Source organism: Caulobacter sp. FV2ye17ST, assembly GCF_058680955.1.
In genome coordinates this window covers 2,519,391-2,575,262 of sequence record NZ_CM178727.1, presented here as the reverse complement: position 1 = coordinate 2,575,262, position 55,872 = coordinate 2,519,391, and the positions used below count along the sequence as shown (strand labels likewise).

General features: G+C 66.6%; 55 protein-coding genes and 2 pseudogenes (2 of these 57 running past the window's edge). 40 read left to right on the top strand and 17 right to left on the bottom strand.

Going from position 1 to position 55,872, the window contains the following annotated elements; all coding sequences use genetic code 11:
• Positions 1-1,296, top strand: the 3' portion of a protein-coding gene (locus tag ACW17V_RS12320; protein ID WP_492105411.1) for an acyl-CoA carboxylase subunit beta. 237 nt of this gene lie to the left of the window's left edge; 1,296 of the gene's 1,533 nt are visible here — the last part of the coding sequence; its start codon lies beyond the left edge, outside the window; its stop codon occupies positions 1,294-1,296.
• Positions 1,297-1,305: 9 nt separating this feature from the next.
• Positions 1,306-1,851 carry a cysteine hydrolase family protein gene (locus ACW17V_RS12315; RefSeq protein WP_492105410.1) on the top strand — a complete coding sequence of 182 codons (546 nt, stop codon included), beginning with the start codon at positions 1,306-1,308 and terminating at the stop codon, positions 1,849-1,851.
• Between the two features lie 816 nt (positions 1,852-2,667).
• On the opposite strand, the gene amaB is transcribed toward ACW17V_RS12315, so the two are convergent.
• The gene (gene amaB / locus ACW17V_RS12310; RefSeq protein WP_492105409.1) at positions 2,668-4,191 is read right to left on the bottom strand and encodes an L-piperidine-6-carboxylate dehydrogenase; all 1,524 of its coding nucleotides are present in this window, start codon (positions 4,189-4,191) and stop codon (positions 2,668-2,670) included.
• 117 nt (positions 4,192-4,308) lie between these two features.
• Here amaB and ACW17V_RS12305 point away from each other — a divergent pair, with 117 nt between their 5' ends.
• The 4 genes from ACW17V_RS12305 to ACW17V_RS12290 are packed head-to-tail and all read left to right on the top strand — an operon-like array spanning position 4,309 to position 7,830.
• The gene (locus tag ACW17V_RS12305; RefSeq protein ID WP_492105408.1) at positions 4,309-5,202 is read left to right on the top strand and encodes a polyprenyl synthetase family protein; all 894 of its coding nucleotides are present in this window, start codon (positions 4,309-4,311) and stop codon (positions 5,200-5,202) included.
• Positions 5,199-6,143, top strand: coding sequence for an ABC transporter ATP-binding protein (locus ACW17V_RS12300; protein ID WP_492105407.1), 945 nt, complete (start codon positions 5,199-5,201; stop codon positions 6,141-6,143). The genes ACW17V_RS12305 and ACW17V_RS12300 overlap by 4 nt, the downstream gene beginning before the upstream one ends.
• Entirely contained in the window at positions 6,140-7,348 is a 1,209-nt protein-coding gene (locus tag ACW17V_RS12295; RefSeq protein WP_492105406.1) for an ABC transporter permease, read from the top strand. The genes ACW17V_RS12300 and ACW17V_RS12295 overlap by 4 nt, the downstream gene beginning before the upstream one ends.
• 8 nt (positions 7,349-7,356) lie before the next feature.
• Complete coding sequence (locus ACW17V_RS12290; RefSeq protein WP_492105405.1) at positions 7,357-7,830, top strand: sterol desaturase family protein; 474 nt, start codon at positions 7,357-7,359, stop codon at positions 7,828-7,830.
• Here the strand turns inward: ACW17V_RS12290 and ACW17V_RS12285 are convergent.
• Genes ACW17V_RS12285 through crtY form a run of 3 tightly spaced genes read right to left on the bottom strand, consistent with a single transcriptional unit; the run spans position 7,827 to position 11,436 of the window.
• The gene (locus ACW17V_RS12285) at positions 7,827-8,756 is read right to left on the bottom strand and encodes a phytoene/squalene synthase family protein (RefSeq protein ID WP_492105404.1); all 930 of its coding nucleotides are present in this window, start codon (positions 8,754-8,756) and stop codon (positions 7,827-7,829) included. The genes ACW17V_RS12290 and ACW17V_RS12285 overlap by 4 nt on opposite strands.
• A complete protein-coding gene (locus ACW17V_RS12280; protein ID WP_492105403.1) occupies positions 8,753-10,255 on the bottom strand; it encodes a phytoene desaturase in 1,503 nt (500 codons plus the stop codon). The genes ACW17V_RS12285 and ACW17V_RS12280 overlap by 4 nt, the downstream gene beginning before the upstream one ends.
• Complete coding sequence (gene crtY / locus ACW17V_RS12275) at positions 10,252-11,436, bottom strand: lycopene beta-cyclase CrtY (RefSeq protein WP_492105402.1); 1,185 nt, start codon at positions 11,434-11,436, stop codon at positions 10,252-10,254. The genes ACW17V_RS12280 and crtY overlap by 4 nt, the downstream gene beginning before the upstream one ends.
• A gap of 180 nt (positions 11,437-11,616) precedes the next feature.
• Here crtY and folD point away from each other — a divergent pair, with 180 nt between their 5' ends.
• From folD to ACW17V_RS12260, 3 genes are read left to right on the top strand one after another with little or no spacing between them, the layout of a single operon-like run.
• The gene (gene folD / locus ACW17V_RS12270) at positions 11,617-12,513 is read left to right on the top strand and encodes a bifunctional methylenetetrahydrofolate dehydrogenase/methenyltetrahydrofolate cyclohydrolase FolD (protein ID WP_492105401.1); all 897 of its coding nucleotides are present in this window, start codon (positions 11,617-11,619) and stop codon (positions 12,511-12,513) included.
• Entirely contained in the window at positions 12,513-12,869 is a 357-nt protein-coding gene (locus ACW17V_RS12265; RefSeq protein WP_492105400.1) for a c-type cytochrome, read from the top strand. The genes folD and ACW17V_RS12265 overlap by 1 nt, the downstream gene beginning before the upstream one ends.
• 13 nt (positions 12,870-12,882) lie before the next feature.
• Positions 12,883-14,286, top strand: coding sequence for a D-arabinono-1,4-lactone oxidase (locus ACW17V_RS12260; RefSeq protein WP_492105399.1), 1,404 nt, complete (start codon positions 12,883-12,885; stop codon positions 14,284-14,286).
• 6 nt (positions 14,287-14,292) lie between these two features.
• Here ACW17V_RS12260 and ACW17V_RS12255 read toward each other — a convergent pair whose 3' ends face one another.
• The 3 genes from ACW17V_RS12255 to ACW17V_RS12245 form a co-directional block, all read right to left on the bottom strand.
• The gene (locus ACW17V_RS12255) at positions 14,293-14,775 is read right to left on the bottom strand and encodes an Hpt domain-containing protein (RefSeq protein ID WP_492105398.1); all 483 of its coding nucleotides are present in this window, start codon (positions 14,773-14,775) and stop codon (positions 14,293-14,295) included.
• A gap of 91 nt (positions 14,776-14,866) precedes the next feature.
• Entirely contained in the window at positions 14,867-15,649 is a 783-nt protein-coding gene (locus ACW17V_RS12250) for an NAD kinase (protein ID WP_492105397.1), read from the bottom strand.
• A gap of 32 nt (positions 15,650-15,681) precedes the next feature.
• Positions 15,682-16,767, bottom strand: a complete 1,086-nt coding sequence (locus ACW17V_RS12245) for a DUF2336 domain-containing protein (protein ID WP_492105396.1) — start codon at positions 16,765-16,767, stop codon at positions 15,682-15,684.
• Positions 16,768-16,936: 169 nt separating this feature from the next.
• Between ACW17V_RS12245 and glpK the strand changes: the two genes are divergently transcribed.
• From glpK to ACW17V_RS12225, 4 genes and pseudogenes are all read left to right on the top strand, one after another.
• Complete coding sequence (glpK, locus tag ACW17V_RS12240; protein WP_492105395.1) at positions 16,937-18,430, top strand: glycerol kinase GlpK; 1,494 nt, start codon at positions 16,937-16,939, stop codon at positions 18,428-18,430.
• A 153-nt stretch (positions 18,431-18,583) separates the two neighbouring features.
• A complete protein-coding gene (locus ACW17V_RS12235; protein WP_492105394.1) occupies positions 18,584-19,555 on the top strand; it encodes an SMP-30/gluconolactonase/LRE family protein in 972 nt (323 codons plus the stop codon).
• Positions 19,465-20,674, top strand: a pseudogene (locus ACW17V_RS12230) (Gfo/Idh/MocA family protein). Before ACW17V_RS12235 ends, ACW17V_RS12230 begins: the two are co-directional and overlap by 91 nt.
• Complete coding sequence (locus tag ACW17V_RS12225; protein ID WP_492105393.1) at positions 20,671-21,510, top strand: alpha/beta hydrolase; 840 nt, start codon at positions 20,671-20,673, stop codon at positions 21,508-21,510. Before ACW17V_RS12230 ends, ACW17V_RS12225 begins: the two are co-directional and overlap by 4 nt.
• Here ACW17V_RS12225 and ACW17V_RS12220 read toward each other — a convergent pair.
• A complete protein-coding gene (locus ACW17V_RS12220) occupies positions 21,507-22,190 on the bottom strand; it encodes a uracil-DNA glycosylase (protein WP_492105392.1) in 684 nt (227 codons plus the stop codon). The two genes, ACW17V_RS12225 and ACW17V_RS12220, sit on opposite strands and share 4 nt — an antisense overlap.
• Complete coding sequence (locus ACW17V_RS12215; protein WP_492105391.1) at positions 22,180-22,779, bottom strand: LabA-like NYN domain-containing protein; 600 nt, start codon at positions 22,777-22,779, stop codon at positions 22,180-22,182. Before ACW17V_RS12215 ends, ACW17V_RS12220 begins: the two co-directional genes overlap by 11 nt.
• A gap of 12 nt (positions 22,780-22,791) precedes the next feature.
• Between ACW17V_RS12215 and folK the strand changes: the two genes are divergently transcribed.
• The 3 genes from folK to ACW17V_RS12200 all read left to right on the top strand — a co-directional run bounded on the left by folK (position 22,792) and on the right by ACW17V_RS12200 (position 26,143).
• The gene (gene folK / locus ACW17V_RS12210) at positions 22,792-23,346 is read left to right on the top strand and encodes a 2-amino-4-hydroxy-6-hydroxymethyldihydropteridine diphosphokinase (RefSeq protein ID WP_492105390.1); all 555 of its coding nucleotides are present in this window, start codon (positions 22,792-22,794) and stop codon (positions 23,344-23,346) included.
• 98 nt (positions 23,347-23,444) lie between these two features.
• Positions 23,445-23,804, top strand: coding sequence for a DNA-directed RNA polymerase subunit omega (gene rpoZ, locus ACW17V_RS12205; protein WP_035049486.1), 360 nt, complete (start codon positions 23,445-23,447; stop codon positions 23,802-23,804).
• 137 nt (positions 23,805-23,941) lie between these two features.
• Complete coding sequence (locus ACW17V_RS12200; protein WP_492105389.1) at positions 23,942-26,143, top strand: RelA/SpoT family protein; 2,202 nt, start codon at positions 23,942-23,944, stop codon at positions 26,141-26,143.
• Here the strand turns inward: ACW17V_RS12200 and ACW17V_RS12195 are convergent.
• The gene (locus tag ACW17V_RS12195; protein ID WP_492105388.1) at positions 26,140-26,541 is read right to left on the bottom strand and encodes an NUDIX domain-containing protein; all 402 of its coding nucleotides are present in this window, start codon (positions 26,539-26,541) and stop codon (positions 26,140-26,142) included. The genes ACW17V_RS12200 and ACW17V_RS12195 overlap by 4 nt on opposite strands.
• Positions 26,542-26,618: 77 nt before the next feature.
• Here ACW17V_RS12195 and pyrE point away from each other — a divergent pair, with 77 nt between their 5' ends.
• A complete protein-coding gene (pyrE, locus tag ACW17V_RS12190; protein ID WP_492105387.1) occupies positions 26,619-27,203 on the top strand; it encodes an orotate phosphoribosyltransferase in 585 nt (194 codons plus the stop codon).
• Between the two features lie 5 nt (positions 27,204-27,208).
• On the opposite strand, the pseudogene ACW17V_RS12185 reads toward pyrE, so the two are convergent.
• Positions 27,209-28,747: pseudogene (locus tag ACW17V_RS12185) on the bottom strand (amidohydrolase); the annotation flags it as partial.
• Between the two features lie 291 nt (positions 28,748-29,038).
• Between ACW17V_RS12185 and ACW17V_RS12180 the strand changes: the two are divergent.
• From ACW17V_RS12180 to ACW17V_RS12135, 10 genes are all read left to right on the top strand, one after another.
• On the top strand, positions 29,039-29,797 hold the full coding sequence (locus ACW17V_RS12180) for a pyridoxine 5'-phosphate synthase (RefSeq protein ID WP_492108792.1): 759 nt from the start codon (positions 29,039-29,041) through the stop codon (positions 29,795-29,797).
• Positions 29,794-30,186, top strand: a complete 393-nt coding sequence (acpS, locus tag ACW17V_RS12175) for a holo-ACP synthase (protein WP_492105386.1) — start codon at positions 29,794-29,796, stop codon at positions 30,184-30,186. Before ACW17V_RS12180 ends, acpS begins: the two co-directional genes overlap by 4 nt.
• Positions 30,187-30,210: 24 nt before the next feature.
• Entirely contained in the window at positions 30,211-30,504 is a 294-nt protein-coding gene (locus ACW17V_RS12170) for a hypothetical protein (RefSeq protein ID WP_492105385.1), read from the top strand.
• A gap of 132 nt (positions 30,505-30,636) precedes the next feature.
• Positions 30,637-31,491, top strand: a complete 855-nt coding sequence (gene lepB, locus ACW17V_RS12165) for a signal peptidase I (RefSeq protein ID WP_492105384.1) — start codon at positions 30,637-30,639, stop codon at positions 31,489-31,491.
• A 9-nt stretch (positions 31,492-31,500) separates the two neighbouring features.
• On the top strand, positions 31,501-32,196 hold the full coding sequence (gene rnc / locus ACW17V_RS12160) for a ribonuclease III (protein ID WP_492105383.1): 696 nt from the start codon (positions 31,501-31,503) through the stop codon (positions 32,194-32,196).
• 752 nt (positions 32,197-32,948) lie between these two features.
• On the top strand, positions 32,949-34,286 hold the full coding sequence (locus ACW17V_RS12155) for a PAS domain S-box protein (RefSeq protein ID WP_492105382.1): 1,338 nt from the start codon (positions 32,949-32,951) through the stop codon (positions 34,284-34,286).
• 69 nt (positions 34,287-34,355) lie between these two features.
• The gene (gene era, locus ACW17V_RS12150; RefSeq protein WP_492105381.1) at positions 34,356-35,327 is read left to right on the top strand and encodes a GTPase Era; all 972 of its coding nucleotides are present in this window, start codon (positions 34,356-34,358) and stop codon (positions 35,325-35,327) included.
• Between the two features lie 104 nt (positions 35,328-35,431).
• Positions 35,432-36,292, top strand: a complete 861-nt coding sequence (locus tag ACW17V_RS12145) for an arylamine N-acetyltransferase family protein (protein ID WP_492108791.1) — start codon at positions 35,432-35,434, stop codon at positions 36,290-36,292.
• Positions 36,293-37,024 carry a DNA repair protein RecO gene (gene recO, locus ACW17V_RS12140; protein WP_419321305.1) on the top strand — a complete coding sequence of 244 codons (732 nt, stop codon included), beginning with the start codon at positions 36,293-36,295 and terminating at the stop codon, positions 37,022-37,024. It begins immediately after the preceding gene.
• A gap of 49 nt (positions 37,025-37,073) precedes the next feature.
• On the top strand, positions 37,074-38,663 hold the full coding sequence (locus ACW17V_RS12135) for an alkaline phosphatase D family protein (protein ID WP_492105380.1): 1,590 nt from the start codon (positions 37,074-37,076) through the stop codon (positions 38,661-38,663).
• Positions 38,664-38,690: 27 nt separating this feature from the next.
• On the opposite strand, the gene ACW17V_RS12130 is transcribed toward ACW17V_RS12135, so the two are convergent.
• Positions 38,691-39,419 (bottom strand): hypothetical protein, encoded by a 729-nt coding sequence (locus tag ACW17V_RS12130; protein WP_492105379.1) that lies wholly within the window; start codon positions 39,417-39,419, stop codon positions 38,691-38,693.
• A complete protein-coding gene (locus ACW17V_RS12125) occupies positions 39,391-40,026 on the bottom strand; it encodes a hypothetical protein (RefSeq protein WP_492105378.1) in 636 nt (211 codons plus the stop codon). The genes ACW17V_RS12130 and ACW17V_RS12125 overlap by 29 nt, the downstream gene beginning before the upstream one ends.
• 154 nt (positions 40,027-40,180) lie before the next feature.
• Between ACW17V_RS12125 and parC the strand changes: the two genes are divergently transcribed.
• The 4 genes from parC (at position 40,181) to ACW17V_RS12105 (ending at position 45,643) form a co-directional block, all read left to right on the top strand.
• Positions 40,181-42,457 (top strand): DNA topoisomerase IV subunit A, encoded by a 2,277-nt coding sequence (gene parC, locus ACW17V_RS12120; protein WP_492105377.1) that lies wholly within the window; start codon positions 40,181-40,183, stop codon positions 42,455-42,457.
• Complete coding sequence (locus tag ACW17V_RS12115; protein ID WP_492105376.1) at positions 42,454-43,791, top strand: serine hydrolase domain-containing protein; 1,338 nt, start codon at positions 42,454-42,456, stop codon at positions 43,789-43,791. The genes parC and ACW17V_RS12115 overlap by 4 nt, the downstream gene beginning before the upstream one ends.
• A 10-nt stretch (positions 43,792-43,801) precedes the next feature.
• Positions 43,802-44,380 carry a TMEM175 family protein gene (locus tag ACW17V_RS12110; RefSeq protein WP_492105375.1) on the top strand — a complete coding sequence of 193 codons (579 nt, stop codon included), beginning with the start codon at positions 43,802-43,804 and terminating at the stop codon, positions 44,378-44,380.
• An 84-nt stretch (positions 44,381-44,464) separates the two neighbouring features.
• Positions 44,465-45,643, top strand: coding sequence for a saccharopine dehydrogenase family protein (locus ACW17V_RS12105; RefSeq protein ID WP_492105374.1), 1,179 nt, complete (start codon positions 44,465-44,467; stop codon positions 45,641-45,643).
• Between the two features lie 10 nt (positions 45,644-45,653).
• On the opposite strand, the gene ACW17V_RS12100 is transcribed toward ACW17V_RS12105, so the two are convergent.
• Positions 45,654-45,854 carry a hypothetical protein gene (locus tag ACW17V_RS12100; protein ID WP_492105373.1) on the bottom strand — a complete coding sequence of 67 codons (201 nt, stop codon included), beginning with the start codon at positions 45,852-45,854 and terminating at the stop codon, positions 45,654-45,656.
• Positions 45,855-46,035: 181 nt separating this feature from the next.
• Between ACW17V_RS12100 and ACW17V_RS12095 the strand changes: the two genes are divergently transcribed.
• From ACW17V_RS12095 to ACW17V_RS12080, 4 genes are read left to right on the top strand one after another with little or no spacing between them, the layout of a single operon-like run.
• On the top strand, positions 46,036-47,358 hold the full coding sequence (locus ACW17V_RS12095; protein ID WP_492105372.1) for a serine hydrolase domain-containing protein: 1,323 nt from the start codon (positions 46,036-46,038) through the stop codon (positions 47,356-47,358).
• A gap of 38 nt (positions 47,359-47,396) precedes the next feature.
• A complete protein-coding gene (locus ACW17V_RS12090; protein ID WP_492105371.1) occupies positions 47,397-48,359 on the top strand; it encodes a quinone oxidoreductase family protein in 963 nt (320 codons plus the stop codon).
• On the top strand, positions 48,356-49,297 hold the full coding sequence (locus ACW17V_RS12085) for an NAD(P)H-dependent flavin oxidoreductase (RefSeq protein WP_492105370.1): 942 nt from the start codon (positions 48,356-48,358) through the stop codon (positions 49,295-49,297). The genes ACW17V_RS12090 and ACW17V_RS12085 overlap by 4 nt, the downstream gene beginning before the upstream one ends.
• Before the next feature lie 11 nt (positions 49,298-49,308).
• On the top strand, positions 49,309-50,076 hold the full coding sequence (locus tag ACW17V_RS12080) for an SDR family oxidoreductase (RefSeq protein WP_492105369.1): 768 nt from the start codon (positions 49,309-49,311) through the stop codon (positions 50,074-50,076).
• Between the two features lie 3 nt (positions 50,077-50,079).
• Here ACW17V_RS12080 and ACW17V_RS12075 read toward each other — a convergent pair whose 3' ends face one another.
• Together ACW17V_RS12075 and ACW17V_RS12070 are read right to left on the bottom strand one after the other, a co-directional pair.
• Positions 50,080-50,922: an arginyltransferase gene (locus tag ACW17V_RS12075; RefSeq protein WP_492105368.1), complete on the bottom strand. Its 843-nt coding sequence runs from the start codon at positions 50,920-50,922 to the stop codon at positions 50,080-50,082.
• A 101-nt stretch (positions 50,923-51,023) separates the two neighbouring features.
• Positions 51,024-51,923, bottom strand: coding sequence for a flagellar motor protein MotB (locus ACW17V_RS12070; RefSeq protein ID WP_492105367.1), 900 nt, complete (start codon positions 51,921-51,923; stop codon positions 51,024-51,026).
• A gap of 114 nt (positions 51,924-52,037) precedes the next feature.
• Between ACW17V_RS12070 and ACW17V_RS12065 the strand changes: the two genes are divergently transcribed.
• The 4 genes from ACW17V_RS12065 to ACW17V_RS12050 are packed head-to-tail and all read left to right on the top strand — an operon-like array spanning position 52,038 to position 54,787.
• A complete protein-coding gene (locus tag ACW17V_RS12065; RefSeq protein WP_492105366.1) occupies positions 52,038-52,892 on the top strand; it encodes an NAD(P)-dependent oxidoreductase in 855 nt (284 codons plus the stop codon).
• Between the two features lie 29 nt (positions 52,893-52,921).
• On the top strand, positions 52,922-53,311 hold the full coding sequence (locus ACW17V_RS12060; protein WP_492105365.1) for a hypothetical protein: 390 nt from the start codon (positions 52,922-52,924) through the stop codon (positions 53,309-53,311).
• Positions 53,312-53,327: 16 nt separating this feature from the next.
• Positions 53,328-54,404 (top strand): alpha/beta fold hydrolase, encoded by a 1,077-nt coding sequence (locus tag ACW17V_RS12055; protein WP_492105364.1) that lies wholly within the window; start codon positions 53,328-53,330, stop codon positions 54,402-54,404.
• Between the two features lie 11 nt (positions 54,405-54,415).
• Positions 54,416-54,787, top strand: coding sequence for a ribosomal maturation YjgA family protein (locus ACW17V_RS12050; RefSeq protein ID WP_492105363.1), 372 nt, complete (start codon positions 54,416-54,418; stop codon positions 54,785-54,787).
• Position 54,788: 1 nt separating this feature from the next.
• On the opposite strand, the gene ACW17V_RS12045 is transcribed toward ACW17V_RS12050, so the two are convergent.
• Positions 54,789-55,637, bottom strand: a complete 849-nt coding sequence (locus ACW17V_RS12045) for a metal-dependent hydrolase (protein WP_492105362.1) — start codon at positions 55,635-55,637, stop codon at positions 54,789-54,791.
• 71 nt (positions 55,638-55,708) lie between these two features.
• Here ACW17V_RS12045 and ACW17V_RS12040 point away from each other — a divergent pair, with 71 nt between their 5' ends.
• Positions 55,709-55,872 carry the 5' end (the start) of a TetR/AcrR family transcriptional regulator gene (locus ACW17V_RS12040; RefSeq protein ID WP_492105361.1) on the top strand. 451 nt of this gene lie beyond the right edge of the window, so only the first 164 of its 615 coding nucleotides appear in the window; the start codon lies at positions 55,709-55,711; its stop codon lies beyond the right edge, outside the window.

Below are 55,872 nucleotides of genomic sequence, written 5' to 3'. Positions count from 1 at the left end.
ACGATCAACGGCAAGGTCGTGTTCGTCTTCTCCAAGGATTTCACGGTATTCGGCGGCTCGCTGTCGGGCGCCCACGCGGCCAAGATCGTCAAGGTCCAGCGCCAGGCCATGAAGGTCGGCGCGCCGGTGATCGGCCTGTTCGACGCCGGCGGCGCGCGCATCCAGGAAGGTGTCGACAGCCTGGCCGGCTATGCCGACATCTTCATGGAGAACGTGCTGGCCTCGGGCGTGGTGCCGCAAATCAGCGTGATCATGGGCCCCTGCGCCGGCGGCGACGTCTATTCGCCCGCCATGACCGACTTCATCTTCATGGTGAAGGACACCAGCTACATGTTCGTGACCGGTCCTGACGTGGTCAAGACCGTCACCAACGAGGTGGTCACCGCCGAGGAACTGGGCGGGGCCCGGGTGCACGCCGCCAAGTCGGGCGTGGCCGAGGGCGCGTTCGAGAACGATCTGGAAGCCATGACCCAGGTGCGCCGCCTGGTCGACTTCCTGCCCAGCTCCAACCGCGAACCGGCGCCCGAGCGCGAGAGCTTCGACGAGGCCCTGCGCGAGGAAATGAGTCTAGACACCCTGATCCCCAGCGATCCGGGCAAGCCCTACGACATGAAGGAACTGATCCTGAAGATCGTCGACGAAGCCGATTTCTTCGAGATCTCCAGCGAGTGGGCCAAGAACATCATCTGCGGTTTCGCCCGCATGGACGGCGAGAGCGTCGGCATCGTCGCCAACCAGCCCCAGGTGCTGGCCGGCGTGCTGGACATCGACTCCAGCCGCAAGGCCGCGCGCTTCGTGCGCTTCTGCGACGCCTTCAACATCCCGATCGTCACCCTGGTCGACGTCCCGGGCTTCATGCCGGGCACCAAGCAGGAATATGGCGGCCTGATCAAACACGGCGCCAAGCTCTTGTTCGCCTATGCCGAAGCCACGGTGCCCAAGATCACGGTCATCACCCGCAAGGCCTATGGCGGGGCCTATGACGTGATGAGCTCCAAGCACCTGCGCGGCGACCTCAACTACGCCTGGCCCACCGCCGAGATCGCGGTGATGGGCGCCAAGGGGGCGGTCGAGATCATCTTCCGCGCCGAAGCCAAGGATCCGGTGGCCCTGGCCGCCCGCGAGGCCGAATACAAGGCCGCCTTCGCCAATCCGTTCGTGGCCGCCAGCCGGGGCTATATTGACGACGTGATCATGCCGCACGGCACCCGTCGCCGGATCGTCCGGGGGCTCAAGAGCCTCAAGGGCAAGGAACTGACCAACCCCTGGAAGAAGCACGACAACATTCCGCTGTAGGAGACCGTGATGGCCGCCGCGCTGATCATCATCGACATGCAGCGCGGCATGCTGCCGGAGAACACGGGGCCAAGGAACAACCCGCAGGCCGAGGACAATATCGCGCGCCTGCTCGCGGCGTGGCGGGCGGCGGCGCGGCCGATCGTTCACGTGCGTCACATGTCGCGTTCGCCAGAGGGCGCGTTCTGGCCCGGGTCGCCCAACTGCGAGTTCCAGCCGAGGTTCGAGCCCCTGCCGTGCGAACACCGGATTGAGAAGAACGTCCCCGACGCCTTCCCTGGCGGCGGGCTGGAGCGGTGGCTGCGGCTGCGCGACATCGGCCATCTCGTGATCGTCGGGGTCAGCACGAGCAATTCGGTTGAGGCCACCGCGCGGGCCGCGTTCTGCCGGGGCTTTGCGGTCACGGTCCCGAGCGACGCCTGCTACGACTATGACAAGGCCGACTATCTGGGCGCCGTAAGGCCGGCTGGGGACTGGCACCTGATGTCGCTATCCAATCTCAGCGGTGAATATGCGACGGTCCTGCTGACCGACGCGGTTCTGGCGCTCTCGTGACCACGGGGATCGGGATCGCGCCATCCCCGGACAGGCACGGGGATTGACGCCCCAAGTCCTCCCCCTGAAGGGGGAGGATCACAAGCCGCCTCACACAACCCCGTCATCCCGGGACTTGTTCCCGGGACCCATCGTTCCGTTGCTCCGTCAGGGGTTTATGATCCACCGACCGTGCGGCCGACCCATGGGTCCCGGGGACGAGCCCCGGAATGACGGGCTTTGTTGAGCGTCACGCTCCCGGGCGCCGACACGGGCGCCCAGACAATCGACGCAGCCCCCGTAAAACCTGCCGCATAATGCTCCCACCTCGTCGCGAGGAAAGGGCGCAAGGCCAGCGACCATTGCGGCGGCGGGGGGTGATCGAGCGGGACTGGGCTTCAGGGGGATACTGAAGCGCGTCCGGGGATCCTGGCGTTGCGGGACCCGCCCGCCGTTGGCGTGGATGAGGACAGACGGGTGTGTTCATTAGTCATTAGATTGGCTCGCCCGCCTCGACCGCCCGTTCCTCGCGGAAACGCGAGGGGCTGGCTCCCGGTAAGGCCTGAACAGGGCCACCTGACGGGACGCTGACGCATAACGACCACGCGGAGCGAACGGCTTCGTCGAAACGGTAATCTCTATCTCTCATCCGGACGTGGTCCGGACGCTCCGCGACCCTTTTCATAACTCGGCGAGATATCGCGCGAGGTCGCGGCGCCGTAGCTGCTCCCCCTGTGGGGGAGCTGTCGCGGAGCGACTGAGGGAGCCATCACCGCCATCTCGGAGCGAGCCCCCTCCGGCCCTCCGGACCACCTCCCCCAGAGGGGGAGGATCTATTTAGAGATCAAACCTCACCCCCTGCGCCAGCGGCAGGGCGCCGGAATAGTTCACGGTCGCGGTCTGGCGGCGCATGTACTGCTTCCAGCTGTCGGAGCCGCTCTCGCGACCGCCGCCGGTTTCCTTTTCGCCGCCGAACGCGCCGCCGATCTCGGCGCCCGAGGGGCCGATATTGACGTTGGCGATGCCGCAGTCGCTGCCGGCGGCCGACAGGAAGGCCTCGGCCTCGCGGACGTCATTGGTCATCACGCAGGAGGACAGGCCCTGGGGCACATCGTTCTGGATCGCCACGGCCTCGTCGAAGTCGCGATAGGGCACGACGTGCAGCAAGGGGGCGAAGGTCTCGCGCTGCATGCCGGCGCTGGGAGCCGGCAGGCGGGCGAGAGCCGGGCGCACATAGAAGGCCTCGGGATGCTCGTCGATCAGCAGCCGCTCGCCGCCGCTGACGGTTCCACCGTCGGCCCGGGCCTGGCTCATGGCGGCGACGAAGGCGTCATAGGCGGCTTTGTCGTGCAGCGGCCCCAGCAGCACGCCCTCGCGACGCGGATCACCGACCGGCAGGCGGGAAAAGGCGCTCTCGACCGCGTCGGCGACCTTGTCGACCAGGCTCTCGTGGACGATCAGGCGGCGCAGGGACGTGCAGCGCTGGCCCGCCGTGCCGGCCGCCGAAAAGACGATGGCGCGAACGGCCAGCGACAGGTCGGCGCTGGGGGTGACGATCATGGCGTTGTTGCCGCCCAGCTCCAGGATCGAGCGACCAAAACGGCCGGCGACGATCGGGGCGATGGCCTGGCCCATGCGGGTGGAGCCGGTGGCGCTGACCAGCGGGATGGCCGGATCGCGCACCAGTCGCTCGCCGGCGTCGCGGCCGCCCAGCACCACGCTGCACAGGCCTTCGGGCGCATCGCCGAAGCGGGCGATGGCGCGCTCCAGGATCGCGTGCGTGGCGATGGCCGTCAGCGGCGTTTTCTCGGACGGCTTCCAGATCACGGGGTTGCCGCACACCAGCGCCAGGGCCGCGTTCCAGGCCCAGACCGCGACCGGGAAGTTGAAGGCGCTGATCACAACGACGGGGCCCAGCGGATGCCAGGTCTCGCGCATGGCGTGGCCGGGACGCTCCGAGGCGATGGTCAGGCCATAGAGCTGGCGCGACAGGCCCACGGCGAAGTCGCAGATGTCGATCATCTCCTGGACCTCGCCGGCCGCCTCCGAAGCGATCTTGCCGGCTTCCAGGGTGACGATGGCGGCCAGCTGGTCCTTGGCGGCGCGCAGCTCCTCGCCCAGCAGGCGGACCAGCTCGCCGCGACGCGGGGCGGGGACGCTGCGCCACTCGCGGAAGGCTTTGGCGGCGGCCGAGACCTTGGCGTCGATGGCCCGGGCGTCGTCATAGGCGACCTGGGTCAGGGTCGAGCCGTCCAGCGGACAGCGCACGGCGACGCCGCCGTCGGCGGGCAGGCCGGCGACGCCCAGATCGGCCAGAACGGCGCGGGCGTGTGCGGCGGGGTTTTGGAAGGACTGGGTCATGACCGTGGAAAACGCCGACATGGGCTTCGGGTCAAGTGGGGCCTGCTTGACGCCTCCGACGGGCGCCTTCAAATGATCCGCCCACAACGGGGTGATTGTGACGGCAGCGACCGGCTTATGGACGATAACGCCGCCTATGTTCAGCGACTCGAGGCCTTGCGGGCCGGTGTCGACCGACGCCTGGGCGAGCTCGCGCCAAGGCTGGGGGCGGCCCCCGATCGCCTTGTCGAGGCCGTGCGCTACGCCTTGCTGGCCCCCGGAAAGCGCTTTCGGCCGATGCTGACCCTGCTGACCGCAGCCCAGTTCGGGGCGGACGAGGGCGCGGCGCTGGATACGGCCTGCGCCTTCGAGATGGTGCATGCCGCGTCGCTGATTCTGGACGATCTGCCGTCGATGGACGACGCCGGCCTGCGCCGGGGCCTGCCCACCATTCACCGCGCCTTTGACGAGGCCACCGCTGTGCTGGCCGGCGTCGGCCTGCTGAACCAAGCCTATGCCGTGGTCGCCGCCGATGCGCGGCTGGACAGCGCGCTTCGGGCCGAGATCGCCGGGCGGATCGCCGACTCGGTCGGCTTTTCCGGCCTGATCGCCGGCCAGGCGCGGGACCTGTTTGATCGCGACCAGTTGCGCGACCTTGCGGCGCTGGACCGCCTGAACCACGAAAAGACCGGCGTGCTGATCATGGCCGCCGCCCAGTCGGGCGCCCGGATCGCCGGGGCCGCCGACGAAGCTGTCGCGGCGGTGGGCGAGTTTGGCCGCCGCATGGGCCTGGCCTTCCAGATCCGCGACGACCTGATCGACGCCGAAGGCTCGGTCGAGGGCGCCGGCAAGGACGTGGGCAAGGATGCCGAGATGACCACGGCCGTCTCCCTGCTGGGGATCGCCGGGGCCCGGGCCGCCATGGAGGCCCACCTTTCGGCCGGCCGAGCGGCGCTGGACGCCGTGGGCGGCTGCGACCTCGTGGCTGGCTATGTCGGCCGCCTCTTCGCCGGACGCAAGGCGGCGGCGTGACCGTGTCGCCCATTCTGACGGTTTCGGGCGTGGCCCACGCCTATGGCGACAAGTCCGTGCTTCAGGGTGTCGACCTGACCCTGTCTCCCGGCGAGATCTACGCCCTGCTGGGCCCCAACGGGGCCGGCAAGACCACCCTGATCAAGACCATCTGCGGGCGCTTTCGCCCCGACGGCGGCGAGGTGCGGCTGAACGGCCAGGACCCGGCCAGGGTCAGCGCGGCGCGGGCCAGTCTGGGCCTGGTGCCGCAGGAGATCGCCCTCTACGCCCACCTGACCGTCGCCGAAAACCTGGCCGCCTTCGCCAGTCTCGCCCAGGTGCCGCGCCAGGCCGTGGCGGCCGCCGTGCGGCGGGCCATGGAACTGACCCGCACCGTCGACCGCGCCCATGTGCCGGTGCGCCATCTGTCCGGCGGCTATCAGCGCCGCGCCAATATCGCCGCCGCCATCGTGCATGAGCCGGCCCTGCTGATCCTGGACGAGCCCACGGTCGGGGTCGACATCGACGCCCGCGAGGCGCTGGACGCGGTGATCCGGGGGCTGCGCGACCTGGGCGTGGCCGTGCTGCTGACCACCCACGACCTGGAACAGGCCGGCGCCCTGGCCGATCGCGTCGGCTTCCTGCGCGAGGGCTCCCTGGTGCTAGAAGGCCAGCCCCGGACCCTGATCGCCGAGGCCTTCGGGGCCCAGATGGAGGTGCTGGTCGAGCTTTCGGGCGAGCCCGACCCTGCCGGCGAGGCGCTTCTGATCGCAGCGGGCCTGGCCAGGACCGCCCATCGCGCCAAGCTGTGGACCCGCCTGGATGTCGACGGCTACGCCGCCGCCGGCCGCCTGGACAAGCGGCTGCGCAAGGCCGGGCTGATCCCGCGCGAGATCCGGGTCCGCGAGCCGTCGCTGCAGAACCTGTTCAGCCTCGTGGCCGAGCGGAAGCTGGCCGCATGATCCGCCTTGAAATGACCCTGGCCATGGTGCGGGTCATGGCGCTGGAGCTGTGGCGCGATCGCGCGGCGCTGGTGATGACCTTCCTGCTGCCGCCGCTGGTGTTCCTGATCTTCAGCTCGGTGTTCGCCGGGGCGACCGGCGAGGACATCAAGCCCAAGCTGGCCATGGTGGATCTGGCGCGCACCGAAACCTCGGGCCGGGTCGCGGGGGCGCTGCTGGCCAGTTCCGAGATCCGCGCCGAGGCGACGACGCCCGCCACGGTCGAGGCGGTGCGGGCGCTGGTGAAATCCGGCCAGGCCGATGTCGGGCTGGTGATCCGATCCGATCCCGCCGCGCCGGGCCGGCCGTTCCTGATCATTTCCGATCCCGGCCGCGCCGTCGCCGCGCCCCTGACCCAGGCCCGGGTTCAACTGGCCATGGCTCGCGCAGCGCCCGACGCCGCCCTGCGCCGCAGCGTCGATCAGCTGACCCCCGCTCTGGGGAGCCTGATGCCGGCCCAGACCGCGCGCCTCGACGCCGCCGCCGCCGCGCTGAAGGCCAAACCGCCCGCTGTGACCGGCGGCGACCTGTTCGACCGTGAGGACCTGCTGGGCGCGAAGAAGGGCGGGGCGACCATCGCCTATTACGCCGGGGCGGTGATGATCCTGTTCGCCCTGTTCTCGGCAATGCAGGGCGCGCTGGGCCTGATGGACGAGCGCCGCACCGGCGTCGCCGACCGCCTGCTGGCCGGGGTGGCGGGCATGGGACCGGTAGTGACCGGAAAGTTCGTCTTCCTGGTCGGGCAGGGGATCGTCCAGGCCGTGGCGATCTTCGCGACCGCCCAGATCGTCTATGGCGTGGCGGTGGTCGAGCATTTCGGCCTGTGGCTGCCCACCACCCTGGCGACGGCGGTCTGCGCGGCGGGGCTGGCCCTGGGTCTGGTTTCGGTGTGCCGGACGCGGGAGCAGGCCCAGATGCTGTCGACCTTCGTGATCCTGGTGCTGGCCGCGATCGGCGGCAGCATGGTGCCGCGCTTCCTGATGCCGGCCTGGCTGCAGACCGTCGGCTGGTTCACCCCCCACGCCTGGGTGATTGACGCCTATCAAGGCGTGCTCTGGCGCGACGCGTCAGTTTCGCAGGTGTATAAGGCTTGGGGCGTGCTGACCGCCGCCGGCCTGGCCGGTCTGGCGCTGGCCCAGACCCTGGCGCGACTGTCGCGTCGATAGGACCCGTGATGACGACCCTGGCGCTTGATATCGTGCTGTTCCTTGCGGCCTTCGCCTTCATGGAAGGCTTCGCCTGGGTGACGCACCGCTATGTGATGCACGGCTTCATGTGGGTCTGGCACAAGTCGCACCACGAGCCGCGCGAAGGCCTGTTCGAGCTGAACGACCTGTTCGCTGTGGTCTTCGCCGCGCCGGCCATCGTGGCGATCTATTTCGGGGTCCATGGCACGCCGTGGCTGCTGCCGGTGGGTCTCGGGATCACCGCCTACGGCTTCATGTACTTTATCTTCCACGACGGCATGGTCCACCGGCGCTTCAAGACGCCGTTCGGCAAGTCCGCCTTCTGGAAGCGGGCGATCCAGGCCCATCGCATCCATCATGCCGTCCACACCAAGGAGGGCGCGGTGTCGTTCGGCTTCCTGTGGGCCAAGCCTGTGCGCGAACTGAAGGCGCAGTTGAAGGCGAGGGGCGTCGAAGCCTAGATCTTCGACCACAGGTCGGGTCGCGCCGGCGGCTGGATCAGTCGATCAAACAGCGCCGAGCGCAGGGCGATGACGCCGCCCTCAAGCGCTCGCCAGACTTTCATCCGGCCGCTGACCACGACGCGCTCATCCCAGGCCTTGTCGCCGACCTTGACCACGTCCAGCCCGATCTGCCGATAGACCCCCCGCGCCGCCGCGATGGCCCAGGCGCAGCGGACGGGCAGGTCGCGCAGACCCCAGCGGGCCGAGGCGTAATAGGGCTCGGCGGCGTCGACCAGCCGCCTGGCCATCACCGCGACCGCAGCGCGATGGGCGGGATCTGCCACGGCTGTCTCGGGTACGCCCAGCTCAGCCAGCCAGGCGCGCGGCACGTAGATCCGGTCGTTGCGGGCGTCCTCGACGATGTCGCGGGCGATGTTGGTCAGCTGGAACGCCAGGCCAAGATCCTGGGCGCGGCGCAGGGTCGCCAGCGCTTCGGGCTTCGTGCCCATGACCAGGGCCATCATCGTCCCGACCACGCCGGCCACGCCCCAGCAATAGTCGAGCAGTTCGTCCAGCGTCTGATAGCGCCGGCCTTCCACGTCCATGGCGAAGCCGTCGATCATGTCCAGAGCGTACTGCTCGGGGATCTGGCGACGCCGGGCCACGGTCTGGAAGGCGGCGAACTGCGAATCGGCGGGCGGCTCGCCGGCGAGGGCGGCGCGGGTCTGGGCATAGAGCGCGGCCAGACGGGCCGGGGCGTCCTCGACCGGGCTCATGCCGTGACCCAGGGTCTGGCCGTCGATCACGTCATCGCAGTGACGGCACCAAGCGTACAGCATCTCGGCGTCGGCCCGGGTTTCCGGGTCGAACAGGGCGGCGGCGGCGGCGAAGCTTTTGCTGCCCTTCTGGATCGCCTCGCGGCTCTGAATCTCTAAGTCACTCACGCGGCTTGCGTCTGGAAGTCGTCGATCATCAGGCCGGCCGTCGCCTTGGCCGACCCAACCACGCCAGGAATGCCAGCGCCCGGATGGGTGCCGGCCCCGACGAAATAGAGGTTGGGGATGACGTCGTCGCGATTGTGGGTCCGGAAGAAGGCGCTCTGGGTCAGCAGCGGCTCCAGCGAGAAGGCCGCGCCGTTCCAGGCGTTCAGTTCGCTGGTGAAGTCATCGGGGGTGAAGATCCGGCTGGTCACCAGATCGCGCGACAGGTTGGGGATGTAGCGATCCTCCAGATACTTCAGGATCTTGTCGCGATAGGCGGGGCCTTGCTCGGTCCAGTCGATATCAGCGGTCTCGAGATTGGGGACCACCGACAGGACATAGAAACTGCTGCAGCCGGGCGGGGCCATGCCGGGATCGGTGGCGCAAGGCGAATGCAGATAGAGCGAGAAATCGTCGGACAGGGTGTCCTTGTTATAGATGTCGCCGATCAGCTCCCGATAGCGCGGACCAAAGCAGATCGTGTGGTGGCGGATCTCGGGATGCTCGGCCTTGAGGCCAAAATAGATCACGAACAGTGAGGGGCTCCAGCGCTTGTTCTCCAGCGCCTTGCCCACCTTCTTGCCACGCGGATCGTCGACCAGCAGATCGCGATAGGTGTGCATCACGTCGGCATTCGAGGCGACCGTGTCAAAGGCTTCGAAGTCGCCGTCGGAATTGATGATTCCGGTGACGCGGCCGTCGCGGGTGGTGATCTTCTGGACCGGCGCGTTGAGCCGGATCGTGCCGCCCAGGTCTTCCAGCAGACGCACCAGACCGCGGATCAGTTCGCCAGTGCCGCCGCGCGGGAACCAGACCCCGCCGCGGCGCTCCAGCGCGTGGATCAGGGCATAGATCGACGAGGTGGCAAAGGGGCTGCCGCCGACCAGCAGACTGTGGAACGACAAAGCCTGGCGGACATGCTCGTCCTTCACGAAGGACGAGACCTTGTCATAGACGCTGCGCCAGGCCTGCAGTTTCATCAGGGCCGGGGCCGAGGAGATCATGCTGCGGATGTCGAGGAACGGCACGGCGCCCAGCTCGACATAGCCCTTCTGATAGAGCTCCTCGGAATAGGCGTGGAACCTGCGATAGCCCTCGACATCGGCCGGATTGCGGGCGGCGATCTGGCGGTCCAGTTCGGCCTGGTCGTTGACGTAGTCGAACACGTCGCCGTCTTCCCAGACCAGCCGGTAGAACGGATTGACCGGAAGCAGCTCGACGTAGTCCTCGATCTTGCGACCGCTGATCGTGAACAGCTCCTTGAGGCAATCAGGATCGGTGATCACGGTCGGGCCGGCGTCGAAGATAAAACCCTCGTCTTCCCAGACGTAGGCGCGGCCGCCGGGCTTGTCGCGACCTTCGATCACGGTGACGTCGAAGCCGGAGGATTGCAGGCGGATGGCCAGGGACAGGCCGCCGAATCCGGAACCGATGACAGCCGCGCGAGGCTTGGGATCACTCATACTTGGTCCTTGATCACGGAACGCTCGCTCAGACACTTCAGGGCGGCGACGATAGGTACGGGCGGCTTGCCGATAAGGACGCGCGCCCGGTCAAAAGGGGTCAGGCGCGCGGCGTAGAAGCGCTGGATCAACGGGGCGCCCAACCGATAGAACCGCTGCAGGACCTTGTAGCGCTGATCCGGCGCGCAGGCCCGAAACAGCATGCGATTGAGCAGGCGGAAGAACCGCCGCCGGCGCCACGCCGCCTTCGAGTGCGCCTCGGCGCAGGCGCGGACATGGGCGCTGGTGATGTGGGGCAGGGCGGCGATCTGATCGGCCAGCCTGGCGGCGTCGGGCAGGGAATACCCTGTGGTCGGCTGGAAGAGCGCGGCGCGTAGACCGACTTCCGCAACCTGTGGCCTGGCCTCGCGCCAATAGGCGTCGATATCGCCGGCCAGGGCGATGGGCAGGACGCCATGCTCCTCGCGCTCGACCCTGGCGATGGTCCAGCCCTGCAGGCCGGCGTAGGCGGCGATCGCGGCGCGGAAGTCAGGGTGGTCCACGGCGTCGCCGTCGCTGTAGCGGGTGTCCTCGATCAGCAGGCGGTCGGGATCCAGAGGCAGCACATAGAGGAAGCGATAGCCGTCCAGCTGAGAAACGGTGGCGTCCATGACGATCGGCCGCGTCAGGCCGTGGGGCTTTGACAGCCGCACCTCCTGGCCCAGGAATTTCTGCCAGCCCAGCACAAGGCTGCGGCTGCGGCGCGGGCCGCGTCCGTCGATCACGGCGGCGGCCGTGATACGGCGGCCATCCGCCAGGGTCACCTGATGAGGCGACACCTCCGAGGCCGTGACGCCCAGCCAAGCGTCGTCGCCCAGGACGCTCGAGACGGCCTCGTGCAGGCGCCGCGAGGTGATGGCGAGATAGGGCGTGTCCAGCGCGCGCCGATGGGTCGGAAAGCGAATGTCGTAGCCCGACCAGCGATGAACGATCAGCGGCCTCAGCCAGCCGCCGATCGAAAGGCTGACATCGGTCTCGAAGTGGCACCAGGTGTGCTCGCCGCCGATTCGCCTGTCGCGCTCCAGCAGGATCACGCGCAGGTCAGGGCGCAGGGCCTTAAGCCGCAGCGCGATCAGGCCATTAGCCAGTCCGCCGCCCACCAGGACGACGTCAGCGCGTGAGGTTGAAGACGTAGACGCCATGGTCCCTCATCTAACATGATTGTGCGGTCGGCACGCCAGCGTTGCGCGCGTCGGAACGAGCGGCTAGGCACGGCGAACTGGAGCGTGGCAGCCGAAAGTGTGAGCGGTTTCGGCGCCTGCCACGCTCCGCATGTTTGGTTTGGAGCCTTTAGCCAAGGCTAAAGGCTCCGGGAGGCGCCCATGTCCGAGGCCAGAATTATCGACGGCAAAGCATTCGCGGCCGATCTGCGCGAGCGGGTCGCCGAGGATGTGAAGGCTTTGAAAGCGGATCACGGCGTGACGCCCGGCTTGGCCGTGGTGCTGGTGGGCGAGGATCCCGCCAGCCAAGTCTATGTCCGCAACAAGGGCGAGCAAACCCTGGCGGCGGGGATGCATTCGGAGACCCACCGCCTGCCGGCCGATGTCAGCCAGGACGAACTGCTGGCCCTGGTTGGCAGGCTGAACGCCGATCCGGCGATCCACGGCATCCTCGTGCAGTTTCCGGTGCCCGATCATCTCAAGCAGGCCGACATCGTCGCGGCGATCTCGCCCGACAAGGACGTCGATGGCCTGACTGTCACCAATGCCGGGCGTCTGGCCAGCGGCCTGCCGGCCCTGACGCCCTGCACGCCGCTGGGTTGCATGATGCTGCTGAAGGACGTCCTGGGCGATTTGCGGGGCAAGTCTGCGGTGGTCATCGGCCGGTCCAACCTGATGGGCAAGCCCATGGCGCAGATGCTTCTTGCCGCCGACTGCACCGTCACCATCGCCCATTCGCGCAGCGTCGATCTGCCCGGCATCGTGCGCCAGGCCGATATCGTCGTGGCCGCCGTCGGTCGCGCCGAGATGGTCAAGGGCGACTGGATCAAGCCGGGCGCGGTGGTCATCGATGTCGGGATCAGCCGTTTTCCGTCCCGCGATCCGGTCGCGGCCGCGGCGGGCAAGACCCGGCTGGTCGGCGATGTGGCCTTCGACGAGGTCAAGACCGTGGCCGGCGCCATTACGCCGGTGCCGGGCGGCGTGGGGCCGATGACCATCGCCTGTCTGCTGGCCAACACTGTAACCGCCGCCAAGCGTCTGCATGGGATAGAAGCCTGATGCGCGCTGGGCTGTTTCTGGCTGCCGCCGCACTGTCTCTCGCCGCCTGTGGCGAGAAGGTCCCGCCGGCGCCGACGCCGGAACAGGCCCTGCTGTTGAAGCCCGCCGACGCCAGGCTGGCGGGTCTCTATGAGACATCCTGCAAAGCCTGCCACGCCATGCCCGGAACGGGCGCGCCGCTGGTGCAGGATCGCGCCGCCTGGGACCCGCGCTGGAAGCAGGGCGAGGCCGTGCTGCTGGATCACACCATCCAGGGTTTCAAGGCCATGCCGGCCTCTGGTCAGTGCGTGGCTTGCGCCCCGTCCGATTTCCAGGGCCTGATACGATTCATGGCGGGGCGCGAAGACCCCGCATAAGCCGGGGGAACGCATGATCTCGAGACGGGGCGCCCTGATCGCGGGCGGTACGGGAGCCGCGGTGGTCGCTACCGGCGGCGCGGGCTATCTGGCCGCCACCCATGAAAAGCCCGAGCCTGTGGCTCCGGCCTCCGTGAATGCCGACGGCAAGCTGCTGTGGCGCAACTGGTCGGGCATTCAGACCGCCTATCCTTCGGCCCGGCTGGCGCCAAAGGACGAGACCGAACTGGCCCTGATGCTCAAGACAGCCGCCGCCCCGATCCGGCCTGTGGGGGCGGGGCACTCGTTCACCGCCCTGGCTCCGACCAGCGGAGCGCTGGTGTCGCTGGACGCCATGTCCGGCGTGGTCGGCTGGGACGGTGACGAGGCGGTGGTTCTGGCCGGCACCCGACTCGGCGCGCTGGGGCCCGTCCTCGCGGCCAAGGGGCGGGCCATGGCCAACCTGCCCGACATCAACAAACAGTCCCTGGCTGGCGCTCTGGCCACCGGCACCCATGGCACGGGCGTCAAGCTCCAGGCATTGCATGGCGACGTCACGGCCTTGCGCCTGGTGACGCCCAGCGGTCGCGTGATTGACTGCGACGCCAGCCATGAAAGTGAGATCTTCCAGGCCGCCAAGGTGTCCCTGGGCGCGCTGGGCGTGATCTCCCAGGTCAGGTTGAAGACTATCCCCAATCGCCGGGTGCGGCGCCGGGTCTGGATCGAGCCGTTTGGCGACGCCTTGGCCAAGGCCGAGGCGCGGTGGGCTGAGCACCGCAATTTCGAGTTTTTCGCCGTGCCGTTCACCGGCCTCGCCGCCGGCGTCAGCCATGATGAAACAGACGATCCAGCCGAGGCCAGAGGTCCCGATCAGGATGCGGCCTTCCTCGATGCTCTGAAGGGGGTGCGCAATCTGTTCGGCTTTTCGGCGCCGCTGCGCAAGGCGGCGGCCAGGGCGCTGCTAGCGAGCGCGAAACCCGAGACGGCGGTCGACGAAGGCTGGAAACTTCTCTCCACCGAGCGGCCAGTGCGCTTCAACGAGATGGAGTTCCATCTACCGGTCGAGGTACAGCTCGAGGCTCTGCAAGAGGTTGTCGCGACCATCGAGAAGGAGCGTCCCGATGTCTTCTTCCCGATCGAGGTGCGCCGTATCGCAGGCGACGATGCGTGGCTATCGCCATTCCACGGCGGACCACGCGGATCGATCGCCGTTCACACCCACTATAAGGACGACTTCTCGTTCCTGTATGAGCTGATCGAGCCGATCTTTCGTCGTCATGGCGGCAGACCGCACTGGGGCAAGCTGCACAATCTGCGCGGCCAGCAGTTGGCGGCGCTCTATCCGCGCTGGAATGATTTCCTGAAGGTGCGCGCCGAACTCGATCCGGAGGAGCGGATGCTGAACCCGTATCTGAAAGGCCTGTTCGGTCTCATCTGAAGGGCTTCAGCCCGCCAGATACTCCGTGACCCGGCCTTCGAGTTCTTCAGCCAGGGCCTTGCCGACCGGGTGGGTGTCGACCTTGATATCGCCGCGCACCGCCGCCTTGATGGCGTCGATGTGGGCGTCGACCAGGAACATCGGCGCAGAAAGGCGGGTCTCGGGCTCGTCGATCAGCTTGCACAGCGAGGCGGCAATGCGGGTGATCAGAGGGAATTCATAGGTCGCGCCAAGGCCCTTCAGGTCGTGGGCGCGAAGATACAGGGTCTCGACCGTCGTGGCGGTCAGGCCCTGCGTTTTGACCTCCTGCCGCGCGGCGTCCAGCTTGGTGATCTCGTCCTGCAGCCACTGGGCGAAATTGCCGGACAAGCTCTTCAGAGCAGCCTCGGCTTTAGCGATCGCAGCCATGTCGATACCACCGCGTCCGCCCACCTTAAGCTTCAGCATGTTGGGTACCTGGATCACTTCGGCGGTGGGCTTAGTCGTCAAGATCGCCTCCCCGGCGGCGGATATTTCGAGATCGCTATCATAGCAGGCGTTAACAACGAATGAGACGTGCGTTTCTCTGCGGCGCAACGCCTCAGGCGGAGAACTGTTCTGCGAGCACGCGTTCATCAAGACTACGACCGGCGTCGAAGAGCATCGCCAGACTGGTGTCGCGGTCTTCGGAGATGTGGACTTCGAGCACGTCACGAACCTCGAAGTTGTCGGCGACGGCGCTGACGGGGCGCTTGTCGGCCTCGATGATTTCGAAGGTGATGCGCGCCGAGCGCGGAAGCAGAGCGCCGCGCCAGCGACGCGGACGGAAGGCGCTGATCGGCGTGAGCGCCAGGACCTGTCCGCCGATCGGAATGATCGGTCCGTGGGCCGACAGGTTATAGGCCGTCGATCCCGCCGGCGTCGCGATCAGGGCGCCGTCGCAGACAAGCTCGCTCATCCGCACCTTGCCGTCGATCGAGATGCGCAGCTTGGCGGTCTGGCGGGTCTGGCGCAGCAAAGAGACCTCGTTGATGGCCAGGGCGTGGTGATTGCGGCGATGGGAATCGATGGCCGTCATGGCCAGCGGATGGATCACGGCGCGCTCGGCGGCGTTGATCCGTTCCAGCAGGCCATCTTCGCTGTACTCGTTCATCAGGAAGCCGACCGAGCCGCGATTCATGCCGTAGATCGGCGTTTGACTGGCAATCGCGCCGTGCAGGGTCTCGAGCATGAAGCCGTCACCGCCCAGGGCCACAATCACCTGAGCGGACTCCTCGCCGACATCGCCATAGCGGGCGATCAGGCGATCTCGGGCCTCCTCGGCTTCGGGACGGTCGCTGGCCTTGAATGTCAGGCGAGTCAGGAAGGGTTGTGGCTGGTACATCGAGCCCAAGAGGCGCGAAGCCTGCCGGCTTGTCAAACCGCGCCGACAGCCTGTCTGAAAGCCATTCCGGCGACGTCCGGCGTGAACGGGCCAAAGGCGCTGCCAGCGCGTCTGGCGCCCTCGTCACCGCCGCCGGGGCGGCCGCCGTTCAGCTGGCGCACATGTTCCAGGATGGTCGGAAATACGCTGCGATCTATGCCGACCGCAGAGCAGGCCAGGGCGAGAAGTTCAGGGCGATTGCTGTCGATGGCGCGGCGGATCTGGGGAGACTCGAACCGACCCAGACGCGCCAGAGCCGTGATGAACAGGGGCAGACGGCCTTCGCGCAGCACCCGCAACAGGTAGCCGGGACGCAGTTGACCGGCTGCGTCCAGTTTTTCGACGAGCGACCGCTCCATCTCCGCGCGATCGTCCTCGGACTCTACTCCGCCGTCGAGGTCAGGGCTGTCGCCACGATGGGCTGCGCGAAGGGTCTCGTCGACCGCGATGGCCATGGTTTCCGGGTCGAGGTGAAAGCGGGTCGTAAGGGCGTCGCGCAAGGCGCGTCCGACCCACAGATAAAGTTGCTCGGCCAGGTCGCTGGACAGCAGCGGATGGCGCGCCAGCGGGGATCGCAGAGCAACAATATCCTTGGCGCGACCGACAAGGCGACGCAGGCCGTCCGGTGAGAGTTCGGCGGTGTTGTTGCTGGCGAGCGCCGTCAGGACAGCGGGCTCGTCTCGGGCCAGAATGGCTTCGACGACCGAAGCCGAAAGGCGCGGGCGTCGGGCGACCTCGATCTGGTGCTCCAGGGTGGCCTGAACCATCAGACGGATCAGGTCATGGTCCTGCAGCACCGGACTGCGCGCGATGATGGGGCGGGCGATCTCGATCTCGTCGAGCGCCAGGATGTTTATCAGGGCCGACGGGGCCCAGGGCGCATCGGCGAGGCGTTCGGACAGGCGCTGGCGTATGTCCCGCTCGGCTTCGACCACCAGGGTCATGAAGATGGAATCGAGCAGGCGCTGGATATCGGGATCGGTTGGCGCGCCCGCGGATTGGCCCGCTTCGCAAAGTTCGATGATGCCGGTGAGCAGCCGTTCACGGTCGCCCGGATCGCGGCTGCGCGCCAGTGTCATAAGCTTGGCAGTTTGGACGGCTTGGATGACCAGCCTCCTCGAATCCCGAACTCGGTGAGGATGACCTTGCTGTCAGCAAATGAAAACATGCTTAAACGGAACCGAACAACAATCGACAAGCACAGCGGCGAGTTGTCGCGGATGAAGCTTTTGGACGGGAGGAGCCAGCATGGCTGAACAACTGATTCTGGCTCTGGATCAGGGCACCACCAGCACCCGCGCGATACTGTTTGATGCGACCGGCGGCGCCTTGGCTGACGCCACGCGCCCCCTGCGGCAGAGCTATCCCGCCGACGGCTGGGTCGAGCACGACGCCGAGGAGATCTTCGCCGCCTGCGTGGCGGTGCTGCGCGAGACGATGGAGGCGTCCGGCCGTGATGTCGCCGACGTCGTCGCCATCGGCGTGACCAACCAGCGCGAGACCGTGGTGGTCTGGGACAAGGTTTCCGGCCGTCCGATCCATCCGGCCATCGTCTGGCAGGATCGGCGCACGGCCGACGCCTGCGATCGTCTGCGCGCGGCAGGCCATGAGGCGCATGTCTCGGACGTGACGGGGCTGCTGCTGGATCCCTACTTTTCGGGCGCCAAGATCGCCTGGATTCTCGATCGCGTGCAGGGCGCGCGAGCGCGCGCCGAGGCCGGTGAGCTGCTGTGCGGCACAATGGACAGCTGGGTGATCTGGCGGTTGACGGGGGGAAAGGTCCACGCCACCGACGCCACGAACGCTTCGCGAACCCTGCTGTTTGATATCGAGGCTCAGGCGTGGTCGCCGGCGATGCTCGACCTTCTGGATGTGCCTGGCAGCCTGCTGCCCAGGGTTCTGGATTGCGCTGACGATTATGGTGTCACGACGGCGGACATTCTGGGCCTTAAAGTGCCGATCCGGGGCGTCGCCGGCGACCAGCAGGCGGCGCTGATGGGGCAGGGCTGTATCCTGCCTGGCCAGATGAAGGCCACCTATGGCACCGGCTGTTTCATGCTCATCAACACCGGCGATAACCGCCCGGTGTCGCGTTCACGCCTGCTGACCACCGTCGCGGCGCGGATTGGCGGCAAGACGACCTATGCGCTGGAAGGGTCCATCTTCGTCGCCGGAGCCGCCATCCAGTGGCTGGGCGAGGGGCTTGGGATCACCGGCGGTCCGCGCGCCGCCGAGGCGCTGGCGCGAGCGGCCAAGCCCGATCATGGTGTCGTGGTGGTGCCAGCCTTCACGGGACTCGGCGCGCCGTGGTGGGACGCTGGCGCGCGGGGCGCGATCTTCGGGCTGACCCGTGACGCCGGCTTGCCGGAGATCGCGGCGGCCACCTATGACTCCTGCGCCCTGCAGAGCCGCGACCTGATCGAGGCCATGCGCGCCGACGCCCCGGAGGCTTTCGGCGACGAAGCCCAACTCCGGATCGACGGAGGCATGTCGAAGAGCGCCTGGTTCTCGCAGCGGCTCGCGGATCTGACGGGCATGCTGGTCCAGAGGGCCAGCTATCTGGAAACAACCGCCTTGGGCGCGGCCCTCTTCGCGGGCCTGGGGGCTGGCGTCTATGCCTCACTCGAGGAGGCGGCCGCCGCGCGCCCTGCCGCCGAAGCGCTGACGCCATCCATGCCCTTGCACCAGCGCGAGGCGGCCTATGCGCGCTGGCTGGACGCGGTGCCGCGCGTCCGCGCCTGACTTTTTTGACGCCGACGCATAACGCGGGTCGCCAGCAGAGACATCGATTGCTATGACATCGCTGTCATAACATGAGGACTCAACCGCATGACGCCGACGCGCCGTTCCATCACCCTGGGGGCAAGCGCCGCCGTTCTCGCAGGAGGGTTCTCCGTGTCTGCCCATGCCGCCCGTCCGACGGTTGGAAGTATCCGTCGTCTGTCCCCCGCGCTGGACGCCGTGGTCGCGCCAGACGCCAGGATCGAGCAGTTGGCCGACGGCTTCGTCTGGTCGGAAGGGCCGGTCTGGGTGAGGGATGGCGGCTATCTCGTCTTCTCTGACGTACCGGCCAACACGATGTATCGTTGGAGCGAAGCTGACGGTGCGAGCGTATTCCTCAAACCGTCGGGCTATGACGGCCCGCCGACCACGGCGTTCCGCGAGCCCGGCTCGAACGGTCTGGCGCTGGACGCGTCAGGCGCGCTGCTGGTTTGCGACCATGGGAACCGGGCGATCTCCAGGGTCGATCTGAAGACCAGGCAGAAGACGATCCTGCTTGACCGCTATCAGGGCAAGAAATTCAGCAGTCCCAATGATCTCGCTGTCGTCCAAAGGGGGGCGATGGCCGGCGCGATCTATTTCACCGATCCGCCCTATGGCCTTGAGGGTATGAACGGTTCGCCGCTCAAGGAGATGGCGTTCAACGGCGTCTATCTGCGTCGGCCCGATGGCTCGGTTGTCGTGGTCGATGACAGGCTGACCTTCCCCAACGGCCTGGCCCTGACCCCGGATGAGAAGCGGCTTTACGTCGCTGTCTCCGACCCTGCGGGACCGGTCATCATGGCCTACGACCTTGGTCTCGATGGCCTGCCGGTGAAGTCGCAAATATTCTTCGACGCCATGGCCCTGCACAAGGCCGGCGGGCCGGGGTTGCCGGATGGGATGTGTCTTGACACCGAAGGGCGTCTGTACGCCACCGGACCGGGCGGCGTGCTGGTGATCACTCCAGGGGGAGAGCTGATCGGCGTGATCGACGCGGGGCGCCCCATCGCCAACTGCGCGTTTGGCGAAGACGGTCACACCCTGTTCCTGACCGCCGACGATATCCTGGCCAGGGTGCGTCTGAAGACCACCGGCCTGATCTAGGAGATGAAGATGGATCGTCCGAGCAAGCGCAGCTTTCTGCAGAGCGGCCTGGCGGCGGGGCTCCTGGCTTCGGCCCCCCTTGAGGCCCTGGCCCAGGCCAAGGCGGAAGGGCGCAAGCTGGGCTATGCGATCCTCGGGCTGGGCTATTACGCCACGCAGATCATCATGCCCCGCTTCGCCGAGTGCGAGCATTCGAAAATCACGGCCCTGGTCAGCGGAACACCCGCCAAGCTGACCACCTTTGGCGACCAGTACGGCGTTCCCGAAGCCAGTCGCTACAGCTACGAGACCTTCGATCGCATCATCGACAATCCAGCGGTCGACATCGTCTACATCATCACGCCCAACAGCCTGCATCGCACCTTCACCGAGCGCGCCGCCAAGGCCGGCAAGCATGTGATGTGCGAGAAGCCGATGGCGACCTCGGTGGCCGACGGCGAGGCGATGATCGCCGCCTGCAAGGCCGCTGGACGCAAGCTGATGATCGGTTACCGCAGCCGCTTCCAGCCGCACAATATCGAAGCGATCAAGCTCGTGCGCAGCGGCGTGTTCGGACCCATCCGCACCGTCGTGGCTGACCATGGCTTCACCATCGGTGATCCAAATCAGTGGCGGCTGAAGAAGGCGCTTTCGGGCGGCGGCAGCCTGGCCGACATCGGCATCTACAGCCTCAATGCCGCGCGCTACCTGACGGGCGAGGAGCCTGTCGCCGTCAACGCGATGGAATCCACGGATCGATCGGATGTCCGGTTCAGGGAGGTGGAAGACGTCATAAACTTCCAGCTCCTGTTTCCTTCCGGCGCGACGGCCAACTGCGTCTCGGCCTACAGCTCCAACGTCAATCGCTATCGGGTCTCGGGCCCCAAGGGCTGGGCCGAGATCGAACCGGCCACGGGCTACGGCGGGCAGGCCATGACCGTTCGCCTGAATGGCAAGACCGCCCCGCACGAACCTGCTCCGGTCCGGAAGAACCAGTTCTCCGGTCAACTCGATCACTTCGCCGAATGTATCCTGACAGGCGCCGAGCCGATCGTGGCCGGTGATGAAGGCGTCAAGGATCTCAAGGTCATCGAAGCCATCTACCGCGCCGCCCGCGAAGGCCGGATGGTGCGGTTGTGAGGGCGCTGGTTCTCGCCGCGGCGCTGCTAGCGCCCGGCGGCGCCTTCGCCCAGCAGCAGGTCCCGCTGTGGCCCAAGGGCGCGCCGGGGTTCGAGAGCCGCAGGGATATCCCCGAACAGGCCGCCGAGTACTGGGCCAAGAGTATCAACAATCCCTCGATCATGGCCTGGCTGCCACCTAAGGAAAAGGCGACTGGCGCGGCTTTGATCGTGCTGCCCGGCGGTGGTCACCGCATGCTGGTGATCCACCCCGAGGGGACGGACGTCGCCAAGGTGATGAACCCGATCGGCGTGGCGGTTTTCGTGCTGAAATACCGGCTCTTCCGCGAGGAAGGCTCGCCTTACACGATCGACCACGCCCGTCAGGACGCCGCGCGCGCCGTGCGCTATGTGCGCGCCCATGCCGCCGAGTTCGGTGTAGACCCGGCACGCATCGGCCTGATGGGCTTCTCGGGCGGCGGCGAGGTGGTGAACCTGGAAGTCTACCAGGACGCGTCAAAGGACCCCAAGGTCGACGCCATCGACGCGGTCAGCGCCCGTCCGGATTTCCAGGTGCTGATCTATCCTGGCCCTCTGGGCGTGCCCGACGCGATCCCGAGCGGAACGCCGTCAGCCTTTATTCTGGTGGCCGACGATGATGAGTGCTGCTCGGCGCCGCCCGTCGAACTGCTGACCAAGTTCCGCGCCGCCAAGGTCCCGGTCGAGTTCCACCTGTTCCAGACCGGCGGCCACGCCTTCAACATGGGCTTTCGGACCGACAAGGCCGCGATCAAGGTCTGGCCGGATCGGCTTCGCGACTGGATGGCCGACAATGGCTGGCTGTCGAAGCGGCCCTAGTCGGCCGCGTCGATATAGGCCTTCACGCGGGCGAACAGGTCCTCGAACATGGGCGTCGTCAGCCGGCCGGTGTTCGTGTTGAGCCTCGAGCAGTGATAGCTGTTGAACACCCGATAGGACCCGGCCTGGAACTCAGAACCGTGACCGGGGATGCCCGCCGAGGCCTTGAGGCCCAGGGCCTTCAGCACATTGCGCCGCGAGACGTCGCCAAGGGTGACGATGGCCTTCAGCTTAGGGAACGCCTCGATCCGGTTGGTCAGGAAGGGCCGGCAGGTATTCTCCTCGCTGGTTTCGGGCTTGTTGCCGGGCGGGGCGCAGCGGACGGCGTTGGTCACCGCGCTGCCGATCAGCTTCAGCGAGTCGTCAGGGCGCGCCTCGAACCTGCCGGTGGCGAAGCCGAACTTGATCAGGGTGTCGTAGAGCAGGGTCCCGGCATAGTCGCCGGTGAAGGGCCGCCCGGTGCGGTTGGCGCCCTTGCGGCCAGGGGCCAGGCCCACGACCAACAGGCGGGCATCCCGGTCGCCGAACGACGGCGCGGGGCCGTTGAACCAGTCGGGATAGAGGTCCTGGTTCTCGCGGCGATATGCCACCAGCCGAGGACACAGAGGGCAGTCGCGCGGCGGCTCGGCGGGCGAGGGGACCATTTCACCAGCGATGTTGGAGCGCTGCTCAGTATTCATCGTCAGCGTCGCGCTCGGCTTGGGTGCGGGCGTCGGCCATCGGACGCGGCGCGGGCGCACGCTGCGGGCGGCCGATGATATTGGCCAGATCGTTCAGGTCGACGAAGTCGTCGGCCTGGCGGCGCAGGTCGTCGCTGGTCATCGGCGGTTGGCTCTTCATGGTCGAGACCACGGTCACCCGGCGCCCCTTGCGTTGCACGGCCTCGACCAGGGCGCGGAAGTCGCCGTCGCCGGAGAACAGCACCAGATGGTCGGCGGTCTCGGCCATCTGCAGCATGTCGACGGCGATCTCGACGTCCATGTCCCCGCGCCAGCGCTTGCGGCCCTGGCTGTCGGTGAATTCCCGGGCCGGCTTGGTGACGAGGGTGAAGCCGTTGTAGTCGAGCCAGTCGACCAGCGGCCGGATCGGCGAATAGTCGTCGTTCTCGTTGATGGCGGTGTAGTAGTAGGCCCTGATCAGGACGCCGCGCTTTTTGAACTCGTCGAGCAGCTTGCGGTAGTCGATATCGAAGCCCAGCGCCTTGGCGGCCGAGTAGAGATTGGCTCCGTCAATGAACAGGGCCAGACGGTCCGTGGGATAGAAGGTCAACGCGGTAATTCCTTGAAAAATACGGTCGATCAAAATGGCTTGGACGAGGCCGTAATCGTGGCGCTCGGCTGTAATCTGCCGGGAGCCTATACGAGTCGCGAAGCCTTGTTGGAAGCGGCGCTGGAGGCCTTCCCCTCGGAAGGCCTTACGGTGGCGGCGCGCTCGTCGTGGTGGACATCCGCCGCCTGGCCTGACCCCGCCGGGCCGGCCTATCTGAACGGTGTGGCGGTGGTGGAAACCTCGCTCGACGCGGCTGGGACGCTCGCAGCCCTGCATCGCATCGAGGCGCGCTTTGGGCGCGCGCGCGGCGAACTCAATGCTTCGAGGACCTTGGATCTCGACCTGATCGCCCACGGTCGCAGTGTGATTTCCGACGGCGTAATGCTGCCCCATCCGCGCGCTCATGAGCGTCTGTTCGTGATGGGCCCACTGGCCGAGATCGCGCCGGAATGGCGTCATCCTGTCAGCGGCGAGACCGCGGCTCGTCTGGCGGACGCCGCCAGTGTGGGCCGCGACGCCAGGCCCTCAACTTCGCGCACTGGACTTACCGGCGCGAAGCGGGCATAAGCGCCCCCTCGCGAAAGATGGGCGACAACCTCAGCGGCGTTGCGTAACGCCGCTCGGACCCTTATTTTGCAGAGCATCACGGCTAGCCCGAGGAATTCATGGCCCGCGTCACCGTCGAAGATTGCGTCGAGAAGGTTCCGAACCGTTTCGCACTGGTTCTGCTGTCCGCCCATCGGGCGCGCGGCATCTCGGCCGGCGCCGCCCTGCTGGTCGATCGTGACAACGACAAGAACCCGGTCGTCGCCCTGCGCGAGATCGCTGACGATGTCGTCGATCACGAAGGCCTCAAGGAACAGCTGATCAGCACGCTGCAGCGCGTCGATGAGCACACCGAGGCCGAGGAAGAAGCCGAGACCCTGGCCCTGCTGGCGGATCCGAGCCACATGCAGATGAGCGAACTGGAACTGGTTCGCGCCCTGCAAAGCGACCGCGATGGCGGTCAAGAGGAGCGGTACTGAGCCCCGACGGCACAGACCCTCTGATTCTTGAAGCGGCGCCTGCCGCCGCTCCATCCGAACGCGCGTCCGAAGTTTCCCCCTCGCTTGGGGTAGACTCGGGCGCGTCGTCGTTTCTGGCGACCAGTGAAGTCCAGGCGATGCCGACGCCGGCCGCCAAGCCGCGCCACAAGATCCTTCGTCAGTACGAACTGATCGAGCGGGTCCATTCCTACGACCCGACCGCTGACGAAGCGCTTCTGAACCGCGCCTATGTCTACGCCATGCGCATGCACGGCAGTCAGACCCGGGCGAGCGGCGACCCCTACTATGCCCACCCCATCGAGGTGGCCGGCATCCTGACCGAGTACCGGCTCGACACCGCGACCATCGTCACCGCTCTGCTGCATGACGTGATCGAGGACACGCCCGTCACCCGCGAGGACATTGCGGGTCTGTTCGGCGACGAGATCGCCGAGCTGGTCGAGGGCGTCACCAAGCTTTCGAAGCTGGAGCTCCAGGCCGAGCATTCACGGCAGGCCGAGAACCTGCGCAAGTTCATCCTGGCCATCAGCAAGGACGTCCGCGTCCTCCTGGTGAAGCTGGCCGATCGTCTGCACAACATGCGGACGCTTCATTTCATCAAAAGCCAGGCCAAGCGTGAGCGCATCGCCCGCGAAACGCGCGACATCTACGCGCCCCTGGCTCGCAACATCGGCTGCCACCGCATCTGCACGGAGCTGGAGGAGCTCAGCTTCGAGCATACCAATCCGGTAGCCCGTAATGCGATCATCCGCCGTCTGGACACCCTGCGCGCCGAGCAGGGCGGGGCGGTGGCGCTGGTCTCGCAGGAGATCGCGGCGCGACTGGAATCCGCCGGCGTTCCGGCCCGGGTGTTTGGTCGGGAAAAGTCGCCCTATTCGATCTGGCGCAAGCTACAGCGCAAGTCGATCGGCTTCTCACAGATGTCGGATATCTACGCCTTCCGCGTGATCGTCGACAGTGAGGAAGATTGCTATCGCGCCTTGGGCGTCCTGCATCGGTCGTGGTCCAGCGTGCCCGACCGCTTCAAGGATTTCATCTCGACGCCCAAGCGCAATAACTACCGCTCTTTGCACACCACGGTGGTGGGGCCGCGCGGCATGCGCATCGAGATGCAGATCCGCACCGAGGCCATGGACCGCGTCAACGAGGAAGGGGTCGCCGCCCACTTCCGGTACAAGGACGCCTCCTACGGCCTGGACCTGGAAGGCATGGAAGCGGCAGGCGGTCGCGATCCGCTGGCCAACCTGCGCCAGCTGGTTCAGGTGCTGGAACATGGCGGCGACGCCGAGGAACTGGTCGAACACGCCAAGCTCGAGATGTTCCTCGACCAGGTCTTCGTGTTCACCCCCAAGGGCAAGCTGGTCAGCCTGCCGCGGGGCGCCATGCCGCTCGACTTCGCCTATGCCGTCCACACCAGTGTCGGCGACACCTGCATCGGCGTGAAGATCAATGGCGAGCTGAAGCCGCTGCGTACCGGCCTCAACAACGGCGACGTGGTCGAGGTCATTCGAGGCTCAAAGCCCGTGGTGCCGCCTGACTGGCGCTCACTAACGGTGACCGGCCGCGCGCGCTCGGCCATCCGCCGCCACATCCGTCAGACCGAGAAGGAAGAGTTCCTTCGCCTTGGCCGCTCCTCGGTGGAGCAGATCTTCGAGCGCGCCGGCAAAAAGCTGAAGGACGTTTCGCTGCGTCCGATCCTCGAGCGCTTCGCGCTGGAAAACGAGGAGATGCTGTTCGACGCGGTTGGCCGTGGCCGCGTGTCGCCCAGTCAGGTCCTGGAAACGGCCTTCCCGGGCATGAAGGACACCGAGATGGCGGCCGCCTCGGCGCGTCGCAAGATCGAGGGCGGCAAGGGCGCGCGGCTCTATGTGCGCGGCGGTGGCCTGACGCCGGGCGTATCACTGCACTTCGCCCATTGCTGCAGCCCGGTTCCGGGCGACCGCATCGTTGGTATCCTGCGCGAGGACGGTGAAGGGCTGGACGTCCACACCATCGACTGCCCCAAGCTGGCCGACTACGAGGACCGCGAAGATCTCTGGCGCGATCTGAACTGGACGCCGGAAGCCGAGCGCGAGACCGTGTCCCTGACCCGCCTGCACGCCACCATCCAGAACGCGCCGGGTGTGCTGGGTCAGGTCTGCACGATCATTGGCGAAGCAGGCGGCAATATCGTCAATCTGCGCATGCACCACCGGCAGAGCGACTTCTTCGACACCGACATCGACGTCGAAGTGCGTGACGCCAAGCACCTGACCAACATCTCGGCGGCTCTGCGGGCCTGTCCGTCAGTCGAGACCGTCGACCGGACGCGCGGCTAGGCCTTCAGCTTGGTGATGGCGTCTGCCGTTGAGGCGGTCAGCGGCGAGGGCAGGGCGTCCAGCGAGAACCAGCCCCATTCGTGCAAGGCGTGATCCTCGATGATCGCCGGTTCGCCTTCGAAGCTTTCGGCGCGGTAGGTGATCGCCACCCAGTGATAGTCTTGGGCGATCATGTCGGTCACGGCCAGGACCGGACCGGCGACGATCCTGATTCCCAGTTCTTCATGGATCTCGCGCTCGGCGCAGGATCGCGCCGCTTCGCCCCAGTCGAGTTTGCCGCCGGGCACGCCCCAGTGGTCGGCCTCCGGGTTCTTGACCCGCCTGACCAGCAACAGCCGGCCCTGATCATCGAGGATAGCGGCGCCGCAGCCGATGCGGGGACGTTGGGGATCGCTCATGGGCGGGATAGAGCCAAATCCGGCGCATCGCGCAAGGCGATTGGCGGACTCGCCAGCGTGCGGTATAGGCGCCGCTCATGACCAATGATGACGTCCTCGACGAATTCCGCGCCGCAGGGGCCCTGCGCGAAGGCCACTTCGTGCTGTCCTCCGGCCTGCACAGCCCGGTCTTCCTGCAGAAGAACCTGGTGTTCATGCGGCCCGAGCGCTGCGAGCGCCTGTGCAAGGCCCTGGCCGAGAAGATCATCGCCACCGTCGGCCAGCCCGATGTGGCCGTGTCGCCGGCCGTGGGCGGGATCATCCCCGGCTACGAGACCGCCCGTCACCTGAACGTCGCCTCGATCTATGTCGAGCGCGAGGGCGGCGGCTTCAAGTTCCGGCGCGGCTTCCATCTGGAGCCCGGCCAGAAGGTCGTGATGGTCGAGGATATCGTCACCACCGGCCTGTCGTCGCGCGAGTGCATCGCCGCGATCCAGGAAGCCGGTGGTGAGGTCATCGCGGCGGCCTGCATCGTCGACCGCTCGGGCGGCAAGGTCGATGTCGGCGTGCCGTTGGTTTCTCTCTGCAGCCTGGAAGTGCCGGCCTATCCGGCCGACGCCCTGCCGCCGGAGCTGGCCGCGATCCCCATCGAGGACCCCGGCAGCCGCCGGCTGAAGGGCTAAGCTCCCTATTTGGCCGCTGCCGGCGGCGTCAGCTGCTTGACCGGCCATTCGACGCCGAGCTGTTCCAGATAGGTCCCGTACTTGCTGGGATCGTAATAGAACCTGCTCATGGCCGGCCGATAGGTCGCCATGATGTTGGCGTTGATCTGGGTTTGGGGCAGGTCGGTGGCCGCCAGCATCGGCACGTATTTCTGGTCCTTGGTCTGGACGTCCTTGAAATAGCTGTTGGCCGCGGCCAGCAGCTTGGGCTGGGTCAGGAGATCCAGCGCCGTCATCGCCACCACCTTGGAGCCCGCCGCCACGCCCTTGTGGGCGATCGGCGTGGCCATCGAGATGGCGTTGGCCCAGTGGTGGCCGGGCAGTTCGGGGATGTTGGCCGGATAGTTGATCGTGATGGTCGGCATGATCCACGAGATGTCGCCGATATCGTCCGACCCGCCGCTTTCCGGCTTGGGGTCCGGCGGGGACAGGCCCTTCAGTTTGACGTCGAGACCCGTCTGCTTGGGCGCGCCAATATTGGTCTGCACGGCCTTGGCGAAGGCCTGCTCGTCGGCGGTCCAGACCGGCAGGCCCACGGCCTCGATATTGGTCTGTGCGGCCTCGGCCATCGGCCGGTTGAAGTGGCGCGGCGCGGCCGTGCCCAGCACCTGACGATCGACCTTGGTGTCGGTCATGTCGGCGGCGGCCTGGGCGATCCTGTCGCCGATGGCGTAGTTTTTCTTGATCGCGTCGAAGCTCTGTTCGCGGAAATAGTACCAGACGCTGGCTTCTGACGGCACGACATTGGGCTGGTCGCCGCCATCGACGATCACGTAGTGCGAGCGCTGCTCAGGCCGCAGGTGCTCGCGGCGCATGTTCCAGCCGATGTTCATCAGCTCGACCGCGTCCAGGGCGCTGCGGCCCCGCCAGGGCGCGCCGGCCGAGTGGGCGGATTCGCCATGGAAATTGTACTTCACCGACACCAGGCCCGTGCCGGTCGGCTGGCCCCAGGTGGTCGCCAGATTGGTCCCCACATGGGTGAAGATCGTCGCGTCCACGCCTTTGAACACCCCGTCGCGGACCATGTAGGCCTTGCCGGCCACCAGCTCCTCGGCGACGCCGGGCCACAGCATCAGGGTCCCGGCGATGTTCTCCTTGATCATCAGGTCCTTGAGCGCCAGGGCGGCGACGACGTTCAGGGCCTGGCCGGAATTGTGGCCCTCGCCATGGCCCGGCGCGCCGGGAACGATCGGGTCGTGCCAGGGCACGCCGGGCTTCTGCGAGGCCTTGGGAATGCAGTCGATGTCGCTGCCGAAGGCGATGGTCGGACCGTCCTTGCCGTTCGTCCAGGTGGCGGTCCAGGCCGTCGGAATGCCCGACACGCCGCGCACCACGGTGAAGCCGTTCTCCTCAAGCACGCCGGTGATGTATTTCGAGGTCTCGACCTCCTGAAAGCCCAGCTCGCCGAAGGAGAAGATCTGGTCGTTCATCACCTGCGACAGCTTGGCCCGGGACTCGACGCCGGCGACAGCCTGGGCTTTCAGGGCCTTGAGGGCGCTGGCTGAATAGGCGGGCGCCGCCATCGCTGAAACAGCCGTCGTCGCCATCAGCATGGCCAACGCCGCAATCCGCGCAGTCTTCACGATCATGTTCCGTCCCCATCGCTTCCCAGGCCCGCGACCTTCAACGGCGCCGGGCCGGCTGTCCACGCCGTTTTCCCCGAGCTTGAGCAGAACTGTGCGGCTGTTGCTTTTCCGGCCTCCACCCATCGACCGGAAGGGGATAGACTGCCTTGGACGGCCAGCCATCGGCCGCCGATCGCGTTCGAGGGCGGTAAAATTCTTAGCGAGCATCAGCTGAACGTCCGACTGGGCGTCAATATCGACCACGTGGCCACGATCCGGAATGCGCGGGGTTCCAGCTATCCCGAACCGGTGCGCGCCGCCGAGCTGGCCCTGGCGGCCGGCGCCGACGGCATCACGGCCCACCTGCGCGAGGATCGTCGGCACATCTCCGACGCCGACATCGCCTTGCTGAACGACCTGTGCCTCAAGCGCGGCAAGCCATTGAACTTCGAGATGGCCGTCACCGACGAGATGGTCGGCATCGCCCTGCAGGCTCGGCCGCACGCCGCCTGCCTGGTGCCTGAGCGCCGCGAGGAAGTGACCACCGAGGGCGGCCTCGACGTGGTGCGCGGCTACGAAGCCATCGCCGCCGCCACCGGCCGTCTGCGCGAGGCCGGCGCCCGGGTGTCGCTGTTCATCGACGCCGAGGCCGGCCAGATCGAAGCCTCGCACCGCCTGGGCGCCCAGGTGATCGAGCTGCACACCGGCGCCTATTGCGACGCCGCGCGGGCCGGGGAGGTCGAGCGGGCCGCCGCCATCCTGCGCCGCCTGCAGGACGGCGCGGCCCTGGCCTCGAGCCTCGGTCTGGAGGTTCACGCGGGTCACGGCATCGACTACGCCACGGTCAAGCCGATCGCGGCCATCCCGCAGATCGCCGAGCTGAATATCGGCCACTTCCTGATCGGCGAGGCGATCTTCGTGGGTCTGCCCCAGGCCATTCATCGGATGCGGGCCCTGATGGACGCCGCGCGCGCCGAGTTGGCCGCGTGATCATCGGCATCGGCTCGGACCTGTGCGACATCCGACGGATCGAAAAGTCGCTCGAGCGGTTCGGCGACCGGTTCACCAACAAGGTGTTCACCGAGATCGAGCGGACGCGGTCCGAGCGCAAGCCTGACCGCGCCAGCAGCTACGCCAAGCGGTTCGCCGCCAAGGAGGCCTGTTCCAAGGCCCTGGGCACCGGCCTGAAGCGCGGCGTGCATCTGGCCGGCATGGGCGTGGTCAACCTGCCCTCGGGCAAGCCGACCATGGCCCTGACCGGCGGCGCGGCCGAGCGGTTGGCCTCGATGGTGCCCGAGGGCATGACCCCGGTGATCCACCTGTCGCTGACCGACGACCATCCCTACGCCCAGGCCTTCGTGATCATCGAGGCCATCTGAACGCCAAACGAGGACGCCAGCCGGATGAGCGAGTTTCTTCTGTTGATGCACGGCGACGCGGTCGACGAGGGGGCGGCGGACTGGCCGGCCTATCTGGACGGTCTGGCCCAGGGCGGGCGTCTGCGCGGCGGCAGCAGCCTTGGCGGCGGCGCCTGCTTTCGCAGGGACGGGGCGTCGCGACCGATTTCCGGCCCTCTGACCGGCTTCATCAGGATCGCGGCGGAAAGCTTGGAAGACGCGCGCTCGTGCCTGCCCGGCAACCCCACCTACGAGGCTGGAGGAACGGTGGAAATCCGTCTTCTGGTCGAGGATGAATAGCCTGGAGCCGTCCGCCCCACCGCCGCCATGAAGGCGAGTTAACCGGCGCAAAGCTTGCCCGTTGTGTAAAGCGCGTCTAGCTAAGCCTGTCCGGTTCGCCGGAACCCCATTGCTCGAGAGCCCAGCGCCCGCATGACCGACGCCGCCGACGATAACGCGCAGCCCGAGGAACAGGGCGGAGCCGTCAAGGAATTCATCGAGATCATCAAGACGGTGGCCTATGCCCTGGGCATCGCCCTGGTGCTGCGGGTCCTGCTGTTCCAGCCCTTCACGATCCCGTCGGGTTCGATGGAGCCCAACCTGCTGGAAGGCGACTACATCATCGTCAGCAAGTTCAGCTATGGCTGGAGCAAGCACTCGATCCCGTTCAGCCCGCCCATCCTCAATGGCCGGATCCTGGCCCAGGCGCCCAAGCGCGGCGACATCGTGGTCTTCAAGCTGCCGCGCGACAATCGCACCGACTATATCAAGCGCCTGATCGGCATGCCGGGCGACAAGGTCCAGGTGCGCGGCGGCGTCATCAACATCAACGGCAAGCCCCTGGCCATGGCCGCGCGGGATCCGGCCCTGGTCGACATGGGCTATGGCTTCACCCAGCAGGTCCAGCGCTTCGAGGAAACCAATCCCGAAGGCCGCAAGTACCAGACCCAGGACTACGGCCCCGACAGCCGCGGCGACAATACGGGCATCTATACGGTGCCGGAGGGCTGCTATTTCTTCATGGGCGACAACCGCGACAACTCGGCTGACAGCCGTTTTGATCCGGGAGTCTCGCCGTTCAAGACCGGCGCCGGAACCTGCAAGTGGGACTATGAACTGGACCAGTATATCGGCGACGAGGTCGGGGTCGGCTTCGTTCCCGAAGAGAACCTGGTCGGCAAGGCCCAGATCATCCTGCTGTCCTGGAACCGCAACGCGGCCCTGTTCAAGCCCTGGACCTGGGTTCTGGACGCCCGTCCCAGCCGCTTCTTCCGCGTCCTGAAGTGAAGCTGAACCATGGATAGACGGGTCGCCGCCGTCGGCGACCTGGAGCGCCGGATCGGTTACACATTCGCTGACCGCCAGCTGCTGGAACAGGCCCTGACGCACGCCAGCGTCGGGGACGGCGCCAAGAAGACCGCCGACAACGAGGTTCTCGAGTTCATCGGCGACCGCGTGCTGGGCCTGCTGGCCGCCGAGGCCCTGGCCGAGCGGTTTCCGCAGGCCAAGGAGGGCGAACTGGCTCCGCGCCTCAACGCCCTGGTCAGCCGCGAAACCTGCGCCCGCGTGGCCCGCGCCGCCGAGCTGGGCCCGGCCCTGCGCCTGTCGGCCTCGTCCAGCAAGGTAGGCGGCCGCGAGACCGACTCGATCCTGGCCGGCGGCTGCGAGGCCCTGATGGCCGCCCTCTATCGCGACGGCGGGCTGGAGACGGCGCGCCGGGTGTTCCTGGACTTGTGGAGCGCCGAGTTCGACCGCGCCGCCGCCGGCAAGCCGCGCGATCCCAAAACCGCGCTGCAGGAATGGGCGCAGGGCCAGGGCAAGCCGCTGCCGACCTATGCCGTCAAGGATCGCACGGGTCCTGATCATGCGCCGGTTTTCACGGTGCAGGTCGTGGTGGCCGGCGTCGATCCCGTCTTCGCCGTCGGCCGCTCGCGCCAGGACGCCGAAAAGGCCGCCGCCAGGGCGCTGCTGGATCGGGAAGGGGCGGAGTAGGGCGATCAGTCTGGCGGACACGGCTTCTCAGCCTCACGCGGCATCAGCCACTGAAGGGGTCGGGGAGGCGCGAAGCGGCCGGGGCGAACCCGGATGACCGTGATGTTGTTTGTGCGTTTCGGCTCGACCTGTCCGCTTCGCAGAAGCTGTTCTTGCGTGAGGATTGGGCCAAGCGAGCGTCTTTCAGCTCTGATACCCAAGAGCCCCCGTACGGGCGCGCACCAAGGTCGATCGGCTAACCGTCTCGACCCCCGACGATGCGCGATAGGCGGGTTTACGATCCCTCGCCCTGTCGCTCCGCGCTGTTCCTCCGACGAGCCTTCCGGTGGTCCCGGATCTATCCAACGAACAGACCACCTTCGTCCTCGCCGCGTGACCGCGCGGCCCCGCTCAGCTCCATCCCCATCGCCGCTGTTGGGCCGGATCCAGGCGCCTCCCCCTGCGACAGGGACAGCCATGATTATGCAGCGGGTTTGAGCTCCGAGGATTGGCGCGATCAACTATTTTACAAGTGGTTGATTGGGCTGGAGTTTGTTTTGAAATTATAGGGGATAGAGCGTGGGCTATCCCCGTTCTCACACCGACAAATTGCCAAGCTTGGCGTTTCAGTTCTGGGCCATGACTTCTTCTTGCCAGGCTAGGGCTGATCTCAAGCTTGACCATGAACGCTAACGGCGAACATGTTGCCACGGGTCCAGCTGTTCACTACGGATATAAGGCCACATAATCGCTTAGAACCGGGACTTTCGAGCATGGCGACTTTCACCGGTATGACCAGTGAGCGACTTGGTCGTATTGTTGAAGAAGCGGCGAGTGAAGTCTATATTTTTTCCGAAAGAGACTTTCGTTTCATTCTGGTGAACAAGGGTGCTCGAGAAAATCTTGGGTATGATATTGAGGAGTTATCGTCTCTCACGCCTTGGGATCTCAAGCCAAATATTAGCCGTGACGATTTCATTGCTCTGATCAAGCCCCTTCAGTCCCGGGAAATCGAGCGCCTTGATTTCGATGCCGTCCACCGTCGCAAGGATGGCACGGACTATAATGTCAGCGTCAAATTACAGAGGTTCGACGATGGTGATGACGTCGTTTTCTATGCGGCGATCAAGGACACGACGGTCAATCGGCAGATTGAGGCCGAACTGAGGGACATTGCTCGACGGCTGGACGCCATACTGGATAACACCACAATGGCGGTGTTTCTGATGGATGAGCGACAGCAGTGCGTCTTCATGAATCGGGCCGCAGAGCACCTGACCGGCTATGCGTTCCATGAGACCACAGGCCGCCAGCTTCACGACGTCATCCATCATACCCGCCCCGACGGCTCGCCGTTCCCGCTGTCGGAGTGCGTGATTGATCGCGCCTTTCCCGAAAACGCCGGCACCCAGGGCGAAGAGGTTTTCGTCCACAAGGACGGCTCCTTCTACCCCGTCGCCTTTACCGCCAGCCCTATTCGCGATGGCGAGGCCAAGGTGATCGGCACCATCATCGAGGTCCGCGACATCAGCGAGGAAAGGCGCAACGAGGAGACGCGCAAGCTGCTGATGCATGAGGTCGATCACCGGTCCCGTAATGTTCTGTCCATCGTGCAGTCACTGACGCGGTTGACTCGCGCCGACGACCTGGAAACCTACAAGGCCATCCTCGCCGGCCGGATCGGCGCCCTGGCGCGCGCCCAGACCTCCCTGGCCACGCGCCAGTGGGAAGGCGGGCGCCTGGACGACGTGGTCCGCGAGGAGCTGGAAGCCCTGTGTCCAAAGGACAGTATCCAGGTCGAAGGCCCCGAGGTCGCGCTGACGCCGGAGCAGGTTCAGCCCCTCAGCATGCTGCTCCACGAGCTGGCGACCAACGCCAACAAATACGGGGCCTGCAGCCGTGGCGGGGGTCTGGTTTCGGTGGCCTGGGCGCTGGACGCCGGGACGGTCGCGCTGCAGTGGCGGGAAACCGGCGGCCCGCCTGTGGCCGCGCCCACGCACGAAGGCTTTGGAACCTCGCTGAAGGCCAATGTCGTGCGCCAGTTGAAGGGGAGCATAAGTCGCCGGTGGGAGCCCGAGGGGCTAATCGTGGACGTCACCTTCCCGCTGTGACGCCGGGTCTGACGCGCCTCGCCCAACAGGGGGAGGAATCCCGGCCCCGCTGTGCTACACGCACGCGCAATGACTGACACAACACCTCAAAAGATCACCCCCCCTCAAAAGACGAGGGCCGGTTTCGCCGCGATCATCGGCGCGCCCAACGCCGGCAAGTCCACCCTGGTCAACCGCATGGTCGGCGCCAAGGTCTCGATCGTCACCCAGAAGGTCCAGACGACGCGCTTTCCGGTGCGCGGCGTGGCCATGCACGGCGACGCCCAGATCATCCTGGTCGACACCCCAGGCATCTTCAGCCCGCGCCGCCGTCTGGACCGCGCCATGGTGCGCTCCGCCTGGAACGGCTCGGAACAGGCCGAGGTCACCGTCCACCTGATCGACGTCCAGGCCGAGCTGGCCTCGAATGAGAACAAGGCCACCCCCGCCGAGCACCGCTCGGTGCAGGACGTGCAGACCATCATCGAAGGCCTGAAGACCGCCGGCCGCCAGGTGATCCTGGCGCTGAACAAGATCGACGGCGTCAAGCGCGACACCCTGCTGAAGGTGACGCAGGAACTGTTCGACACCGGCGTCTATTCCGAGGTCTTCATGATCAGCGCCGCCACCGGCGCGGGCGTCGACGACCTGCTGGAGCGTCTGGCCGCCGCCATGCCGGAAAGCCCCTGGCTGTATCCGGAAGACCAGACCGCCGACCTGCCGGCCCGCCTGCTGGCCGCCGAGATCACCCGCGAGAAGATCTATCTGCGCGTCCACGAGGAGCTGCCCTACGCCGCTTCGGTGGAGACCACCGCCTTTGAGGAACGCGCCGACGGCAGCGCCCGCATCGAGCAGACCATCTATGTCGAACGCGACGGCCAGCGCGCCATCGTGCTGGGCAAGGGCGGCCAGACCCTGAAATGGATCGGCCAGGCCTCGCGCGAGGAACTGTGCGATATCCTGGACCGCAAGGTGCACCTGTTCCTGCACGTGAAGGTCAAGGAAAACTGGGCCGAGGAACGCGGCCTGTTCAGCGACATGGGCCTGGACTTCGACGTCTGACGCGACGCCGCGCCGCCCTGAAAGCGGCGCGGCTCTTGACTTGATCGCTGGCAGGCTGTCCTAACCGGTGAGAACATACCGGGAATATCGCCCCAGTGAGCCAGATCCAAAACGCCTTTTCCCCGGCCGCTCCGACGGCCGACCTCGACGCCTATTTCGCGCGGATCGGCTATGACGGCCCGCGCGAGCCGACCCTGGCCGTCCTGCGCGCCATCACCCAGAAACACCCGGACGCCATCCCGTTCGAGAACCTGGATGTGTTGCTGGAGCGGGGCGTCAGCATCGATCCCGCCGACATCGACGCCAAGCTGATCGGCGCGCGACGGGGCGGCTACTGTTTCGAACAGAATGGTCTTCTCAAGCGGGTGCTGCTGGCGCTGGGCTTCGAGGTCCAGTCGCTGATGGCGCGGGTCTGGTGGATGAAGCCGCCGGAAGCGCCGACGCGGGCCCGCTCGCACATGGTGCTGTCGGTGCTGATCGACGGTGAAGCCTGGCTGGCCGACAACGGCTTTGGCGGCTGTGTGCTGACCGCCCCGTTGCGGTTGATGTCCGATGCGGTCCAGGTCACGCCCAACGGCGCCTTCCGCATCGAGGCCGTCGCGCCCGAAATGGGCGGCGAACGGCTGGTGCTGGCCGATCTGTCGGGGACCTGGGCGCCGCTGTACCAGGTGGCGCTGGGGCCCTGGATGGACGTCGACTACGAGCCCGCCAACTACTTCACCTACACCCACCCCAGCTCGCACTTCACCTGGAGCATGACGGTCGGACGCACGACGCCGACCGCGCGCTATGCCCTGAAGAACAATCGCCTGACCCATCGCGACGCGACCGGACAGCTGGTCGAGCAGCGCGACCTGACGGTCGACGAGCTGGAAGCCACTCTGCGCGACGTCATCGGCCTGCCGGTCGAGGCCGACTGGCGGCCGGTGCTGGAAAAGGTCGTGGCGTGGGGGACTCAGGCCTAGATGGAGTGGGAAGACGAGGCCCTGGTGCTGTCGGCCCGCATCCATGGCGAGACCGGCGCCATCGTCGAACTGCTGACCGAGCAGCACGGAAAGTTCGCGGCCCATGTGGCGGGCGCGGCCTCGCGGCGGATGAAGCCGTTCCTGCAGCCGGGTTCGCGGGTGATCGCCCGCTATCGGGCCCGGATGTCCGATCAGCTGGGCGCTGCCACGCTGGAGCCGATGGGCGAGGGGGTGGCGTCGCTGTTCGACGATCCCCTGGCCCTGGCCGGCCTGTCCTCGGCCGCCTCGCTGGCCGCCGGCGCCTTGCCAGAGCGTGAGGCCCATCCCGGCGCCTTCCATGCGCTGGAGGCGCTGATCGGTGTGCTGCAGATCCCCGACATCTGGCCGGCGGTCTATGTGCGCTATGAGGCCGGACTGCTGCAGGAACTGGGCTTTGGTCTGGACCTGTCCAAGTGCGCGGCCACCGGCAGCTTCGATGACCTGATCTATGTCAGCCCCCGCACGGGCCGGGCGGTCAGCCGGGCGGCGGGCGAGCCCTACAAGGACAAGCTGCTGCCGCTGCCGCCGTTCCTGCTGTCGGCCCAGGGCGGACTGGCGGAGGGCGACGTGAAGGCGGGACTGGACATCACCGGTCACTTTCTGGAGCAGTTCGTGTTCGGCCCGCTGAACCGGCCGCTGCCGCCGACGCGGACGTGGCTGCTGGATCGCCTGGGCGAGGCGGGGCGGCTTTAAGAACCGTCACAAAGGCGCGATATCGGCAGACCAGTTCAAGGAGTCGCTGATGTCCATCCTGCTCGATCGCTACACCCTGTCGCGTCGGCGCGCTCTGGCCGCCTTCGGGGCTGTCGCTGCCACCGCCCTGTCGATCCCGCTGATCAGTGGCCGGGCGATGGCCCAGCCGGTGTTCTCGATCTATCCGTTCCAGCTGGGCGTCGCCTCGGGTGATCCGCAGCCGGACGGTTTCGTGATCTGGACGCGCCTGGCGCCGGAGCCGATGGAGATCGGCCACGGCATGCCCGCCCAACCGGTGGAAGTGTCGTGGGAAGTGGCCGCCGATGCGGGCTTCAGGACCGTGGTCGCCAAGGGCGTCGCGGTGGCCATGCCCGAGCTTGCCCACGCGGTGCACGTCGAGGTCGGCGGCCTGGAGGCGGGCCGCGACTACTGGTACCGCTTCGTCGCGGGCAAGGAACGCAGCCTGACGGGCCGGGCGCGCACGACGCCGGCCCTGGGCGCGACCGTGGATCGCGTGCGCTTCGCCGTCGCCGGCTGCCAGAACTACGAACAGGGCTATTACACCGCCCACCGCCGCCTGGCCGACGAGAACCCCGACTTCGTGTTCTGCTACGGTGACTACATCTATGAAGGTCGCGGAAGCCGCGTCTGGAACGGTCCCCGCGGCCCGGTCGAGAACGTCCGCCAGCATTTCGGCGGCGAGATCTACAGCCTCGACGACTATCGCCGCCGCTACGCCCTCTACAAGATGGATGCCGACCTGCAGGCCGCCCACGCCGCCGCGCCGTGGTTCGTGGTCTGGGACGACCACGAGATCGACAACAACTGGGTCACTGACCTGGATCAGGACGGGGTTGATCCCAAGGTCTTCAACCTGCGTCGCCAGGCCGCCGTTCAGGCCTATTTCGAGAACATGCCCCTGCGGCCCAGCAGCTTTCCGGTTGGAACCACGATCCAGCTGTACCGCCGCGCCAGCTTCGGCGGCCTGATGGACCTGAACCTGCTCGACACTCGCCAGTTCCGCACCAACCAGCCCTGCGGTGACAAGTTCGGGACCTGCGCCGAGATCGAAGCGGCCAAGGCCGAGGTGCTGGGTCTGAAGCAGGAAAAGTGGCTGCTCGACGGCCTCTCGGCGTCCAAGGCGCGCTGGAACGTGCTGGCCCAGCAGATCATGGTCATGGATCTGGATCGCGATCCCGGCGCGGGTTCGGCGGTCAATCCGGATTCCTGGGCGGGCTATCGCTCGCCGCGCAACCGCCTGCTGCAGCAGATCCGCGACCGCAGGATCGCCAATCCGATCGTGCTGACCGGCGACGAGCACCAGAACTATGCGGGCGAGCTGCACCTGGACGGCGCCCATCCCGAGGGCGCGCCGATCGGGACGGAGTTTGTTATCACCTCGATCTCGTCCAGCGGCGACGGCGTCGACCAGCGCGAGGACATGGCCAGGATCCAGGCGGCCAATCCGCAGCTGAAGTTCAACAACGCCCAGCGCGGTTACGCCATCTGTGACGTGACGCCCGAGCGCTGGACGACGGAGTTCAAGGTGCTGGACGCCATCACCCGCCGTGACGGAAAACTGACCACGCGCGCCAAGCTGGCGGTCGAGGCCGGAAATCCGCGTCTCGCGACCGTCTAGGCCATCGAATCGGGGGAGGCCTGGGCGCTACTTCTCATTGGCCGAGATCGCCGACATGGTCCGCAGGTCCCACTGCGGCCGGGATTTCTCTGTCGGCTCGCGAATACCGGCCTTGATCTGGAATTGCCTGAGCGCGTCCAGCGTCTCGGGCGTCGAGACGTAGACCTTCTGCTGAGCATCAAAGATCAGCGGGGCTTCGGGCATGGCGACGCCCTGCTGGCTTAGCGAGGCGACGCTCTGGTCGACGACCACCGCCGCCATGGCTTTGGCCTTGTCCTGTTGTCCGGCCAGGCGGAAGTAGACCGACAGATCATAGGCGGCGGCGCGCGCCGCACTGGTGTCTCCCGCGTCCAGTGCGGCCTGCAGGGCGTCCCGCCGCTGGGCGATGGGCGCCGGAAAGCTCTGGGTGAGGGCGCTGGCGATACTGCTCGTCACGCCATTCTGGCGCACCGGAATGTTCACCGGCGAGGACACGCACTTCAGCCATTCGCCCGAGCCGGCGAAGAACGAGCTGTTCGGCTTGGCCCGGAACTCGATCCGGTCGTCGCATTTCTGGTCGTAGAGGGTGCGCTCGCCATTGGCGTCGGTTTCCACGGCGGCGGCTTGAAGGACACCGTCCTTGCGGATGAAGATCTTGCTTGGCACGGCCTTGCCGCTGGGGCCGCGCACCCGGATCGCAATGGTTTCGGCGACCTGCGCCGCGACCACGGCCGGGACAAGGGCGAGGCTAAGCGTTGCTGGCAGAAGCTTTCGCATCGTTCGATGATCCTTCGGGCTGGGGTTTCGGCGTCAGCAAACCGTGGGCGAGCCAGGCCACGAAGCCGAGGAGAAACAGGCTCATCACGGTCAGGACGATGAGATAGTAGCGATGGAAGAACCACGCGGCCGGATGGCTGGCGGGGAGCATGTAGATCGCCTCGGGCTTGGCGCTGTTGGGATTGAGCATCAGGTGAACCGGGTCGTTGTTCAGCGTCTTGGCGACGACGCGGATCGAACCGCCCGGCGGCAGCGAAACGAGGAACTCCACCGAATAACGCGACGGGTTGAGGAAGCCGTTGGCGCCGTCGGGGGACTCTCCGGTGTCATGGGCCGAGCCCGTGGGCGGCATGCTCACGAACCTGTTCTCGCTGGCGAGGCATTCCCGCTCGGCGCCGCAGCCCAGGGTGAATCGAACCGGACCAATCGGCTTGGTCTTGGAGAGATTGGTCACCGTGCCGATCACGGTCGCGCCCTTCCGGTCGACGGCATAGGTCGCCACCAGCGAGTCCTGCATGCCGCCGTGCAGTGTCGCGAACGCCCAGCCCAGCGCCGAAATCAGCAAGGCGATCGCATAGGGCGCCTTGTCGCTTGAAAACGGATTCATCGACAGCCCCCGCCGATCTACAACATTAACGATAACGTCGTTATCCGTTCTTGCGCAACATCGGTGACTTCAGGGGCGCGAACCCGCGCCAAAGGCGTCGAATCGCCCGTCCGACATCTGCTAGGGTAGGGCTCACGCGTAACGAATCTCCCCAATGAACAAACCTGTCCTTCCCCCCGGCGGTCCTGGCGACGGCGACCGCATCCTTGACGAGCCGCTGACAGAAGCCCTGTCGCGCCGCTATCTGGCCTATGCCCTGTCGACTATCAGTTCGCGGGCCCTGCCGGACGTGCGCGATGGCTTGAAGCCCGTTCACCGTCGCGTGCTGTACGCGATGAACAACATGCGCCTGAACCCCGAGGCCGCCGCGCGCAAATGCGCCAAGGTGGTCGGTGAGGTGATGGGTAACTTCCACCCGCACGGCGACCAGTCGATCTATGACGCCCTGGTGCGTCTGGCCCAGGACTTCGCCCAGCGCATTCCGCTGGTCGAGGGCCAGGGCAATTTCGGCAATATCGACGGCGATAACGCCGCCGCCATGCGCTACACCGAATGCCGGATGACCACGGCGGCGACGCTGCTGCTGGACGGCATCGACGAGGACGCGGTCGATTTCCGGCCCACCTATGACGGCCAGGACGAGGAACCGGTGGTTCTGCCGTCGGGCTTCCCCAACCTGCTGGCCAACGGCTCGTCGGGCATCGCGGTGGGCATGGCTACCTCGATCCCGCCGCATAACGCCGCCGAGCTGATCGACGGCTGCCTGCTGCTGCTCAGCCGCCCCGAGGCGACCACGGCCGACCTGCTGGAGCGCATTCCGGGCCCCGACTTCCCGACCGGCGGCGTCATCGTCGAGCCGCGCGAAAGCCTGCTGGAGACCTACGAGACCGGCCGCGGCGGCGTTCGCGTGCGGGCCAAGTGGGAGAAGGAAGACACCGGTCGCGGCACCTACCAGATCGTCGTCACCGAGATTCCCTATCAGGTGAAGAAGTCGGATCTGGTCGAGCAGCTGGCCGACCTGATCGAGAGCAAGAAGGCGGCCCTGCTGGGCGACGTCCGCGACGAAAGCGCCGAGGACATCCGGCTCGTCCTCGAGCCCAAGTCCAAGAACGTCGAGCCCGAAGTGCTGATGGAGAGCCTGTTCAAGCTCTCGGCGCTGGAGAGCCGCTTCCCGGTCAACATGAACGTGCTGGACGCGCGGGGCACGCCGGGCGTGATGGGCCTGAAACAGGCGCTCATGGCGTTCCTGGCTCACCGCCGCGAGGTGCTGACCCGCCGGGCCAAGCACCGCCTGTCCAAGATCGAAGCCCGTCTGCACATCCTGGACGGCCTGCTGATCGCCTACCTCAATCTGGACGAGGTGATCCGCATCGTCCGTTACGAGGACGAGCCCAAGCAGAAGCTGATCGCGACCTTCGCGCTGTCGGACATCCAGGCCGACGCCATCCTCAACACCCGCCTGCGCCAGTTGGCCAAGCTGGAAGAGATGGAGATCCGTCGCGAGCACGCCGAGCTGATGGAAGAGCGCGACGGCATCCTGGCCATGCTGGCCAGCGACGAGAAGCAGTGGAAGCTGGTGGGCACGGGCCTGCGCGAAGTGCGCGCCACCCTGCTGAAGATCAAGCATCCGCTGGACAAGCCCCGGATCAACGGCATCACCGGCCGCTCGATCTTCGCCGACGCGCCGCTGGTCGACGCCGAGGCCGCGATCGAGGCGATGATCGTCCGTGAACCGATCACCATCATCCTGTCGGATCGCGGCTGGATCCGCGCCGCCAAGGGCAAGGTGGAGGATCCGTCCGAGCTGAAGTTCAAGGAAGGCGACAAGCTGGGCTTCCTGGTCCCGGCCGAGACCACCGACAAGCTGCTGATCTTCTCCAGCGACGGCCGCTTCTTCACGATCGGCTGTGACAAGCTGCCCAGCGCGCGAGGCCATGGCGAGCCGCTGCGGATGATGATCGAGCTGGACGACAAGGTGAAGATCCTCGACGTCTTCCCGTTCAAGGCCGGCCGCAAACGTATTTTGGCCTCCAAGCTTGGCTATGGCTTCCTGATGCCCGAGGAAGAAGCGCTCGCCAATCGCAAGGCCGGCAAGCAGGTCCTGACCGTCGACGCCGCCGGCGCCGCCTTCTGCCTGGAAGCCGTCGGCGACCAGCTGGGCGTCATCGGCGACAACGGCAAGATCCTGATCTTCCCGCTGGAAGAGCTGCCGGAAATGCCGCGCGGCAAGGGCGTCAAGCTGCAGGCCTATCGCGAGGGCGGCCTGCGCGACGCGCTGTCGTTCAACGCCGAGACCGGCGGCTACTGGATCGACTCCGCCGGTCGTCGACGCGACTGGACCGACTGGACCACCTTTGTCGGCAAGCGAGCCGGCGCCGGCAAGCTGGCGCCCAAGGGCTTCCCGACCTCGAAACGGTTCAAGCCGAAATGACGGCCGGGCGGCTGAGGCGGAAGGCGATCGGATTTGTCGCCGGCCTGCTCGGCTGCGCCGCCGCCGTGGGTGGCGCGGCGGCGGCGCCATTGCCGATCGGCAAACCCGAGGCCGTCGGCTTCTCATCGCAGAAGCTGAAGAAGCTGGACGAGGCCATGCAGGCCATGGTCGACACCGGACAGGTGGCCGGGGCCGTGACCCTGCTGGCCCGCCACGGCCAGATCGTTTCGGCTTCGACCTTCGGCAAGCGCGGCCTGGAAACGGGCGAGGCCATGCCGGCCGACGCCATCTTCCGCATCCGTTCAGAGACCAAGCCGGTCACCGGCGTGGCGATGATGATCCTCTATGACGAGGGCAAGTGGAAGCTGGACGATCCGGTCAGCAAATATGTGCCGGAGTTCGCCAATCTGCGGGTCGCCAAGATGGACGCCGAGGGCCGCCCGGTCCTGACGCCGATCTCGCGGCCGCCGACCATGCGCGAGCTGATGACCCATACGGCGGGTTTCGCCTATGGCATCGCCGATGACCCTTCCAGTCCCGCCGACCAGGCCTATTACCGCGCCGCCGTGCTGCAGTCGGAGTCGCTGGATCAGCTGGTGACCAAGGTCGCCACCCTGCCGATGTTCGCCGAGCCCGGCACCCTGTGGCGCTACAGCGTGGCCGCCGACATCCAGGGCTATATCGTCGAGAAGCTGTCGGGCCAGTCGCTGCCGGTGTTCATGCAGGAGCGGATCTTCACGCCGCTGGGCATGGCCGACACCGCCTTCTATGTGCCGCAGGAAAAGGTCGGGCGTCTGGCGGCGCTGTATGACGCCGACGCCACGGGCAAGCTGATCCCCGCGATCGAAGGGCCCTGGCGCGATATCACCCGGCCGCCGGCGGCGCCGTCGGGCGGCGGCGGACTGGTCTCCACCGCCCAGGACTTCGCGCGCTTCGCCCAGATGATCCTCAATGGCGGGGATCTCGATGGAGCCCGTATTCTACAGCCCGAGACGGTGGCCCTGATGCGGCTGAACCAGCTGCCGGCGAGTTTCACCGTCACCACCAATGGCACCACCGGGGTTCTGCATCCCAGCCAGAAGCCGTTCCCGTTCGCTCTGGGCATGGGCTATGGCCTCGATGTCGCCGTGGCCGTGGACCCTGCCGCTTCGGGCGCGCCGGTCGGGGCGGGCACGATCAGCTGGGGTGGCAGCGCCGGCACCTGGTTCTGGATCGACCCGACCAACGACCTGTTCTTCATCGGCATGATCCAGCGCCTTGGCGGTGTGGGACCCGGGCTGGACGCCACGACACGGACTCTGGTCTATCAGGCGCTGGAACATCCGGATCAGTAGGGGGACGGGCATGGGCAAGGGGCGGTTCGAAGCGTTCAGTGATGGCGTTCTGGCCATCATCATCACCATCATGGTGCTTGAACTGAAGGTGCCGCACGGCGCTGACCTGGCGGCGCTCAGGCCCCTGATCCCGGTGTTTCTCAGCTACGTGCTGAGCTTCATCTATGTCGGCATCTACTGGAACAATCACCATCACATGCTGCACGCGGTGACCTCGGTCACCGGGCCGATCCTGTGGGCCAATCTGCACCTGCTGTTCTGGCTGTCTCTGGTGCCGTTCGTCACCGCCTGGATGGGCGAGAACCATTTCGCGTCCATGCCGGTGGCGCTCTATGGCGGCGTGATGTTGATGTGCGCCCTTGCCTTCATGCTGCTGGCGAGACTGATGACCCGGCATGAGGGCGCGGAGTCGAAACTCGCCCTGGCCTTTGGCAAGGACTACAAGACCAAGCTGTCGCTGGCGCTTTACGTCGCCGGTGTCGGCGTGGCCTTCGTCAATTCCTGGATCTCGTTGGGCTGCTATGTCGCTGTCGCCGTGATCTGGTTCGTGCCCGACAAACGCATCGAACGCGTGCTCAACGCGGGTTAGTTCAAACAGGCGTTTGCGCCTTTCGCCAGACCCGGTCATGTTGCCCGCAACAAAACTTGCAGCGACAAGATCAGGGAGGGGCGCATGAACCCGACGGCTGAATTCGACATCATCGTCTATGGCGCCAGCGGCTTCACCGGCCGGCTGGTGGCCGAGTATCTGGCCCGGCATTACGGCGTCGGCGGCAAGGTGCGCTGGGCGATGGCGGGGCGGAGCCTCGACAAGCTGGCCGCTGTCCGCGACGAGATCGGCGCCCCGGCCGAGACGCCGCTGGTCACGGCGGACGCCGATGATCCGGCTTCGCTGAAGGCCATGGTTCTCCGGACCAAGGCGGTGCTGACCACGGTCGGCCCCTATCAGCTGTACGGCAATGCCCTGGTCGCGGCCTGCGCTGAGGCGGGAACCGACTATCTGGACCTCTGCGGCGAGCCGGCCTGGATGCGCCAGATGATCGACGCGCATGAGGCCACCGCCAAGAAGACCGGCGCACGGATCGTGTTCTCGTGCGGCTTCGACTCCATCCCATTCGAACTGGGCGTCTGGTTCCTGCAGCAGGAGGCCGGCAAGACTCTGGGTGGCCCGGTCCCGCGCGTGAAGGGCCGGGTGCGCGGCATGAAGGGCGGCTTCTCGGGCGGCACCGCCGCCAGCCTGAAGGCGACCATGGCCGCCGCCGCGCGTGATCCGTCGCTGGTGGCCTTGCTCAAGAACCCGTTCGCCCTGGTTCCCGGTTTCGAGGGACCCGCCCAGCCGTCAGGCGCCAAGCCCATGCTGGACGAGGACCTGGGCGTGTGGGCCGCGCCGTTCGTGATGGCGGCGATCAACACCCGCAATGTTCACCGCTCCAATGCCCTGCTGGGTCAGGCCTATGGCGCCGACTTTGTCTATGACGAGATGATGCTCACCGGCCCCGGCGAGCAGGGCGAGCAGATCGCCCAGATGATCGCGGTGTCAGGCGGCGGGCTGGGCGGCGAGGGCGGTCCCAAGCCGGGCGAGGGGCCCAGCAAGGAAGAGCGCGAGACGGGCTTCTATGATGTGCTGTTCCTGGGCATAGCCGCCGACGGCCGGCAGGTGCGGGCCAGCGTCAAGGGCGACAAGGACCCCGGCTATGGTTCGACGTCCAAGATGATCGCCGAGTCGGCGATCTGTCTGGTGACCGAGGCGGCCGATGTTGCCGGCGGGATCTGGACGCCGGGCGCGGCCATGCAGGGCAAGCTGGTGGCGCGGCTGGAGGCGAATGCCGGGTTGACCTTCGCGGTGGAGTAGGGGGCGCGGTTCAGGCCGAAATATTGATCAGCACGCCCGTCAGGTCGCCGGTGGTCTGGCCGAGGGCCGCGCCGGCCGCCGCCGTCATCTTGATGTTGGTCTGCGCCACCGCCAGTTGCGTCAGGTCGACGGCCGGCGTCGAGACCTGGCCCGCGCCGGTGGGGCGCGGCGAGGCGTAGGGGGCGGCGGCGTTGGCGGAGGAAACTTGCACGGCGATGGTCTCAAGCGATGCCGCCTAGTCTGGTTCGCAATCCTTAAACGGGTCTGACCAGATAGGGTTAAGGGCCGGTGCGCCGGTCTTTGGGCGCGCGCGTCCTAGAGAAAAACTGACTGCGCAACCCGGGCAATTACCCCTAAGGTCACTTCAAACAACTGTTCGCTGGAGGGCGATAATGGCATTGCGTCGGTTAATGGGAGCCGCGCTGGCGGTCGGGCTTCTGGCGTCGGGCGCACCGTCGCAGGCGGCCCCCAGGAGCAATCCCGCCGTCACCCTCGCGACCGCCGCGCCGGAAAGCGTCGGCTTCTCGGCCCAGCGCCTCAAGCGGCTGGACAGCGCGATGCAAGCCCTGGTGGATCAGGGCCATCTGCCCGGCGTCACCACCATGGTCGTCCGCCATGGCAAGGTCGTCGCCTTCGAGGTGCACGGCAAGAAGGGCTTCGATGGCCCGCCGATGACCAAGGACACCATCTTCCGGATCTATTCCCAGACCAAGCCGGTGACCGGCGTGGCGATGATGATGCTGTTCGAAGAGGGCAAGTGGCGCCTCGACGATCCGGTCAGCAAATTCATTCCGGAGTTCGCCAACCTGCGGGTCTACAAGGGCCAGAACCCGGACGGGACTTTCATCACTGAGGCCGCCAATCGTCCGCCGACCATGCGCGAGCTGATGAGCCATTCGGGCGGCTTCGCCTATGGCCTGGTTCCCGACAACCCCGTCGACAAGGCCTATGTCTCGACCGGCGTCCTGGGGGCAAAGACCGGCCAGGAATTCATCGAGAAAGTCGCCGCCCTGCCGCTGGTGGGCCAGCCGGGCGCGCAGTGGAAGTACAGCGCCTCGGTCGATATCCAGGGCTTCATCGTCGAGAAGCTGTCGGGCATGTCGCTGGCCGATTTCATGCGGACGCGGATCTTCGAGCCGCTGAAGATGGTCGACACCGGCTTCTACCTGCCGGCCGAGAAGGCCAATCGCCTGGCCTCGCTGTATGTCTGGGGCCCCAAGCAGCAGAAACTGGTCCCGGCCGAGGGCTTCATGGTGCTGGACATCACCAAGCCGCCGGCGGTCGCTTCGGGCGGCGGTGGGCTGGTCTCGACCAGCGCTGACTATGCCCGGTTCTCGCAGATGATCCTCAACGGCGGCGAGTTGGACGGCGCGCGTATCCTGTCGCCCAGCACCATCAAGCTGATGGGCGCCAATCACCTCGGCGACAACATCATGACGGGCCAGGAAGGCTCGTTCCGGAACGGCCGCGGCCAGGGCTTTGGTCTCGACTTCATGGTCATCACCGACCCGGCCAGGGCCGGCACGCCGACGGGCGAGGGCACGATCAGCTGGGGCGGCGCGGCCGGCACCTGGTTCTGGATCGACCCCAAGAACGACCTGTTCTTTCTGGGCATGATCCACATCCTCAACAAGGACGGCGATCCGGCCTTGCGTAATCTCGACGATATCAGCCAGCAGCTGGTCTATTCGGCCCTGGTCGATCCGTCGAAATAGTTGAACCAAAACAATAAGATTTTCAGGGAGCGAGCGCCATGAAGGCCGCCGTTTATTACCAAACCGGTTCGCCGGACGTGCTGCGCTATGAGGATGTCGCCGATCCCGTCTGCCATGCCTCGGGCGTGGTGATCCGGGTCGAGGCGGTCAGCATCGAGGGCGGCGACACCCTCAACCGCGGCGGCGGTGCGATGGCGGGCAGCCCGCACATCGTCGGCTATCAGGCGGCCGGCGAGATCGTCGAGGTCGGCGCCGACGTCACCCATCTGAAGGTCGGCCAGAAGGTCGTCACCGTGAACGCCTTCGGCTCGCACGCCGAGCTGCGCGCGGTGCCGGCCCGTAACGCCTGGCTCATTCCCGACGGCTTCGACCTGCAAAAGGCCGCCGCCATGCCGGTGCCGTTCGGCACGGCGCACGAGTGCCTGTTCGGCGCGGGCCATCTGAAGGCCGGCGAGACCGTGCTGGTGCAGGCCGGCGCGGGCGCGGTCGGCATCGCCGCCATCCAGCTGGCCAAGCGGGCCGGCGCGACGGTTCTGGCGACCGCCTCCAGCGATGAACGGCTGGAACGCCTGAAGGTCTTCGGCATGGACCATGGCATCAACTATGGCCGTGACGCCGTGGTCGAGCAGGTCATGAAGCTGACCGGCGGCAAGGGTGTCGACCTGGTGGTCGATCCGGTCGGTGGCGCGACGCTTGAGGGCAGCCTGCTGTCGCTGGGCTATCGCGGCCGGGTCTCGCTGGTCGGCAATGCCGGGCGCGAGCCGATGAAGGTGGACGTGTCGTCGCTGATGGGCGGCAATCGTTCGCTGACGGGCGTGTTCCTCGGCGCCGAGATCATGACCGACCGCGTCCACGACATGATCCAGGAGCTGATCAACGAAGCCGCGCGCTGCGAGCTGACAGTGGTGATCGACAGGACCTTCCCGCTGTCGGAAGCCGCCGCCGCCCACGCCTATATCGAGAGCCGCGCGGCCGTGGGCCGGGTGTTGTTGATCCCATGAGCCAGACCAACCGCGTCCTGGCCCATACCGGGGCCAAATATCCGATCGTCCAGGCCCCGATGGGCTGGATCGCGCGCTATCCCCTGGCCTCGGCGGTGTCGCGGGCCGGAGGGCTGGGCATCATCGAGACCTCGTCCGGCGAGACAGAGACCTGCAAGGCCGAGATCCGCAAGATGGCGGAAACCGGCCTGCCGTTCGGGGTGAACCTGCCGATCCTGTTCCTGCGCGACGACTCCATGCTGAAGTTCGTCTGCGAGAGCGGGGTCAAGTTCGTCACCACCTCGGCGGGCAGCCCGGCCAAGTTCATCGGGCCGCTGAAGGACGCCGGCATCGTCGTCTATCACGCCGTGCCCACGGTCGATGCGGCGGTGAAATGCGCCGAGGCCGGCATCGATGGCCTGGTGGTCGAAGGCGCCGAAGGCGGCGGCTTCAAGAACCCCGAGGAGGTCTCGACCCTGGTCCTGCTGCAGGCTATCCGCGCCCGGGTGGACGTGCCGCTGATCGCGGCCGGCGGCATCTGCGACGGACGCGGCATGGCCGCGGCCTTCGCTCTGGGCGCCGAGGCGATCCAGATGGGCACGCGCTTCGTCAGCTCGGCCGAGAGCCCGGTGCACGAGAACTACAAGGCGGCGATCACGGGCGGCAAGGAGACGGGCACCTGGATCCTCAACAAGAAGTCCAGCCCCTGTATCCGCGCCCTGAAGTCCGAGCGCACCAAGGCCATCTATGACGAAGGCCTGATGCCGCCCGACGCCCTGAAGGGCATCCTGGGCGTCTATTTCGGGGGCGACATGGAAGCCGCGCCCGCCCTGGCCGGCCAGACCGTCGGCCTGATCGACGAGGTCAAAACGGCCCAGCAGATCATCGACGAGACCGTCGCCCAGTTCCACGACATCACCGGACGCCTCGGCGCCCTGGCCGCCGCGCGCGGCTTCTGAAGGACATGACCATGAACAACCTCTTCTCGCTCGAAGGCCGCGTCGCGGTCGTCACCGGCGGATCGCGCGGCATCGGCGCGATGATCGCCAAGGGCTTCCTCGTCTACGGCGCCAAGCGCGTCTATATCACCGCCCGCAAGGCCGCCGCCTGCGACGCCACGGCCGAGGAACTCAGCCAGTACGGCGAATGCGTCTCGCTGCCGGGTGACATCTCGACCATGGAAGGCATCCAGGGCCTGGCCTCGCGCATCGCCGAGCGCGAGGACAAGCTGGACATCCTGGTCAACAACGCCGGCGCGGCTTGGGGCGCGGCGTTCGACGAGTTCCCCGAGAGCGGCTGGGACAAGACCGTCGACCTCAACATGAAGACGCCGTTCTTCCTGACCCAGGCCCTGATCGGTCCGCTGCGCGCGGCGGCCAAGGATCGCGTGGCCAAGGTGATCAACATCTGCTCGATCGACGGCCAGTCGGTGGCCAAGGAAGAGACCTATCCCTATGGCGCGTCCAAGGCTGGCCTGCTGCATCTGACCAAGCGCATGGCTTTGCGCCTGGCCCCTGAGAACATCGCCGTCAGCGCCATCGCGCCCGGCGCCTTCGCGTCGGACATGAACAAGGTCGCCCGCGACCACGCCGAGGCGGTGTCCAAGGCCATTCCCGCCGGCCGCATCGGCACGGACGAGGACATGGCCGGCACGGCGATCTTCCTGGCCTCGCGGGCCGGCGACTATGTGATGGGTTCGGCCGTCACCGTGGACGGCGGCGTCAGCTTCGCGCGCTAGGATCTAGAGATCGTGCAGGATGGCGGGCTGGGCGTCGCTCATGTCCAGCTCGCTGTCCTCGGCTTCACGAAGCAGGTTCAGGGCCCGGGGTGACCGCGCCCCGCGCTCGCGGGCCGACATCAGGGCCCAGCCGCCCGGCTTGAGGATTTCCAGGGGCGAGAAACGGGCCTTGTAGGCCATCTTCTCGCTGCCCGGGACCCAGTAGCCCAGATAGACATAGGGCAGGCCCGTTTGCTGGGCCTGGACCATGTGATCCAGGATGATGAACGAGCCCAGGCTGCGCTTGGTCATGTTCGGGTCGTAGAAGCTGTAGACCAGCGACAGACCATCGGCGAGGACGTCGACCAGGACGCAGGCGATCAGGTCGCCGGGACCGCGGTCGTGTGACTTGCGGCGATATTCGATCAGGTGGGTGCGGACCGCCGTGTCCTCGACCATGGCCACATAGTCGGGCCAGGTCATCTCGGCCATGCCGCCGTCGGCGTGGCGGGTCAGCAGATAGCGGCGCAGCAGTTCGAACTGCTCCAGCGTCGCCTCGGATTCCACCAGATGGCGCTCAAGGTCGCCATTGCGCGCCAGCACCTTGCGCTCGGAGCGCGAGAACTCGTAGTCGACCACGGGCGCACGGGCCGACTGGCAGGCGCGGCAGGTCTCGCAGGCTGGGCGATAGGCGATGTTCTGGGAGCGACGGAAGCCGACCTGGGTCAGGCTGTCATTGACCGTGGGGCCATCCGACAGCGGAAGGTGAGCAAAGACCTTTCGCTCCTCCCGGCCCGGAAGATAGGGGCAGGGGGTCGGCGCCGTGAGAAAGAACCGAAGCTGTCGCGTCGGAAAATGCTGCGTCACGGAAGCGCCCGTCCCCTGTTCAGCGGCCCTGGGCCGTCATGTGATTAGGCGGCATGCCGTCCGTTTTCGCAAGCGTCACCGAAGCCTCGCGCGGCATAGGGTCACAGACCATCGGGCAGGACCGGCTTTTCGCGCAACAACACGATCGAAATGCGTCGATTACCCGCCAGAGTGGGGTCGTCGGCATAGAGCGGCTCGGAATTGGCCTTGCCCGAGACCTGATAGATGCGGTCGTCATTGACCCCGGCGTTGCGCAGCACCAGGCGCGCGGCGTCGGCGCGGGTGGCCGAGAGGGCCCAGTCGCTGTCGCTCTTTCGGCCCAGGGCGTTGGCGCTGGTGTGGCCGGACACCGTGACCCGGTTGGGCAGCTGGTTGACGATCTTGGCCACGGCGCGCAGCAGGATCCGGGCCCGGTCGTTGGGCTCCTTCGAGTTCTCCTTGAACATCGAGCGGCCTTCCTGGTCGATCAGCTGGATGCGCATCCCCTCGGGGGTCTGGTCGATCATGATCTGCTTGGACAGCTCGGCCAGCTCCGGCATTTCCTGCAGCGACTGGCGCAGGGACTGGGCCGCCGAGGCGAAGCTGTCCTGTTCCTTCTTGGCCAGGGCGTCGCGCAGGGCCTCTTCGCTGGCGGAGTCGAGACTGGCGGTCGTGGTGCTCTGGCCTTCCTTGTCGGTTTGGTCGGGGGCTTCCGGAGCCATCTGCTGGACCACCGACAGCTTGCCCTCGGCCTTGGCGCCGTCGTCGCCCAGCGAGGTGCCGCCGAGGATGCCGCCCGAGCCGCTGGTGGTCGAAGAGATGCTGGCCGGGGCGAAATAGTCGGCAATGCCCTGCTTTTGCTCGGGGCTGGTGGAGTTCAGCAGCCACATCAGCAGGAAGAAGGCCATCATCGCGGTCACGAAGTCGGCGTAGGCGACTTTCCACGCGCCGCCATGGTGGCCGCCGCCGACCACCTTCTTGACCTTCTTGATAATGATCGGCTGTTCGCCGCTGACGGCCATCGTGCTTAAGCCTGCTTAACCCTGTTCAACGGAAGTTGCCCTGCGGACGTTAAGATGGGGTTGCGAAGCGGGCGCGGGCGGGCGAAATCGCAGGCTCCATAAGGAGTGCTTCGCATGAAGACGGCGTTTATCGGCCTGGGCGTGATGGGCTACCCGATGGCGGGGCACCTGAAGGCCGCCGGCCACGAGGTTTCCGTCTTCAATCGCAGTCCTGCAAAGGCCCACGCCTGGGCGGCCGAGTACGGCGGCGCCGCGTTCGAGACGATCGAGGAGGCTGTGGCCGGCTGTGAAATGGTCGCCCTGTGCGTCGGCAATGACGATGACGTGCGCGGCGTTGTGGCGCGGGCGCTTCCGGCGATGTCCAAGGGCGCGGTGATCGTCGACCACACCACCACCTCGGCCACGGTAGCGCGCGAGATGGCCGACCTAGCCGCCCAGAGCGGCTGCTTCTTCATCGACGCGCCGGTGTCGGGCGGCCAGGCCGGCGCCGTGAACGGCCAGCTGACCATCATGGCGGGCGGCGATGCGGCGGCCTATGCCAGGATCGAGCCGGTCATCGACGCCTATGCCAAGGCTGCGCGCCGTATGGGCGGCGTGGGGACGGGCCAACTGACCAAGATGTGCAACCAGATCGCCATCGCCGGCGTGGTCCAGGGCGTGGCCGAGGCGCTGCACTTCGCCAAGCGGGCGGGCCTGCCCACCGACGACGTGCTGGCGGCGATCTCCAAGGGCTCCGCCCAGTCCTGGCAGATGGAAAACCGCTGGGCGACGATGGCGGACGGCAAGTTCGACTTCGGCTTCGCGGTCGACTGGATGCGCAAGGATCTGGGCATCGCCCTGGAAGAGGCCGGCCGCAATGGCGCGAACCTCGAGAGCACGGCGATGATCGACCAGTTCTACGCCGAGGTGCAGGCCATGGGCGGCCATCGCTGGGATACGTCCAGCCTCGTGGCCCGGTTGGAGAAGTAGGGCGCGACGCGGCGGGAGTGGGGGACGGGGTGTCGATAAATCTTACCGGTATCTGGCAAGGGCTCTATTCCTACCCGGAGGCCCTTGATCCAGTCAGCTTCACTGCGACCCTGCTTGAGAGCGGCAAGTGGGTCAGCGGTTCGATCCACGAAACGGCGATGGATGAAGACTATGTCCCGGTGGAGGTCTACGCCACGCTGATGGGCAGCCGCGACGACCGGCATGTCGCGTTCACCAAGACCTATGATGGTACGAGCGACTGGTCCCACGCTGTCCGCTATGAGGGCGTGCTGAACGAGGATTTCACAGAACTCGAAGGGCGTTGGTCAATTCCCGGCGTGTGGTCCGGAAGGTTCCTTATGATCCGCCCCGAAGGCCGCCGCGCCGGCATCCTTAGGGAAGCCTTCGAATCCGTCTGAACGACAGGGGAAAGCCATGATCCAACGTCTCGTCTCGGCCTTGGCCCTGTCCGTCGCCTTGGTCACCTCGGCCACGGCCGCGCCGGTCGTCGCGCCGAAGGAGGGCGACTTCGTCGCGCGGGACTTCAGGTTCCGTTCCGGCGAGGTGCTGCCGGAGCTGCGGCTGCACTACACCACCCTTGGCGAGCCGAAGCGCGACGCCAGCGGGCGGGTGACCAATGCGGTGATGGTGCTGCATGGCACCGGCGGCACGGGCAAACAGTTCCTCAGCCCGCAGTTCGCCGATGAGCTGCTGGTCCCCGGCGGCCTGCTGGATCCGGCCAAATATTATGTGATCCTTCCGGACGGCATCGGTCACGGCAAGTCGTCCAAGCCCAGCGACGGCCTGCACGCGCGTTTTCCGCAGTACGACTATGACGACATGGTCGCCGCCCAGCATCTGCTGCTGACGAAGGGTCTGAAGGTCGATCGCCTGCGGCTGCTGATGGGTACGTCGATGGGCTGCATGCACGGGTTTGTCTGGGGCGAGACCTACCCGGACTTCGCCGACGCCCTGGCGCCGTTCGCCTGCCTGCCCAACGAGATCGCTGGCCGCAACCGCATGTGGCGCAAGCTGCTGATCGACGCGGTCAAACAGGATCCGGCCTGGAAAAGCGGGGACTATGTTGAGCAACCGAAGGAAGGCCTGCGCACGGCGCTGGGCCTGCTGATGGTAGCGGGCCTTTCGCCCCTGCCGGCCCAGATCGCCAGCCCGACCCGACAGGCCGCCGACAAGGCCGTGGACGACTACTTCGCCGCCCGCATGCCGCCGCTGGACGCCAATGACCTGATCTATCAGGTGGCCGCCTCGCGCACCTATGACCCGTCGCCGAAGCTGGAGACCATCACCGCGCCGGTGCTGTGGATCAACTCGGCCGACGACTTCATCAACCCGCCGGAACTGGGCATCGCCGAGGCCCAGGCAAAGCGCTTGAAGAACGGTGCGTTCGTGCTGCTGCCGATCAGCGAGAAGACACGCGGTCATGGCAGCCACACCTGGGCGGTGCTGTGGAAGGACAGGCTGGCGGCGTTTCTGAAGGCGACGGAGCGCTGAGGGATCGCCCTTTGACCCAGCGACGTGGCTATGGCCTAGCCGCTCTTTTCGTGTTCGTCATCGAGGTCGCCATCGCGGTGTTCGTCGACGACGCGGTGATCCGTCCCTATGTAGGCGACGTCCTGGCTGTGGTCTTGGTCTATCTGGGTGTCCGCTGGCTCGCGCCGGTGAGGCCTCTTGCGGCGGCCGCGATGGCGCTCACGGTGGCCGTGGTCATTGAGCTGGCCCAGTATTTTCACATGCTGTCGGCGCTTGGCCTGGAGCATAACCGTTTGGCGCGCACGGTGCTGGGTGGTGTCTTCGACCCGATGGACTTGCTGGCCTATGGCGCAGGCGCGGCGGCCGCCCTCGTTGTCGAGCGCGCTCGGGGCGTGCCTCTCTAGACTACTCCGCCGCCATCGCCGGAGTGAACTGGTTCCGAAGACCCATCAGCCGCTCGCGGTTGTCGTGGTCCCACGGATGGAAGCTGGGGCGATACCAGGCCCAGTACTCGTTGGCGCAGCGACGGAAGAGGCCGGGCGTTCCGAACAGGAACCACAGCACCTTGGCGCGGGCCACGCCCGGCTTCATGCCGTCGGCGACCAGTAGGCTGGTGGCGTAGCGGGTGATGTTGCGGGTGAACATGATGCTGATCAGGATCATCACCCGGACACGCAGCTTGTAACGGCGCGCCGGCGTCCAGTCCTTGGTGACTTCCTGGAACACGTCGAAGGCCACGGCCTTGTGCTCGGTCTCTTCCAGGGCGTGCCACTGCCACAGGCGCTTCATCTCGGGGTCGGTATTCTCGAACAGGTCGTCCTCGCGCATGAACGAGTCGGCCATCATCGAGGTGAAGTGCTCCAGCGCGATGGTCGCGCCCAGCATGGCCATCGGCCCCCTGCCGCGCACCATCGCGGTGCGTTCGCGGACCTGGGCCTCGATCGCGGCGACCGGATAGCGGTCGCGGTCCAGGCCGCCGTTCATGGCCACGTGCTCGCGCGAGTGGATGGCTTCCTGCGTGATGAAGGCCTTGGCCTCGTCCAGGAGCTTGCCCGACAACTCGGGGCGGTAGTGGCGCACGGCGTCCATGAACAGCCGCTCGCCATCGGGGAAGGTGAGCGACAGGGCGTTGAACACCGCCGTGCCCACCACGTCGCCGCCCAGCCAGGCGCCCTTGCCGACGGCGCTGGTGTCGAAATGCAGGTCGCGGGGGATGACGGTGACATCGTCGGGAGTGCTGCGCGGCGTGGCCATGGCGTTCAATCCTGCGTCGGGATAGGGCTTGTCTATGCAAGCCTGTTCGTAGATTGGCCTTACCGACAAAAATGTCAATAGAGCATACCGACTGCCGCACCCGGCACCGCCGTTCGCCCGAGGCGTCGCGCGACAACATCCTGGCCGCCGCCGAGGCGATCCTGCTGGCCTCCGGCCCCCAGGACCTGAAGCTGGTCGAGGTGGCCAAGGGCGCCGGTGTGGCCAACGCCACCGT

Bases quoted from the DNA above. Each gene is read 5' to 3' on its own strand.
- crtY (WP_492105402.1), bottom strand. From the start codon at position 11,436: ATGGCGTCTACGTCTTCAACCTCACGCGCTGACGTCGTCCTGGTGGGC.
- ACW17V_RS12110 (WP_492105375.1), top strand. From the start codon at position 43,802: ATGGGCAAGGGGCGGTTCGAAGCGTTCAGTGATGGCGTTCTGGCCATC.
- ACW17V_RS12135 (WP_492105380.1), top strand. From the start codon at position 37,074: ATGTCCATCCTGCTCGATCGCTACACCCTGTCGCGTCGGCGCGCTCTG.
- ACW17V_RS12260 (WP_492105399.1), top strand. From the start codon at position 12,883: ATGATCTCGAGACGGGGCGCCCTGATCGCGGGCGGTACGGGAGCCGCG.
- ACW17V_RS12305 (WP_492105408.1), top strand. From the start codon at position 4,309: ATGGACGATAACGCCGCCTATGTTCAGCGACTCGAGGCCTTGCGGGCC.
- ACW17V_RS12195 (WP_492105388.1), bottom strand. From the start codon at position 26,541: ATGAGCGATCCCCAACGTCCCCGCATCGGCTGCGGCGCCGCTATCCTC.
- rpoZ (WP_035049486.1), top strand. From the start codon at position 23,445: ATGGCCCGCGTCACCGTCGAAGATTGCGTCGAGAAGGTTCCGAACCGT.
- recO (WP_419321305.1), top strand. From the start codon at position 36,293: ATGGAGTGGGAAGACGAGGCCCTGGTGCTGTCGGCCCGCATCCATGGC.
- ACW17V_RS12250 (WP_492105397.1), bottom strand. From the start codon at position 15,649: ATGTACCAGCCACAACCCTTCCTGACTCGCCTGACATTCAAGGCCAGC.
- rnc (WP_492105383.1), top strand. From the start codon at position 31,501: ATGGATAGACGGGTCGCCGCCGTCGGCGACCTGGAGCGCCGGATCGGT.
- amaB (WP_492105409.1), bottom strand. From the start codon at position 4,191: ATGACCCAGTCCTTCCAAAACCCCGCCGCACACGCCCGCGCCGTTCTG.
- lepB (WP_492105384.1), top strand. From the start codon at position 30,637: ATGACCGACGCCGCCGACGATAACGCGCAGCCCGAGGAACAGGGCGGA.
- era (WP_492105381.1), top strand. From the start codon at position 34,356: ATGACTGACACAACACCTCAAAAGATCACCCCCCCTCAAAAGACGAGG.
- ACW17V_RS12130 (WP_492105379.1), bottom strand. From the start codon at position 39,419: ATGCGAAAGCTTCTGCCAGCAACGCTTAGCCTCGCCCTTGTCCCGGCC.
- glpK (WP_492105395.1), top strand. From the start codon at position 16,937: ATGGCTGAACAACTGATTCTGGCTCTGGATCAGGGCACCACCAGCACC.
- ACW17V_RS12265 (WP_492105400.1), top strand. From the start codon at position 12,513: ATGCGCGCTGGGCTGTTTCTGGCTGCCGCCGCACTGTCTCTCGCCGCC.
- ACW17V_RS12155 (WP_492105382.1), top strand. From the start codon at position 32,949: ATGGCGACTTTCACCGGTATGACCAGTGAGCGACTTGGTCGTATTGTT.
- ACW17V_RS12220 (WP_492105392.1), bottom strand. From the start codon at position 22,190: ATGAATACTGAGCAGCGCTCCAACATCGCTGGTGAAATGGTCCCCTCG.
- ACW17V_RS12295 (WP_492105406.1), top strand. From the start codon at position 6,140: ATGATCCGCCTTGAAATGACCCTGGCCATGGTGCGGGTCATGGCGCTG.
- ACW17V_RS12105 (WP_492105374.1), top strand. From the start codon at position 44,465: ATGAACCCGACGGCTGAATTCGACATCATCGTCTATGGCGCCAGCGGC.
- ACW17V_RS12055 (WP_492105364.1), top strand. From the start codon at position 53,328: ATGATCCAACGTCTCGTCTCGGCCTTGGCCCTGTCCGTCGCCTTGGTC.
- ACW17V_RS12090 (WP_492105371.1), top strand. From the start codon at position 47,397: ATGAAGGCCGCCGTTTATTACCAAACCGGTTCGCCGGACGTGCTGCGC.
- pyrE (WP_492105387.1), top strand. From the start codon at position 26,619: ATGACCAATGATGACGTCCTCGACGAATTCCGCGCCGCAGGGGCCCTG.
- ACW17V_RS12045 (WP_492105362.1), bottom strand. From the start codon at position 55,637: ATGGCCACGCCGCGCAGCACTCCCGACGATGTCACCGTCATCCCCCGC.
- ACW17V_RS12085 (WP_492105370.1), top strand. From the start codon at position 48,356: ATGAGCCAGACCAACCGCGTCCTGGCCCATACCGGGGCCAAATATCCG.
- ACW17V_RS12125 (WP_492105378.1), bottom strand. From the start codon at position 40,026: ATGAATCCGTTTTCAAGCGACAAGGCGCCCTATGCGATCGCCTTGCTG.
- ACW17V_RS12080 (WP_492105369.1), top strand. From the start codon at position 49,309: ATGAACAACCTCTTCTCGCTCGAAGGCCGCGTCGCGGTCGTCACCGGC.
- ACW17V_RS12245 (WP_492105396.1), bottom strand. From the start codon at position 16,767: ATGACACTGGCGCGCAGCCGCGATCCGGGCGACCGTGAACGGCTGCTC.
- ACW17V_RS12315 (WP_492105410.1), top strand. From the start codon at position 1,306: ATGGCCGCCGCGCTGATCATCATCGACATGCAGCGCGGCATGCTGCCG.
- ACW17V_RS12170 (WP_492105385.1), top strand. From the start codon at position 30,211: ATGAGCGAGTTTCTTCTGTTGATGCACGGCGACGCGGTCGACGAGGGG.
- ACW17V_RS12280 (WP_492105403.1), bottom strand. From the start codon at position 10,255: ATGAGTGATCCCAAGCCTCGCGCGGCTGTCATCGGTTCCGGATTCGGC.
- parC (WP_492105377.1), top strand. From the start codon at position 40,181: ATGAACAAACCTGTCCTTCCCCCCGGCGGTCCTGGCGACGGCGACCGC.
- ACW17V_RS12095 (WP_492105372.1), top strand. From the start codon at position 46,036: ATGGCATTGCGTCGGTTAATGGGAGCCGCGCTGGCGGTCGGGCTTCTG.
- ACW17V_RS12290 (WP_492105405.1), top strand. From the start codon at position 7,357: ATGACGACCCTGGCGCTTGATATCGTGCTGTTCCTTGCGGCCTTCGCC.
- ACW17V_RS12115 (WP_492105376.1), top strand. From the start codon at position 42,454: ATGACGGCCGGGCGGCTGAGGCGGAAGGCGATCGGATTTGTCGCCGGC.
- ACW17V_RS12065 (WP_492105366.1), top strand. From the start codon at position 52,038: ATGAAGACGGCGTTTATCGGCCTGGGCGTGATGGGCTACCCGATGGCG.
- folD (WP_492105401.1), top strand. From the start codon at position 11,617: ATGTCCGAGGCCAGAATTATCGACGGCAAAGCATTCGCGGCCGATCTG.
- ACW17V_RS12070 (WP_492105367.1), bottom strand. From the start codon at position 51,923: ATGGCCGTCAGCGGCGAACAGCCGATCATTATCAAGAAGGTCAAGAAG.
- ACW17V_RS12200 (WP_492105389.1), top strand. From the start codon at position 23,942: ATGCCGACGCCGGCCGCCAAGCCGCGCCACAAGATCCTTCGTCAGTAC.